Below are 57,671 nucleotides of genomic sequence, written 5' to 3' on the forward strand. Positions count from 1 at the left end.
GTAACGGCATGGGCGCCGTGAAAGCGATCACGGCCGCCTCGCTGGCGCTGAAGGGCGACGGCACGCACTTCGTCAGCCTCGACGAAGTCATCGAAACCATGCGCCAGACGGGCGCGGACATGCAGGACAAGTACAAGGAAACGTCCCTGGGCGGCCTGGCCATCCACGTGATTACAGTCAACCACGCCGCTTGCTGATGCGCTGGTGGTGGCGTCGGATTACGCGCGCAGCGCTAATCCGACCTACGCCATGCCGCAAGCAACGCAGGTCGGCGCATGTCGGCGTAGGTCGGCTTAGCCCGCAGGGCGTAAGCCGACATCACCAAATAAGTAAGCCGACATCACCAATGCAGCAAGCCCACATCACCAAAGCAGCAAACCACCACCTCACTCATCCTCAAACAACTGCTCCAGCCTCCGCGGGTAGTTATTCAGAAAATCGCGCGTCACGGCATAGTGTTCCGTGTCTTCATACGCCACCTCATGGATGCCGCCGCCCGTAAACATCAGGATTTTCGCGTTTGGGTAGGCGAGCAGAATCGGCGAGTGGGTGGCGATGATCAGCTGCGAGTCATCCTGCACCAGCTGGTGGATCACCGATAAAGCCGCCATCTGGCGGCTGGGCGACAGGGCCGCCTCCGGTTCGTCCAGCAAATACAAGCCTTTGCCGCGCAGCTTGTTGATCAGGGTCGCCATGAACGCTTCGCCGTGCGATTGCGCGTGCAGCGACTTGCCGCCGTAGCTGCCCAGGTATTCCGGCATGGCGTCCATGTAGGTGGCGACGTTGAAAAAGCTTTCGGCGCGCAGGAAATAGCTGTCCTCGGGTTTTTTATAGCTCTTGCTCAGGCGCAAGTGTGCATGCAAGCCCGATTCCTCGTCCGACGGCAGGGCGATGCGCACGTTGCGCGTGCCGCCATCCTTGCCGAAGCCCAGCCCCACGGCCAGCGCTTCGAGCATGGTCGACTTGCCGCTGCCGTTCTCGCCCACGAAAAACGTCACGTCGGGGTGGAAATCCATGTGCACGAAGTCGCGGATGGCGGGGATGGTGAATGGATAGTGATCGAGGTCGACGACAGCGTCGGAGCGCAGCGCGGCGCTTTGCAGATATGGTTTTTTACTCAGCGACATGGCCGGTTTTCGACTCCATTATTGGCACTTTGCAGGGCAGAAAGCTCAGTGTGGCCTAAATCGTCGGCGCGCGCCAGTGCATACGCGGGTCATGTTCGCCTGGCTTGATCTCATACAATTATGGCTTGTTTGATAATAAGCAGCCTCTCCAATTGTCACATCTTGATCAGGCTGGCGCCACGCGATTCGCCTTGGACGGCCGCTGGCACTATAATATCCGCTGCCATTCATGATCAACCGCACTCAGCTCAACTGGACTCTTCAAATCTATGCATTACGTGTCTACCCGCGCTGACAAAGCGCCATCGAATCCGCAGCAATTCTCCGACATCCTCCTGGGCGGCCTGGCCCCCGATGGCGGACTGTATCTCCCTGAACACTACCCGCAAGTCACTGGTGCCGAGCTCAATGCCTGGCGCACATTGTCGTATGCCGACCTGGCCTGCGAAATCCTGAAGAAGTTCGCCACCGATATCCCGGCCGCGGACCTGAAGGCACTGACAGCGAAAACCTATACCAAGGCAGTCTACAAGAACGCCCGCGCCGGCGAAAACGCGGCCGACATCACGCCGCTGCGCGTACTCGAAGAAAACGTCGTCAAGGGCGGATCGACCACGCTGATGCTGCAGGCGCTGTCGAACGGCCCGACCCTGGCCTTCAAGGACATGGCCATGCAGCTGCTGGGCAACCTGTTCGAATACACCTTGGCCAAGCACGACGCCGAACTCAATATCTTCGGCGCCACGTCCGGCGACACGGGCAGCGCGGCCGAATACGCGATGCGCGGCAAGAAGGGCATCCGCGTCTTCATGCTGTCGCCGCACAAGAAAATGAGCGCCTTCCAGACGGCGCAGATGTTCAGCCTGCAAGACCCGAACATCTACAATATCGCCGTCGAAGGCGTGTTTGACGACTGCCAGGATATGGTGAAAGCCGTGTCGAACGACCTGCCGTTTAAGGCCAAACAGAAGATCGGCACCGTCAATTCCATCAACTGGGCGCGCGTCGTGGCGCAAGTCGTGTATTACTTCCGCGGCTACCTGGCGGCCACCACCAGCAACGAGCAAAAAGTGTCGTTCACGGTGCCGTCGGGCAACTTCGGCAATATCTGTGCCGGACATATCGCCCGCATGATGGGCTTGCCGATTTCGAAACTGGTAGCGGCGACGAATGAAAACGACGTGCTCGACGAATTCTTCCGCACGGGCGTCTACCGCGTGCGCAAGTCGGCCGAAACGTACCACACGAGCAGCCCGTCGATGGATATCTCGAAAGCGTCGAACTTCGAGCGCTTCGTCTACGACCTCGTGGGCCGCGACAGCGAGCGCGTGCGCGCCCTGTTCACGAAAGTGGAAACGCATGGCGGCTTTGACCTCTCCGGCAAACCTGGCAGCGATGGCGATGAATTCAAGCTGGTGGCCAAATACGGCTTCAAGTCGGGCAAGTCCACGCACCAGGACCGCCTCGACACCATCCGCGACGTCGCCGACGACTACGGTATCACCATCGACACGCACACGGCCGACGGCATCAAGGTGGCGCGCGAACACCTGGAGCCGAACGTGCCGATGATCGTGCTGGAAACGGCGCTGGCGGCCAAGTTCAACGAAACCATCCTCGAAGCGCTGGGCGTGGACGCGGAACGCCCGGCCGGCTTCGAAAACATCGAAGATCTGCCGCAAAAGTTCGTTGTGATGGGCACGGACGTGGAAAAAATGAAGGCGTACATCGCCGCCAATACGGGCTTGTGATGAGCGATCCGACTGCACAACGCAAACCCATGCTGTCGGTGGCCGAAGCGCAAGCCTTTATGCTGGGCGCGGCGCGCCCGGTGACCGAGGTGGAGCTGGTCGACACCATGCGCGCCAACGGCCGCGTGCTGGCCACGGCGCAAACGTCGACCCTGAACGTGCCCGAGCGCGACAACACGCAGATGGATGGCTATGCCGTGCGCGCCAGCGATTGCGCCAGCGGTGCGGCCAGCCTGCCCGTGTCGCAGCGCATCGCGGCCGGTCACGTGGGCCAGCCCTTGCAGCCGGGGACGGCGGCGCGCATCTTCACGGGCGCCCTGATCCCCGAAGGCGCCGACTGCGTCGTGATGCAGGAGCAGTGCACGGCGGCGGACGGCATGGTGACGGTCAACCACGTGCCGAAAGCCGGGGAATGGGTGCGCCGCCAGGGCGAGGATATCCGCGCCGGCGGCGTCATCCTCGGCGCGGGCCGGCGCCTGCGCAGCCAGGAAATGGGTCTGGCCGCTTCCGTGGGTCTGGCGCAAGTGCCCGTGCTGCGCAAGCTGCGCGTGGCCGTGTTCTTCACGGGCGACGAGCTGGCCATGCCGGGCGAACCTTTGGCGCCGGGCGCCGTCTACAACTCGAACCGTTTTACCTTGCGCGGCCTGCTGGAAAACCTCGGCTGCGAGATCACGGACCTGGGCATCGTGCCCGACAGCCTGGAAGCGACGCGCGCCGTGCTGCGCCAGGCGGCGCAGGGCAATGATTTGATCATCACCTCGGGCGGCGTGTCCGTGGGCGAGGAAGACCATATCAAGCCGGCCGTGGAAGCGGAAGGGCGGCTGAACATGTGGCAGATCGCCGTCAAGCCGGGCAAGCCGCTGGCGTTTGGCGAAGTGCGGGAGGCGTTCTTTATCGGCTTGCCCGGCAATCCCGTCTCCAGTTTCGTCACGTTTTTGCTGTTCGTGCGCCCGTTCATCCTGCGCCTGCAGGGCGTGGCGGGCAGCCTGGCGCCGCGCAGCTACAAGCTGCCGGCCGCGTTCGAGCGCCTGAAGGCGGACAAGCGCAACGAGTTCCTGCGCGCCAAAGTGAATGATGAGGGCGAGCTGGAATTGTTCGCCAACCAGAGTTCGGGCGTGCTGACCTCCACCGTGTGGGGCGACGGCTTGATCGATTGCCCGCCGGGGCTGTCGATTGCGCGCGGCGACATGCTGCGTTTTATTCCGTTTAACGAATTGCTGTACTAAGGAAGTATCGATGAAGATCAATCTGCGATTTTTTGCCAGCGTGCGCGAACTGGTGGGCACGGGTCACGAAGTGCTGGAAGTGGCCGGGCCGCTGACGGTGGGCGAGGTGAGAAACCTGCTGATCGCCCGGGGTGGCAACTGGGAGTACGCGCTGGCCCAGGGCCGCGCGCTGCGCACGGCGCACAAGCAGGTGATGTGCGATGCCGGTACCGTGATCGGCGAAGGCGACGAGGTGGCGTTCTTCCCGCCCGTAACGGGCGGCTGATCCCGTTTCTCAAACAAGACGGCCACTTCATCGAAGTGGCCGTTTTTTCATGACGACCTGGTTTTCGGTTTGTCCCCGCTGCACGTGGCGCAGGCGACGGCCTTCCTGTAGCGCCAGTATTTCGAGCCGATGAAGATGGCCGACGCCACCAGCGACCAGGCCAGCGCGCTGAGGATGTCGGTCTGGCTGGTCGTGCCCTTGCTGTACTCGACCACCGTCAGGATGATGAATAAGATCGAGCTGGCCAGCAAATAACGGGAAATCCAGAATCCTGCGCCCATGTGTTTCTCCTCTTGTCGTCGCGTTGTCGCGTGAAGTCAAGCCGCCGGTCGCTGCGGCCTCTGCGCGCAGTATGCATCATTTTTCGGCATTCTTGCCATCTCCGGGCCTTATCTCGACTAAAATGCCGGGGTTTTCACCGTCTTTCAGCCTGCCATGACCGATTCCAGCCTTCCTCCCTTTTACATCGCCGTCATCGGCGGCGGCCCTGCCGGCCTGATGGCCGCCCAGACGGCCAGCGACCAGGGGGCCAGGGTGGAGTTGTTCGACGCCATGCCGTCCGTCGGCCGCAAATTCCTGCTGGCGGGGCGCGGCGGCATGAACATCACGCACGCGGAAGGCTACCAGGCCTTCGTCTCGCGCTACGCCCGGCAGGCGCACCGCGTGAAACCGGCGCTGGACCAGTTCGGGCCGCAAAAGGTGCGCGACTGGGTGCACGGCCTGGGCGTCGAGACCTTTGTCGGCTCCTCGAACCGCGTCTTCCCCACGGACATGAAGGCGGCGCCCCTGCTGCGCGCCTGGCTGCACCGCCTGCGCGAAGCGGGCGTGCAATTCCACATGCGCCACCGCTGGACGGGCTGGCGCGACGGCCAGCTGGTCTTTGCCACGCCGGACGGCGAACGCCTGTACTCCTTCGACGCCGTGATCCTCGCGCTGGGCGGCGGCAGCTGGGCGCGGCTCGGTTCCGATGGCGCCTGGGTGCCGCTGCTGCAAGGGCAGGGCGTGGCCGTGGAAGCGCTGGCGCCGGCCAATTGCGGCTTCGACGTGGACTGGAGCGAGCATTTCAGCAGCCGTCATGCGGGCGAACCGCTGGCGACCGTGGCCATCACGGCGCATGACATCGACGGCTTGCTCATCAAGCGCCAGGGGCAGTTCGTCATCACGGCGGGCGGCGTCGAAGGCAGCCTGATTTATGCGCTGTCAGCCGCGCTGCGCGAGCAGATCGCACGCGACGGCCACGCCACCATCTGGCTCGACCTGGCGCCCGACCACACGCATGAACGCGTGTTCGAGGAAGTGACGCGCCCGCGCGGCGCCCGTTCCATGTCCAGCCACCTGAATAGCCGGCTGGGCATCAAGGGCGTGAAATCGGGCTTGCTGCGCGAATGCCTGAGCGCGGCCGACTTTGCCGACGAGGCCAGACTGGCGGCCGCCATCAAGCTGCTGCCCGTCACGCTCAAGCGTGCGCGCCCCATCGATGAAGCGATCAGCAGCGCCGGCGGCGTGGACTTCGAGGGCATCGACGGCAGCATGCTGCGCGCCATGCCTGGCGTGTTCGTGGCGGGGGAAATGCTGGACTGGGAAGCGCCGACGGGCGGCTACCTGCTGACGGCCTGCCTGGCGCAAGGCAAGGCGGCCGGCGAGCAGGCGGTCAGTTGGCTGGAAGGGAATTTTTGAAATTACAACAGCATTTGATCGTTAGCGCCACGACGCTGTTCACAATCGTAGCGAGCGGCCCCGAGTTGTGGCTGAGAAGCGCAGCTGTACTCTGGTACGGGGCCGCCGAGGCAGCGAGCATCGCCGGCCGCAAATCGCGCCGCGCAGTAGATTGTGAGCTGCGTCATCATCAATGCCAGATGATGTCGCCTGACCCGCTTTTCTGGGTCTCGCGCTGGCGCGGGTTGCCGTGCACGTGGATGTCGCCGCTGCCGCGCAGGGTCAGGTTGGCGGCGTCGCGCACGAAGACGGTGCTCTGGCCCGAGCCTTGCAGACTGACGCTGGCCTTGTCGGCCGCCAGGTGTTCGGCATCGATGTCGCCTGAGCCGCTCAGGTCGGCACGCAGGAATTTCGTGTTGCCGCTGGCGGCGATGCGCCCGGAACCGACCATTTCCAGCACGACGCTGTCGCTGTTGCCGGCATTGATATCGAGATCGCCACTGCCGTTGACGGTCGCTTGCACCTGCTTGTAGCGGCCCGTGAAGCTGACGTCGCCTGAACCCATAAGTTCCAGGATGAAACTGTCGCCGGAAAATCCCGTGATCCTGCTGTCGCCATTGCCGTGCACTTCCAGTCGCACGAGGGTTGGCAGCACCAGTTCCACCTGCAGCGGCTGGCGATGGTGGAACAGCATGCCTTTCGGGCCGATATGCAGGGTCGTGCCGTCGGCCGTCGTGTCGACGTTCGACAGCAGGCGTTGTTCGCCGCTCACTTTCAGCGATGGCGTGGCGCCGCGGCGCAGCACCAGGTCGATGGGACCGGCCAGATCGATGCTGTTGATATTGGCGGAAATCGGGCGCGTGTCGCTGCGCACGGCGCGGCCGGCAGCGCTGCTGGGATTGCTGATCCCCTTGGCGCGCAGCGCCGCATACGACATGGCGATCAGGACCATGGCCAGCAAGAGCATGGACAGGCCGACTTTGAGCAAGCGTTTCATGGCAGCCTTTCTAGTGACCTTTGAGCAGGGAGACATTCATGGCGATATAGCGCTTGATACCGATCAAGGTATAGCGCGTGACCACCAGACTGAGCAGGAATATGGCGATGCCGCCGAGCAGCATGCCGACGCCGAAGACGGTTTGTGTGGTGCGCGCATCGCGGTCCATGTCGGTGGAGATGCGGATGCCGCCGCCGGCCAGCGCTTCGGCCCGCTCCATCATGCGCGACGAAGCGCCGGGTGCCTCCGCTTCAGCCGGTTCACGCTGCAAGGGGCCGGGCACATGGTCGATTTCGATGCCCTTGTCGCCGATGGTGATGCGCGTTTCGCGCCGTTCGTCGCCTTCGCCGCCCTCGTCGCCATGAATGAAGACGTGGCGCAGCGGCCCCTCGAGCACCAGTTCGTTGGCGCCGGACAAGCCGCTGGCCGTGATGGCGATACCGGCCAGGTAAAAGCTCAGGCCGACCGCATACAGGGTGGCCAGCAGCGCCGCGTACACGGCGGCGGGCACGACCATGAACAGGTTGAAGATGGCCAGGCCCACCAGCGAGACGAGCAGGCGCAGCAGGTTGACGGGGGTTTTCTTTTGCTCGAACGCCTGGCGGTGGGTGCTGCTGCGCAAGGTGAGGGCGATCTTTTTCGGGTCGCCCAGGTCGTCGGCGATTTCGTGCTCGCTGCGGCCGGCCGCCGCGCCTTCGATGAAGGTCTGTTCGTAATAATTGAGGGTCTTGGCCACCAGGTCCGGCGGCAAGCCTGCCAGCGCGCGCCGCAGCGCCTCGAGATAGTCTTGCTTGTTCATCATATTCTTCCTGTTACTCCGCTTCGCCGCCTCAGCCCACCGCCGGCAGCAGCATGCTTGCCTGGCTCAGCAGCAATGGCGTTTGCGGCACTTGCTGTCCGTGAATGACGATCAGGGTGGCGAGCAGCACACAAGCGAGCAGCGCCATGGCTTTCAAGCTGTTTTTCAAGTGCAAGGTGGGGTGCATGGTATTTTCCGTGGCATGGCCGTTGTCGATGATCAGACTGTACCCAAGCGCACGCGAGCGCACCAGCACGGTGCGACAGAATGCAATTTCGCGGGGGCGAGCGACGCCAGGGCGGGATGCACCGTCAAGTCTGTTTTGCCGCCTTGCCCGTGTTCGCCATCCTGGCCGCCGCCACGCCGCTGCGCACGGCCGCTTCAATGGTGGCCGGATAGTCCTGCGTCCGGTCGTCATTGGCCGTGTAGTCGCCGGCCAGCAGCAGGCCCGGCATGCCGCTGGCATTGCCGGGGCGCGCCAGGTCCGGCGTGCAGGCAAAGGTGGCGCGCTTTTCCGTGATCAGCTGGGCCCAGGCCGGTTGCGCCAGTTCCGGGCGCTGCAGCACTTGCGCCAGCTGCGCAGCGATCGCCTGCGCCAGCGGGCCATGGCCTTGCTCGGCGGCAGGGCCGGACGCGCTGATGACGACGGCCAGCAAGCCGGCCTGATTCGCGTCGAGCTGGCCCCGGTCGAAGACGAACTGCCCCCAGTGCTGTTGCTCTGGCGCATCGACAAGCGCGTAAAACGGCAAGTCCAGGCGCACCGACGGGTCGTATTGCAGGTAGCAGGTGCTGATGGCTTCCGGCGTGAAGGCCTGCATTTTGGTAATAACGTCATTGAGGCGCGGGTCGTGCACGCCTTGCAGCAGGCCGGCCGCTTGCACGGATGAGGTGGCGACGATGACGCCGTCATAGTGTTCGCCATCATCGACGCCATCATCGAGTCGCCAGCGGCCATCGGGCAAGGCGTGCAAGGCTGCCACCTTGGCGCCCGTGCGCACCGCGCCGCCATGCTGTTCCACATAGCGGGCGGCCGCGTCGGGCAACAGGGCGGAGAGGTCCGCTTTCGGGATCAGCATGTCGGAGGCGCGGCGGCGCGATGCGCCCAGGCTGTCGCGCAGCACGTTGATGAAGACGCGGGCCGACGCGCGCTCGGGCGGCGTATTCAAGGCCGCCAGGCACAGCGGATGCCACATCAGGCGGTTCAAGGTGTCCGTCTGGTCGAAGCGCTGCAGCAATTCGGTTACCGTGCAATCGTTGTACAACTGCCAGCCCATCCACCGCATGGCCGTGGAAAAACGCATCAGGGACAGCTTGTCGGCGCGCTGCAGCCCCTTGGCGCGCAGCAAGGCCCATGCCAGGTGCAGCGGCGCAGGCAGGCGCGGCGCGAGAAAATCCATGCCTTTGGTGCCGGGCGGATAGCGCATCTGCAGGGGCACGGTGAGGATCAGCTCGGCCGGGTCTTGCCCCGCCAGCTTGATAAGGCGCAAGGTTTCCGTGTACGCGCCCAGCAGGATGTGCTGGCCGTTGTCGAGCACAGTCTTTTCCCGTTCGACCCGGCGCGCACGCCCGCCCAAGGTGCGCGCCGCCTCGTAGACGGTCACGGCATGGCCGGCGCGCGCCAGTTCCATGGCCGCCGCGCAGCCGGCCCAGCCGGCGCCGATGACGGCGTAGCGTTGCTTCACGCTACTGTCAGCCACGAACCCAGGTCTTCCAGGCCAGCCACAGTTTGCGGATCGGCGTGAGCGAGATGCGCTGGTTCAGCACGTGATAGCCGTCGCGCTCGACTTCGTTGAGCAGGGTGCGGTAGATGGCGGCCATGATCAGGCCCGGGCGCTGGGCGCGGCGGTCCTCCGCCGGCAGCAGGGCGAACGCTTCGTCGTAGGCTTTTTGCGCGCGCGCCACCTGGAAGCGCATGAGGTTTTCAAAGTTTTCGCTGTGGCGCGCGTTCAGCAAATCGGCCGCCGTCACATTGAATTGCTGCAATTCGCTGATCGGCAGGTAGATGCGCCCCTTGCGCGCATCCTCGCCCACGTCGCGGATGATGTTGGTCAGCTGGAAGGCATGGCCCAGCTTTTCCGCGTACAGCAGGGTTTCCGGGCGGGTCGCGCCGAAGATGCTGGCCGACAAGATACCGACCACGCTGGCCACGTGCCAGCAATAGCGGCTCATGGCCTGGTAATCGAGGTAGCGGGTCTGGTTCAAGTCCATTTCCATGCCGTCGATGATGGCCTGCAAATGCTTTTCTTCCAGCTGATACACGGCCAGGTGCGGCTGCAGCGCGCGCATCACGGGATGTGTGGGGTTGCCCTCGTACATGGCCTTGACTTCCTTGCGCCACCACACCAGCTTGGTGCGTGCCACGGCTTCGTCCGTGCATTCATCGACCGTATCGTCGACTTCGCGGCAGAAGGCGTACAGGGCCGTGATGGCCTTGCGGCGCTCGGCCGGCAGGAACAGGAAGCTGTAGTAGAAGCTGGAGCCGCTCTGGGCGGCCTTTTGTTGGCAGTATTCGTCGGGAGACATAGTCAAAAGAGCAAGGGTTGCAGATCGAAGCCGCTATTCTATCGTCTTACAGAGTGGGCGACGGGGGAAAAGCCGTTTTTACTTGTGTCTCTTGATGCAGGCTTTTGCGCGACATGCGCAGGGCGCGCCAGAAAATGATCAGCCAGTCGCGTTTCTCCAGCTTGGGACGGCGTCGGAACACGTCGTAATTGACGGCTTCGATGCATTCGAGAATGCGCAAGCCCCCTTGCACCACCAGGCGCAGTTCCCAGCCGATGCGTCCGCGCAAGCGCAGGGCCAGCGGCGCGCCGGACAGCATCAGCGCGCGCGCGCGGGCCACTTCGAAGCGCATCAGGGCACTCCACTTGCCGTGCGCCTCGGGCCGCTCGAAGGCGGCGGCGGAGACGGCAAAGCGGCTCAAGTCTTCCATCGGCAGATAGATGCGCTCTTTTTGCTGGTCGATGGCAACGTCTTGCAAGAAATTAATTAGTTGCAAAGCTGAACATATGGCATCGGAATCGCGTACATTCTGTTCATCGGCCGCACCGTACAGGTGCAGCATCAGCAACCCCACGGGGTTGGCGGAGCGGGCGCAGTAATCGAGCACGTCATCGTAGCTGGCGTAGCGCGTCGTTTCCACATCCTGCTTGAAGGCGGACAATAAATCGTGGAACGGCTTGAGCGGCAGCTGGAACTTGGCGATGACGGCGGCCAGACGTTCGAACATGGCGGCGTTCTCGCCGGCATGGCCTTCCTGGCGGGCGATGCGGCCCAGCGCCTCTTCGTAGGCGTGTAGAAAGGCCAGGCGTTCGGCCGGTGTGGCGTCGCCTTCGTCGGCCAGGTCGTCGGCGCTGCGGGCGAAGGCATAGATGGCTTCGACGGCGGGCACCAGGCGGCGCGGCAGTAAAAATGATGCAACAGGAAAATTTTCGTAATGGTCTACAGGCATGAACACACTTCTCTAGTCTTGCGTTTGTCCGGCACTCCCGCAAACGCTGGAATGTGGCCGGACGTTGTACGTCTCAAGATTAATGACGCAAAAGTCACTAAAAACTTTTACGCACGATTATAATTAATAACCAGAAAGTCATTAGCGGAAAATCGTCCTCCGCTACGACCAAACTGATATTGTCACAAATTTAAGGATATCGCGTGCGAAAAAGTTTGGCTTGGCCCAAAGGACAGGCAAAAAGTTTCTCCGCATAAAAATATTGCAGCCCGCATAGTAAAGGAAAATACCTTGTTTGCCCTGAAAACCCTGCGCCGCGAGACCGGCGCATCCGCACTTCCTGCCTTGCGGCTGATTGCCGCCGCGGCCCTTTCGACTACCTTGGCGGCCTGTTCCAAGCCTGCCGTCAAAGTGGAAGACGTGCGTCCCGTCCGTGCCATCGTGTTGTCTAGTAGTAATGTTGACGTGAGTGCCGAGCTGTCGGGCGAAGTCGTGCCCCGCGTCGTATCGCAGCTGGGTTTCCGCGTGGGCGGCAAGATCGTCGCGCGCAAGGTCGACGTGGGCGCCAGCGTCAAGAAGGGGCAAGTGCTGATGCAACTCGATCCTGTCGACTTGCAGCTGTCGCAGGCGCAGGCCAAGGCTTCGCTGGTGAGCGCGGAAACGAACCGCGACCTGGCGCGCGCGGAATTGAAGCGCTACCAGGACTTGCGCGAGAAAAATTTCGTCAGCCAGGCCGTGCTCGATGGCAAGGACGCCACCTACAAGGCGGCGCAGGCAAACGTGGAAGCGGCGCAAGCCCTGTACCGGGGCCAGGCGAACCAGTCCGGCTATGCCAGCCTGCTGGCCGATGCGGACGGCGTCGTCACGCGCATCGATGCGGAAGTAGGGCAGGTGGTGGCGCCCGGTGCGCCCGTCGTGGTGGTGGCCAAGAGCGGCGAGAAGGAAGTGGTGATCGGCATTCCTGAAGACAAGGTAGAAACCTTGCGCAGTGTCAAGGATGTGGTCGTGCGTCTGTGGGCCGACCCGAAGCAGGCGCTGCCGGGCAAGATCCGCGAAGTGTCGCCCGTGGCCGATGCGGCCACGCGCACCTATACTGCCAAGGTGAGCATCCCGGACGCGCCGCAAGTGCGCCTGGGCATGACGGCCGTCGTGCAGTTCGCTTCGCAGACGGCCACGCCGCAGATCAAGGTGCCGCTGACGGCCCTGTTCAATGAAAAGTCGCAAAGCTCCGTCTGGGTGGTGGAAAACGGCGCCGTGAAGCTCGTGCCGGTGACGGTGGGCGGCGTGGCGGGCAATGAGTTGCTGCTGGCCTCGGGCGTGAAAGCGGGGCAGACGGTGGTCACGGCCGGCGTCAACCTGCTCAAGCCTGGCCAGAAAGTGACCATCCTCGGCGCCGAACTGGCCAGCAAGCCGGATGTCGCCGCTGCCGCCGTCAGCGTGGGTGCGGCCAAATGAAGGGCGGCTTCAATCTGTCGCGCTGGGCCCTCGAACACATCCCGCTGACGCGCTACCTGATGGCCGTGCTGCTGATCGGCGGCATGCTCAGCTACGCCAACCTGGGTCAGGATGAGGATCCGCCGTTCACCTTCCGCGCCATGGTCCTGCAAGCGTACTGGCCCGGCGCCACGGCGCTGCAGATGGCCGAGCAGGTGACGGACAAGCTGGAAAAGAAACTGCAGGAAACGCCCTACATCGACGAGATCACCAGCTATTCGAAGCCGGGCGAAACCTTGATCCTGCTGGAGCTGCGCGAATCGGCGCCGCCCAAGGAAACGGCGGCCGCCTGGTACCAGGTGCGCAAGAAGATCGGCGACATCAAGGGCACCTTGCCGGCCGGCGTGGTGGGCCCGTTCTTCAACGACGAGTTCGGCGACACCTACGGCTCCATCTTCGCCCTGTCCGGCGACGGTTTTACCTATGCCGAAATGAAGGATTACGCGGACAAGGTGCGCCAGGAACTGCTGGCCGTGGGGCAGGTGTCGAAAGTGGAACTGTTCGGTGTGCAGGATGAAAAGATTAATATTATCTTTTCGCACAAGAAATTTGCCCAGCTGGGCATTCCTTTCGACGCCATCGTGCAGCAATTGTCCGAGCAAAACAGCATCAACGCCACGGGCGTGCTGGTGACGCCGACGGATAACCTGCAAGTGCGCGTGACGGGCGCCATGCTGACCGTCAAGGACCTGGAAAATCTGGAATTGCGCGCCAACGGCACCACCTTCCGCCTCGGCGACTTTGCCACGGTGAAACGTGAATTCGTCGATCCGCCCAAAGACAAGATGCGTTTCAATGGCAAGGAAGTGATCGGCCTGGGCGTATCGATGGAAAAGGGCGGCAACATCATCGACATGGGCAAGGCCCTGCAGGCAACCGTCACGCGCATGAAGGGCGAATTGCCGGTTGGCATAGAATTGCAGCGCGTGTCGAACCAGCCGGAAGCCGTGTCCGCTTCCGTGGGCGAGTTCGTGCATACCCTGATCGAAGCCATTCTGATCGTGCTGGCCGTCAGCTTTGTCGCGCTGGGCTTGCACACGAAGCCGCTGCGCATCGACGTGCGCCCGGGCCTGGTGGTGGCGCTGACCATTCCGCTGGTGCTGGCCGTCACCTTCCTGTTCATGCGCCTGCTCGACATCGACTTGCACAAGATCTCGCTGGGCGCCCTGATCATCGCGCTGGGCTTGCTGGTCGACGACGCCATCATCGCCGTCGAGATGATGGTGCGCAAGATGGAAGAGGGCATGTCCCGCTTCGATGCGGCCACGTTCGCCTATACGTCCACGGCCATGCCCATGCTGACGGGCACCCTGATCACGGTGGCGGGCTTCTTGCCCATCGGCCTGGCCAAGTCGGCCGCCGGTGAATACACGTTCTCTTTGTTCTCCGTCAATGCGCTGGCCCTGATCATCTCGTGGGTGGTGGCGGTCGTCTTCACGCCCTATATCGGCTACATCTTGCTGAAGGTGAAACCGCACGCGCATAACGACCATGAATTGTTCGACACGCCGAACTTCCGCCGTTTCCGCCGCGCCGTCACCTGGTGCGTGGAATGGCGCAAGACGACGATTGCCGCCACCCTGGCCATCTTTGCGCTGGGTATCTACGGCTTTAACTTTATCGAAAAGCAATTCTTCCCCGATTCCAGCCGTCCGGAGCTGATGGTGGAACTGTGGTCGCCCGAAGGCACGACGTTTGCTGCTAACGAGAAACAGGTGAAGAAATTCGAGGCCTTCGTGGGCAAGCTCGACGGCGTGGAAAGCGTCACCAGCTACGTGGGCACGGGTAGTCCCCGTTTCTACTTGCCGCTCGATCAGATCTTCCCGCAGACCAACGTGTCGCAAGTGGTGGTCTTGCCGAAGAGCCTGGCCGACCGCGAACGCTTGCGCCAGCAAATCGTCGACGTCTTCAAGAAAGATTTCCCGGAAGTGCGGGGCCGGGTGAAACTGTTGCCGAACGGGCCGCCGGTGCCGTATCCCGTGCAATTTCGCGTCATGGGGCCGGAGGTGGCCGGTGTGCGGGCCATTGCCGACCAGGTCAAGGACATTATGCGCGCCAATCCGAACACCCTGGGCGTGAACGATAACTGGAACGAATCGGTGAAAGTGCTGCGCCTGGACCTGGATCAGGACAAGATGCGTGCGCTGGGCGTTACCTCGAAAACGGTGATGCAGGCGGCCAATACAATTCTGTCGGGCACGGTCATCGGCCAGTTCCGCGAAGACAACAAGCTGATCGATATCCAGGTACGCCAGCCTTTGGCCGAACGGGCGACGATTTCCGTGCTGAATGACACGAATATCCCGACGGCGACGGGCAAGTCCGTGCCCATCTCGCAGCTGGCCCGCGCGCATTTTGTATGGGAACCGGGTGTGGTCTGGCGTGACAAGCGCGAATGGGCCATTACCGTGCAGTCCGACGTGATCGACGGCATCCAGGGCGCCACCGTGTCGACGCAACTGGCGCCGCAGCTCGATGCCTTGCGCGCCAAAATGCCGGCCGGTTACCGCATCGTCGTGAAAGGCGTGGCGGCCGACAGCGGCGAGGCGGAAGCGTCGATCTCGGCGAACTTGCCGCTGGCCATTTTCATCATCTTCACCTTGCTGATGCTGCAACTACACAGTTTCTCGCGTTCCTTGCTGGTCTTCCTGACGGGGCCGCTGGGCGTGGCGGGTGCCGCGTTTGCCTTGCTGGCGCTGGGCCGGCCACTTGGTTTCGTGGCCAACCTGGGCATCATCGCGCTGTTCGGCATGATCATCCGCAACTCGGTGATCCTTGTCGACCAGATCGAGCAAGACATCAATGACGGTTCGACGCCATGGGACGCCATCATCGACTCGGCCGTGCGCCGCTGCCGACCCATCGTGCTGACGGCCGCCGCCGCGGCGCTGGCCATGATCCCGCTGTCGCGTTCGGTCTTCTGGGGACCGATGGCGGTCGCCATCATGGGGGGATTGATCCTGGCAACGGCCTTGACCTTGCTGTTCCTGCCGGCCCTGTATGCGGCCTGGTTCCGGGTCAAGAAGCCGGAGCCTGCGACCGCAAAAGAGGGCTAGTAGGCAACGCCAAGGTGCAGTCATAAAAAAGGCGGCATCCCTCTGGGAAATCCAGTAGAATGCCGCCTTTGCTTTACCGAGGGCTTGCTCTATCAGTCCACGGTAGCCAGATCGCCCACGAGTTGTTAAAATCAGGGGCAGCAGCCTGTTGCAAGTAGCACAAAGTAGTACAAATGCGGATGTGGTGGAATTGGTAGACACGCTGGTCTTAGAAGCCAGTGCTTCGGCTTGGGAGTTCGAGTCTCCCCATCCGCACCAATCCGGGTTGTTCCAGCCCGGAAGTGCAGCACCATCAAAATTTTCCCTGAACTAATTTCATCAGCCCAGTGCGCCGAGTGCGCCCAGTTGCCTGCTCGACTGCTGCACCATCTGCGCAATCAGTGCCTGCGCCTGCGGGTAGCCGCTTCTTTCCATTAATTTATCATCTTCAGTCAGCGGCCAAAGTGCCTGCAAGACGCGCTGCCGTGCCTGCGGCCAGTTGTACTCCTGCGCATGGGTTGACTGCGGTGCTTCCTGATCCAGCAGGTACAGCGCCTCGCGCGTCATCGCCACCTCTTGCTGCGCCTGGGCGGCCAGCGTGTCGCTGCGGGGCGGCGGCTGCCGCGCGAGGAAAGTGTCGAGCTTGCGGCTCTGGCGTTCGTACAGGTCGAGCAGCAGGTGCAAGGTGGCGCCGCCGGGCCGCCGTTGCGTGTCGAGTGCGTCGAGCACGTCCAGCAGCCAATGCGTCATCTGGCGCCCGGCCAATCCCAGTTCCGGCCAGGTGGTGCTGTGCAATTGTTCGCCCAGGTAGCGGGCGCGGTCGATGGCGCGCCGGCTGCCGCTCATGTGCTGGCCGATGGGGCCGTACTGTGGCGCCAGCGCCGCTTCCTGCCGCTCGGCCAGCAGGCACAGCAACGCCAGGTGGACATATACATGAAAGGCGGCCAGGGTGCGATGGGCATCCCAATAGTGATTGCCATCGTTATCGGGCGCATTCCACAGTGAGCAGACCTTGGCGCCGTCGTCGCGCGCATAGTCGGGCGCCAGCAGGCTGTGGCCGTGGCGGAAGTCGTACAGTTTCTGGTGCAGCGACTCGTGCAGCAAGTGTTCGGCCAGCCACCAGGGGTTGCCGATCAGCTCCTGGTTCAGGAACACGCTGCCATTGACGCGAAATTGCGAGCTGGACGCCTTGCCGCGCCACGTGCCCAGCTTGGGAAACAGGGCGATCAATTGCACGTGAGACAGCGCGCTGGCCGTCAGGCGGGGCAGCAGGGTTTCCAGCAAGCCTAGCCCGCGGCGCAGCAGCGCCCGTTCCTGCGGCGTAGGGGTGGCCAGCGGCGCGCCGTAGTTATCGTCCATCACGGCAAGAAAGGCGCGCGCATACGGCGTGCCTTCCTGCCAGGCATGCCATATGCAGGTGTCACATTCGGTGTCCGCGTCTTCCATGGTGCGCCCCTCGTGCAAGCGTGCCACGGGCGGCAGATGGGCCACCAGCGGGCCGCCGGGCAGGCCCGCGTCCAGGTGCTCGCTGGCCGCCTGGAACAGTGCCGCGCATTGCGGCAGGGGCAGTCCGTACTCGTCACCCAAGTGCAGCTGGCGCATGGCGTGCTGGACGGCGCAGCGCAGCACCGTGTCGCCCAGTAACTGGCGTTGGCGCGCGGGCTGCGCCGTATCGAGCGCGCCGGCCAGCCGTTCGGCCTCGGGCAGGGTGCCGCCCAGCTTGTGCAGGCGCCGCCGGTAGGCGACGGCCAGCTGGTCGCGGATGTAGCCGCTGTCGCCAAAGGCGCGGTGGGTCACCAGCGCCGTTTCCACGGCGGCCAGCACGTCCGCATCCGGTGGAGCGGCTCGCAGGGTAGGCGCAGCCACTGCCGGGTCAGGCGACGGTAGGGTGGTCGTGGTCGTGGTGGCCATCGCCCTTCATGCGCAATTCCATTTCATCGACTTCCGTCTGGATTTTTTGCAGATCGTCGTCCGTGACGCCGTCGAGCAGGCGGCTGAGGACCATTTGCAGCTTGGCTTTGGCATTGCTGGAGTTGCTGGATGTGCTATCGCTCATGATGTTTTCTCCTTTAAATTCACTTGGAGAGGGGATGCGCGGCTTAGGTTTGCCTGAAAAATGGCCAAATTGAGGTAAATCAAAGGTTTTTTGGCCGAAATCTTCGCCAGGAGCGCATTTCTTTGTTTCGGACGGGGCGCCAGTTCGCATATACTAATGAACGAAGCAGGCTGGAAAGCCTGTCTCTGGCGAAATAAAGAATGCCGGGGCAAGAGTAAAGACAGGGCCATCCAGGCTGTAGCGATTCGTTCGCCGCCGCCGGTATCCTCTGTGGCGCGGCTGCAAAGCCAGCCACTTTCCCGAAGTCCTTTGTTATAATGCCACGCTTTACCGAATGATGGCCGGCCCTGCATTTACTGAGAAGCAGGGTTGGACGCTCGGAGCCCTGTCGCAGTACTGGAAGCGGCGGATTGTTTGGTGCCTGGTGCGGGTTTTCCCCTCCGCCGGGTAGACCAGGTCCATCGTCCTGTTTTCAGTGCTTTTACAGATGAATATGCGAGCGAGTGAAGCTGGACCCATGTCTTGCGCCAGTGATGGCGCAAGGGGTCGGGTCTTCTTTTCTCGCACCAACAGTGTTTATTTTTTGGACGATTTTTTACATGGCAACTGCAGTCGAAACCTTGGGCAAACTCGAACGTCGTATCACGATCTCCTTCCCGCTGACGGACGTCCGCACGGAAGTTGAGAAGCGCCTGAAAGTGCAAGCCCGTACGGCTAAGGCACCGGGCTTCCGTCCGGGCAAAGTGCCGTTGAAAATGGTCGCAGCACAATACGGCTACCAAATTGAATCCGAAGTGCTGAATGACAAAGTCGGCCGCGCGTTCAACGACGCCGCCAACGAAAACAATCTGCGCGTGGCCGGTTTCCCGAACATCGTGCCGAAAGAAGAAGCCGCCGAAGGCCAGCTGGCTTTCGACGCCACGTTCGAAGTGTATCCGGAAGTCGCTATCGGCGACCTGACGGCCGTTGAAATCGAAACCGTGCAAGCCGACGTGTCGGAAGCCGAAATCGACAAGACCATCGACATCCTGCGCAAGCAGCGCGTGCATTTCCACACCAAGGGCGAAGCTGGCGAACACGGCGACGGCGGTGAGGCTATCGCTGCCAACGGCGACCGCGTGACCGTCGACTTCGTCGGCTCGATCGACGGTGTTGAATTCCCAGGCGGCAAAGCTGAAGGCTACGCTTTCGTGCTGGGCGAAGGCCGCATGCTGCCGGAATTCGAAGCAGCGACCCTGGGCCTGAAAGTAGGCGAGTCGAAGACTTTCCCGTTGTCGTTCCCAGAGGACTACCACGGTAAAGACGTTGCCGGCAAAACCGCTTCGTTCACCATCACGCTGCAAAAGCTGGAATGGGCGCACCTGCCGGAAGTCGATGCCGAATTCGCCAAATCGCTGGGCGTTGCCGACGGCGACCTGGCCAAAATGCGCGAAGACATCAAAGTCAACCTGCAGCGCGAAGTCGCTGGCCGCGTAAAAGCACGCAACAAGGAAGCCGTCATGGACGCGCTGATCAAAGTTGCTGAGCTGGAAGTGCCAAAAACCCTGATCGCTCAGGATTCCGAGCGCCTGGCCGAAATGACCCGCCAGGACATGGCGCAGCGCGGCATGAACGTCAAGGACGTGCCTTTCCCAGCAGAACTGTTCGCGGAAAAAGCCGAGCGTCGCGTACGCCTGGGCCTGATCCTGTCGCAACTGGTGGGCGACAACAACCTGCAGGCTACGCCTGAGCAAGTCAAGGCGCAGATCGAAGACTTCGCCCAAAGCTACGAAGATCCGCGCGAAGTGCTGAAGTACTACTACAGCGACCGTCGTCGTCTGGGTGAGATCGAAGCCCTTGTATTGGAAGAAAACGTCGTCACTTACGTGTTGGGCCTGTCGAAAGTCACGACGAAAGCAGTTGCTTTCGACGAACTGATGGGAAGCAACGCACAAGCGTAAACCAGTTGGTATCCGGATGCCGCTCCCGGCCGTCAGGCCGGGGCGGCGCCCTCTAACTGCTTCACAAGGAAATGAAATGACAGGTATGAACCGTAATCCGGCGCTGGACACAGAGATGCTCGGCCTGGTGCCGATGGTGGTGGAACAAAGCGGTCGCGGCGAGCGCTCGTATGATATTTACTCGCGCCTGCTGAAGGAACGCTTGATTTTCATGGTCGGCCCGGTCAATGACCAGATGGCCAACCTGGTTGTCGCCCAGCTGCTGTTCCTGGAAAGCGAAAATCCGGAAAAGGAAATCTCGCTCTACATCAACTCGCCAGGTGGTTCGGTCTCGGCCGGCATGGCCATCTACGACACCATGCAGTTCATCAAGCCGGACGTCTCGACCCTGTGCACGGGCATGGCTGCTTCGATGGGCGCTTTCCTGCTGGCCGCTGGCGCCAAGGGCAAGCGTTTCTCGCTGCCGAACTCGCGCATCATGATTCACCAGCCGTCCGGTGGTTCGCAAGGCATGGCGTCCGACATCGAGATCCAGGCGAAGGAAATCCTTTACCTGCGCACCCGCTTGAACGGCATCATGGCCGAGCGCACGGGCCAGACGATCGAACAGATCGCCAAGGACACCGACCGCGACCGTTTCATGTCCGCCGACGAGGCCGTTGAGTATGGTTTGATCGACAAAGTGTTGACCAGCCGCGCTTGATGAGCCCCTACCGGTATTGCTAAGCAAGTAAGTAAACGCCCGGGCGATCAAACGTTCGGGCGTTTCGCTTTTATTTCGGGTAGCATGGAGCTTGTGCACGTTGTTGACTTGCGCCATGGGTAGCTGCCTTTCCGGCAACTACCGCACTCCGGCTTGCGATTTTGCAATATTGTTAATGCAGTTCCAACCAAAATGCCTTATGTCAGACAAAAAATCCTCTAGCGGCGAAAAATTACTGTATTGCTCGTTCTGCGGCAAAAGCCAGCACGAGGTGAAGAAACTCATCGCCGGCCCGTCCGTGTTCATTTGCGACGAGTGCATCGACCTGTGCAACGACATCATCCGTGATGAAACGTCGAGCATCGAGACGGTGACCGGCACCAAATCCGACCTGCCGACGCCGCAAGAAATTGCCGCCTTGCTCGATCAGTACGTGATCGGCCAGCAGACTGCCAAGCGCATCCTGTCGGTGGCGGTGTACAACCATTACAAGCGCCTCAAGCACCTGGGCAAGAAAGACGACATCGAACTGGCCAAGAGCAACATCTTGCTGGTCGGTCCTACCGGCTCGGGCAAGACCCTGCTGGCACAGACCCTGGCGCGCATGCTCAACGTGCCGTTCGTGATCGCCGACGCCACCACCCTGACCGAAGCCGGTTACGTGGGCGAGGACGTGGAAAACATCATCCAGAAGCTGCTGCAAAGCTGCAACTATGACGTCGAGAAAGCCCAGCGCGGCATCGTCTACATCGATGAAATCGACAAGATTTCGCGCAAGTCCGACAATCCGTCCATCACGCGCGACGTGTCGGGCGAGGGCGTGCAGCAAGCCTTGTTGAAACTCATCGAAGGCACGATGGCTTCCGTGCCGCCACAAGGCGGCCGCAAGCACCCGAACCAGGATTTCGTGCAGATCGACACGACCAACATCATGTTCATCTGCGGCGGCGCCTTTGACGGCCTGTCGAAAGTGATCGCCAACCGTTCCGAGAAGAGCGGCATCGGTTTCTCGGCCACGGTGCGCAGCAAGTCGCAAAGCTCGGCCAGCGAACTGATGTTGCAAGCGGAACCGGAAGATCTGGTCAAGTTCGGCCTGATCCCGGAACTGGTCGGCCGTCTGCCCGTCATCGCCACCCTGGCGGAATTGACGGAAGAGGCGCTGATCCAGATCCTCGTCGAGCCGAAGAATGCGCTGATCAAGCAGTATTCGAAGCTGCTCGAGATGGAAGGCGCGGAACTGGAGATTCGTCCGGCCGCCCTGCATGCGATCGCCAAGAAGGCGCTGGCGCGCAAGACCGGTGCCCGTGGCCTGCGTTCCATCCTGGAACATGCTTTGCTGGACGTCATGTACGAACTGCCGAGCGAACAAAATGTGGTGAAGGTCGTCATCGACGAAAATACCATCACCAGTGGCGCCAAACCTTTGTTGATTTATCAAGAGACTGCCAAGGCCTCCGGAGAAAATTGATTACTGCCGAGACAAATGCATAAAAAGGATTTTGATTCCTTAATGCATGGCAGTACAATTTAAATCAATGAGTGCAGGCTTCAATCGGAAAGCCACTCGCGGCGCTTAGCTGCGCGTGGCTTTTTTACTGTGAAAACTGCATTTATTACCGTCATGCGGGTGTGTTTTGCGAAATAGACAGAAAAATGTTTGTTTCACAGAATTATTTATTCTCGCCGGTCTTGTGTTTTGGCAGCGAGCGCCAACATCGTAAACACGCTTTCTATAAGGTACGCCATGACAACTTCCAAATTAACTGAGCAAACTCAACTGCCGTTATTGCCGTTGCGGGATGTCGTCGTTTTCCCGCATATGGTGATACCGCTGTTCGTTGGCCGTCCAAAGTCGATCAAGGCGCTGGAAGCTGCGATGGAGCAGGGCAAGAGCATCATGCTTGCCGCTCAAAAAGCAGCCGCGAAGGACGAGCCGTCTCCTTCGGATATCTATGAAATTGGCTGTGTTGCCAATATTCTGCAAATGCTGAAGCTGCCCGATGGCACCGTGAAGGTGCTGGTCGAAGGCGCGCAGCGTGCCCGTATCAACCACATCAGCGATGCGCCGACGCACTTTATCGCCGACCTGACGCCGCTCGAGTCCGAGCCTGGCGACGAGTCGGAAGTCGAAGCCATGCGCCGCGCGATCGTGCAGCAGTTCGACCAGTACGTCAAACTGAACAAAAAGATCCCGCCCGAAATCCTGGCATCCTTGTCGGGCATCGACGATGCCGGCCGCCTGGCCGACACGGTGGCCGCGCATCTGCCCCTGAAACTGGAGCAAAAACAAGTCATCCTGGAAATTTTCAGCGTGGCCAAGCGCCTCGAGCACCTGCTGGGCCAGCTGGAAGGCGAGCTCGACATCCTGCAGGTGGAAAAACGCATCCGCGGCAGAGTCAAGCGCCAGATGGAAAAGTCGCAGCGCGAGTACTATCTGAACGAGCAGGTCAAGGCGATCCAGAAAGAACTGGGCGAGGGCGAAGATGGCGCCGACCTCGACGAGCTGGAGAAAAAAGTCGCTTCGGCCAAGATGCCGAAGGAAGCGCTCGACAAGGCCACCAACGAGCTGAAGAAGCTGAAACTGATGTCGCCGATGTCGGCCGAAGCCACCGTTGTGCGCAATTACATCGACACCCTCGTCAACTTGCCTTGGAAAAAGAAATCCAAGGTCAATAACGACTTGTCGAATGCGGAAAAAGTGCTCGAAGGCGACCACTACGGCCTCGACAAGGTCAAGGAACGCATCCTGGAATACCTCGCGGTGCAACAGCGCGTCGACAAGCTCAAAGCGCCTATCCTGTGCTTCGTCGGTCCTCCGGGCGTCGGCAAGACCTCGCTGGGCCAGTCCATCGCCCGCGCGACGAACCGCAAGTTCGTGCGCATGGCCCTGGGCGGCGTGCGCGACGAAGCCGAGATCCGCGGCCACCGCCGCACTTATATCGGCTCGATGCCGGGCAAGATCCTGCAATCGCTGTCGAAAGTCGGCGTGCGCAATCCTTTGTTCCTGCTCGATGAAGTCGACAAGATGGGCGCCGATTTCCGCGGCGATCCTTCGTCGGCCCTGCTGGAAGTGTTGGACCCGGAACAGAACCACACGTTCTCCGACCATTACATCGAAGTCGATTTCGACCTCTCCGACGTGATGTTCGTGGCCACGTCGAACTCGTACAACATTCCGCCAGCCTTGCTTGACCGCATGGAAGTGATCCGTCTGTCCGGTTACACGGAAGATGAAAAGACCAGCATCGCGCAGCGTTACCTGCTGCCGAAGCAGATCAAGAACAATGGCTTGAAGGAAGAGGAAATCTCGGTGGCCGAGTCGGCCTTGCGCGACATCATCCGCTACTACACGCGGGAAGCCGGTGTGCGTTCGCTCGAGCGTGAAGTGTCGAAGATCTGCCGCAAGGTGGTCAAGATGCTGCTGCTGAAGAAATCCGACAAGAAAGTCATCGTCAACTCGAAGAACCTGGACAAGTTCCTCGGCGTGCGCCGCTATGATTTCGGTGTCGCAGAGAAAGAAAACCAGGTGGGCCAGGTGGTCGGTCTGGCATGGACGGAAGTGGGCGGCGATCTGCTGACCATCGAAGCCGTGTCGATGCCGGGCAAGGGCGGCATCATCCGCACGGGTACGCTGGGCGACGTCATGAAAGAGTCGATCGAGGCAGCCCGCACGGTGGTGCGCAGCCGGGCACAGCGCCTGGGCATCAAGGCGGACGTGTTCGAGAAGAGCGACATCCACATCCACGTGCCGGAAGGCGCGACACCGAAGGACGGTCCTTCGGCTGGCGCGGCCATGACGGTGGCGATGGTCTCGGTCTTCACGGGCATTCCCGTGCGCGCCGACGTGGCGATGACGGGCGAGATCACCTTGCGCGGCGAAGTGTTGCCGATCGGCGGCCTGAAGGAAAAGCTGCTGGCGGCCCATCGCGGCGGCATCAAGACGGTCCTGATTCCAGAGCAAAACGTGAAAGACCTGGCCGACATTCCGGACAACGTCAAGAACAAGCTCGAGATCGTACCCGTGCGCTGGATCGACAAAGTGCTGGAAATCGCCCTCGAACGCATGCCTGAAGCGTTGGCGGACGTCGCTGCGGTGGAGGCTGTCACGGCCGCCGCGGCCAAGCCTGACGCGGCCGGCGAGGTAGTAAAACACTAACGTTTTACCCCTGTTTTCCCCAAACAAGCGCTTTTAGAGCGCTTGTTTTATATTGAAACGTGAATTGCGCCCCCAAAGCGCTTGACACATATACAGTGTGGCTTGTTTAATACGCCTGCACATTTTTTTCGCCGGACAGCTGTGGTGCCAAAAGTGCCGCAACGATACGGTAAACGTTTTATACCTTTGTAATTGGGGATGCTAGTGAACAAGACTGAATTGATCGACCACATTGCTGAAAAAGCTGACATTTCCAAAGCCGCCGCTGCGCGCGCACTCGACGCTGTTATCGGCGGCGTGACGGAAACTTTGAAAAACAACGACAGCGTAACGCTGGTTGGTTTTGGCACTTTCTCGGTCAGCGAACGCGCTGAACGTACCGGCCGCAATCCGCGTACCAAAGAAGCGATCACGATCGAAGCAGCAAAAGTTCCAAAATTTAAAGCTGGTAAAGCTTTGAAGGATGCTGTAAACTAACGGACTTCGGTGAGGTGACAATCACCGGAAACATTTGGCGGCGCCTTCGGGTGCCGCGATTTCAAGGTTGACGTTCTGCGAATTGCAGCCTTGAATGCAAATGCAAGCAGTACTGTGTATTTTTCGGAGTGGTAGTTCAGTTGGTTAGAATGCCGGCCTGTCACGTCGGAGGTCGCGGGTTCGAGTCCCGTCCGCTCCGCCAAAAAAATACGCTCTTAAGGAGTGGTAGTTCAGTTGGTTAGAATACCGGCCTGTCACGTCGGGGGTCGCGGGTTCGAGTCCCGTCCGCTCCGCCAGAATATAGAAGCCCGCGCTGCTGAATAAGTAGCGCGGGTTTTTCTTTTTCAGCGCCAGATTATCTCGGTGCGACGTCTTTTAGAATCCCTTCCTGCCGTTTTGAATAAAACGCACCTCGATTTAAATCCGCTTTAAGCTGCGCCCGGTTTAATGCCTGCCCTGGCGCCTTGCCGTTCAGGCGGCGCCAGGGCAGGGCGCGCGCCCTGATTTACCCTTGCTATAGCGCTATGGGCATTGTAGAATCAGGAGATAATGGCTTGGGCGTCAGAATCCTGCTTTAGTTCCAGCGCCAAGTTGTTGAATCTAAAGGGGAAGTGGACATCTGTCCCGTCCATTCCGCCGAAGAAATCAAGGCGAACGCATGTTCGCCTTTTTTTATAGTGATCCACTCATCCCGAATTGGCTGACCATGTTTGAATTTATTCGTACCCATCGACGCTTGATGCAGTTTCTTCTGATGCTGGTCATCGTCCCGTCTTTTGCACTGGTCGGTATCAGCGGCTACCAAAGCTTCGGCGATGGCGCGAACACCATCGCCAAGGTCGGCGACCAGGTCGTTACGCAGCAGCAATATGAAGAAGCGCAACGCCAGCAGATCGACCGCTACCGCCAGATGATGGGCGAGCAGTTCGACCAGAAAATGTTTGACACGCCGGAAGCCCGCAAGAGCATCCTCGACAACCTGATCGCCGAGCGTGCCGTGGCCGCCGAAGTGGGCCGTAGCCGCCTGGTCATCAGCGATGCCGTGCTGCAAAAGGAAGTGCTGGAAATTCCAGGCTTGACCTTGCCGGACGGTAAATTCGACCTGGAACGCTACAAGGCCATGCTGGCCGCCCAAGGCATGTCCCCACAGCAATACGATGCGCGCCGCCGCAGCGACCTGGCCCTGCAGCAACTGGTCGGCGCCGTGCAAGGCACGGCCTTCGCCCCGAACACCGTGTCCAAGCGCCTGTCCGACATCACCTCGGAAGAGCGTGAAGTGCAGGAACTGCTGTTGCCGATCGCCCAGTACGTGCCGGAAGTCAAAGTGACGGACGCCATGATCAAGGCCTTCTATGACAAGAACAGCAAGTTCTTCGAAATCCCGGAACAAGCCAAGATCGAATACGTCGTGCTGGACGACAGCGCTGCGGGCGAGCAAGTCGACGTTAGCGACGCTGACGTGACTGCCTACTACGCGAAGAACCAGAAAGCCTACACGACGCCAGAAGCGCGTCAGGCCAGCCACATCCTGGTCGCCGTCAAGAAAGACGCATCGGCCGCTGACAAGGCCGCCGCCAAGGCCAAGGCCGAAGCGATCCTGGCGGAAGTACGCAAGGCGCCTGCCAGCTTCGCCGCCGTGGCGAAAGCCAAGTCGGAAGATCCGGCATCCGCCGAACAGGGCGGCGATCTGGGCGTGATCGGCAAGGATGGCTTGCCGGCACCGCTGCTGAGCGCTGTCGCGAAACTCAAGCAAGGCGAAATCAGCGATGTCGTCGCTTCCGATTTCGGCTACCACATCCTGACGATCACCTCGCTCAAGCCGCAGCACGTGCGTGCGCTCGATGAAGTACGCGGCGAAATCACGGCCGACCTGCGCAAGCAATTTGCCGCCAAGAAGTATTCGGAAATGGCTACCGTCTTTACCGAGACTGTGTATGACCAATCGGACAGCCTGAAACCGGTGGCCGACAAGCTGAAGCTGAAAGTGGAAACCGCCGCCAACCTGTCGCGCACGCCGTCGCCGGCACTGGGCAAGGCGCCGTTCAACAACGCCAAGTTCCTCACCGCCATCTTCTCGAACGACTCGCTGAAAGACAAGCGCAACACGGAAGCCGTCACCGTCGCGCCGAACGTGCTGATCGCCGGCCGCGTGGTGGAATTCAAGCCCGCCTCGAAGCGTCCGCTGGCCGAAGTCGAAGCGATGATCCGTCAGCGCGTGACCATGGAAGAAGCGGAAAAGCTGGCCAAGAAAGCGGGCGAGACCAAGCTGGCCGCCTTGAAAGCCTCGGGTGATGCGAGCGGTTTCGGCGCAGCGCAATGGGTGTCGCGCAGCAAGCTGGACGGTATCAACCGCGCCGCCATCGCGCAAGTCATGAAGGCGGACACGAGCAAGCTGCCAGCGTACGTGGGCGTGGACTTGCCAGCCCTGGGTTACGGCATCTACCGCATCGCCAAGGTGCAGCAGCCGGCGCAAGTGGACGCGGCGCGCCGCCAGCAAGAGAAAGACCAGATCAGCGGCATCCTGGCGCAACAGGAAATGTTCGACTACGTCGAATACCTGAAAGCCAAGGCCAAGGTGAAGATCGTCAAACCGGTCACCGCACCAGCGGCCCCAGCGCCGGCACCGTAAGATTTAGTTTCCATGCATAAAAATAGCCGCTCTTGAGCGGCTATTTTTTTGTCTGTGAGTCGGGAACTTTATTTAACCCACCGGCGTAAGACTGGGGTCGGACCCTCAGGGTCCGACCCCGGCAGTTCGGCCTTCGGGGTGAAAATTGAGTGAGCTTATGAACCGGCTTACTTCGCCCCCAGCAACGGCGCCAGCCGCGGCCAGATATTTTTCAAAATGGTCGGGTGCGCCTGCGCATTCGGGTGCATGCGGTCGGCCTGGAACAGCTGCGGCTGGTCGGCGATGCCCTCGAACATGAAGGGCACGAGCGGCGCCTTCCATTCCTTGGCCAGCTTGCCGTACACGCCATAAAACTGCTCGCCGTAAGCGCGGCCATAGTTGGGCGGCATGCGCATGCCCACCAGCACGACCTGCGCCCCCGTCTTTTTCACGGCGTCGCCCATGGCGCGCAGATTCGCTTCGGCGGCCGCCACGGGCAAGCCGCGCAAGCCGTCGTTGGCGCCCAGTTCGATCAGCACGACGTCGGGCTGGTGCTTGGCCAGCAGGGCGGGCAGGCGCGCGCGGCCGCCGCTGGTGGTCTCGCCGCTGATGCTGGCGTTGACGATGCGCGTATCGTTCTTTTGCGCTTGCAGCCGCTGTTCCAGCAGCGCCACCCAGCCAGTACCGCGTGCCAGCCCATACTCGGCCGAGAGGCTATCGCCGAGCACCAGCAGCGTTTTTGGTGCAGAATAGGCGTTCGCCATGCCTGACACCAGCAGCAGGGCTGCCGCAGGAAGCAGGGACAGCGTGCGCCGCCGCATGCGGCTGCCGCCCTTGACACTTATTTGTTCACGAAATTTTTTAAGATAGATCAGCATGCCCGAATTCCCTAAAGCGACTTCCACCAGTTTTCTCCCGTCCGACGCGGCGGCCCAGCGGCCCGCCGCACTCAACAGTCAAAACAGCCAAAATGCCCGGCCGGCCATCGAAGTGGTCCAGCTGGCCAAGCGCGTACCCGATGCCGATGGTGAGCTGACCATCCTGCATCAGGTCGATTTTACCGTGCAAACGGCGGAGACGCTGGCCATCGTCGGCGCCTCCGGTTCCGGCAAGTCGACGTTGCTCGGCTTGCTGGCGGGACTGGACACGCCCAGCGACGGCAAGGTGGTGCTTGACGGCACCGATATCTTCGCCCTCGACGAAGACGGCCGCGCCGGTTTCCGCAAGGAAAAGCTCGGTTTCGTGTTCCAGTCGTTCCAGCTGCTGGCACACCTGACGGCGCTGGAAAACGTTATGCTGCCGCTGGAATTGCGGGGCGACCCCGATGCGAAGGAAAAGGCGCAAGCCATGCTGGGCCGCGTCAACCTGGGCAGCCGCTTGAAACACTATCCGAAATACCTGTCCGGCGGCGAGCAGCAGCGCGTGGCGCTGGCGCGCGCGTTTGTGACGGAGCCGCCGCTGCTGTTCGCCGACGAGCCGACGGGCAGCCTGGACGCCGCCACGGGCGAGGCCGTGATCCAGCTGATGTTCGAGCTGAACCGCGAACGGGGTTCGACCCTGGTGCTGGTCACGCACGACAGCTCGATCGCGGCCCGTTGCGGGCGCACCATCACGATTGCGGCGGGCAGGCTGGTGTGATTGCTGGTGGTGATTGTCGGATTACGCGCTGCGCGCTAATCCGACCTACCCGACCTACCCGACTTCCGGGCCGTAGGTTGGATTAGCGCAGCGTAATCCAACGCCACCACACCGCATGCCTATGCCGACAAGGCATTGATCAACCTGCGTATCGCCGGGATCAATTCCCCCGCCGTCAAGCCGATCGGGCCGCTGCCTGCCGCCACCAGCGCATCGGCCGCCGCGCCGTGCAGCCAGACGGCGCCGAGCGCCGCTTCCCATTCCGGCCAGCCCTGGGCCAGCAGGCTGCCGCACAGGCCGGACAGCACGTCGCCCGTGCCGGCCGTCGCCAGGGCGGGGCCGCCCGTGTTGTTGACGACCACCTGGCCATCGGGCGCGGCGATCACCGTGCCCGACCCTTTCAATACGACGATCACGCCCAGCTGCGTGGCCAGCTGGCGCGCCGCGCCCAGGCGGTCGGCCTGCACCTCGGCTACTGTCATGTCGAGCAGCCGGGCCGCTTCCAGCGGATGCGGCGTCAATATCGTCGCGCCCGCGCCCGTGCGCACGGCCAGCGCCGATTGCAGCTCCGGTTCGGCCGCCATCAGGTTCAGCGCATCGGCATCGAGCAGCAGCGGGCTGTCGCTGTCAATGGCACGCTGCAGCAGTTCCACCGTATCGGCGTCGTCGCCCAGGCCCGGCCCCGCCACCAGCGCGGCAAAGTGCAGGCCCGAGAAATCCACGTCTTCGGCGCGGCGGCACATCAGTTCAGGCTGGCCGCTGTCGAAGGCGGGCGGTGCATCGGGAAACGCGATGTAGACTCTTCCCGCGCCCGCATGCAGGGCCGTGCGGGCCGCCAGGATGGGCGCGCCGGCCATGCCTTGCGCGCCGCCGATGACGGCCACGCTGCCGTAGCTGCCCTTGTGCGTATTTTGCCGGCGCGGCTGCAACTGGCGCGCGAACAGGTGCAGGCCGCCCAGCTGGGCCCTGGCTTCGGGCAGCAGGGACGGATCGATGGCCAGCGCCGCCACTTCCACTTCGCCCGCGTAGTCGCGGCCATTCGCCGTGTGCAGGCCCGGCTTGTCGCCGATGAAGGTGAGCGTGTGCGTGGCGCGGATGGCGACGCCGTCGATGGCGCCCGTGTCCGCGTGCAGGCCGCTGGGCACGTCGAGGGCCAGCACGGGGCAATCGAGATTGTTGACCAGCTGCGCCATGTCGCGGCATTCGCCTTCCAGGGGGCGCGACGCGCCGATGCCGAACAGGCCATCGATGACCAGGTCCCACGGCGCGGCGCCCACGGCGGCCGAGGCCATGCTGGTCGTCGCTTCCATGCAGCGCGCGGCGCTGTTGCGGGCGCGGCTCAGGGCCTGTTCGCGTTCGGGCGACGTGGCCGGTGCTTCGGGCGCCAGCCAGACGAGCACCTCGAGGCCGCTGCCGGCCAGGTGCGCGGCCGCTTCCAGCGCATCGCCGCCATTGTCGCCGGGGCCGGCCAGCACCAGCACGCGCCGGTGGCCCGTCTCGTCGCCATCCTCCTGCGCGTGCAGCAGCTTCAGGGCGGCGCTGGCGGCGGCCTGGCCCGCGCGCTGCATCAGCAGTCCTTGCGGCAGGTCGCGCATGGCCGCTTGTTCGATGGCGCGCAGTTCGGCGATGGCGTACAGCGGTGTTGCAGAGTCGATCAGGGTCATGGAGCACATTCCGTTAGTCAGCATGTCTTCAACATAAGGCCGAAGCGGGCGAAAGGCAAGGCGCGCACGCCTGAAACGCGTCCCTGTTTGGCGGCTACAATAGCCATCTCACATAAGCACGGGGGCAGGACGATGGACTGGCAATTCTGGATCGACCGGGGCGGCACTTTTACCGACATCGTGGCGCGCCGTCCTGACGGCAGCCTGGCCACGCATAAACTGCTGTCGGAGAACCCGGGCCAGTATCGCGATGCGGCGCTGGCCGGCATGCGCCAGCTGATGGGCCTTGCGTCCGGCGCGCCGCTGCCCGTGGAACAGGTGGGCGCCATCAAGATGGGCACGACGGTGGCGACCAATGCACTGCTCGAACGCAAGGGCGAGCCCACCGTGCTGGCCATCACGCGCGGTTTTCGCGACGCCTTGCGCATCGCCTACCAGAACCGCCCGCAGCTGTTCGCGCGCCAGATCATCCTGCCGCAACTGCTGTACGGCGACGTGATCGAGATCGATGAACGCCTGGGCGCCCATGGCGAGGTGGTGACGCCGCTCGACGAGTCGTCCGCGCGTACGGCGCTGGCACACGCGCATGCGCGCGGCGTGCGCGCCATCGCCATCGTGCTGATGCACGGCTACCGCCACCATGCGCACGAGGCGCGGCTGGCGCAGCTGGCGCGCGAGGCCGGCTTTACGCAGGTGTCCGTGTCGCACGAGGTCAGCCCCATGATGAAACTGGTGGCGCGCGGCGACACCACCGTCGTTGACGCCTATCTGTCGCCGATCCTGCGCCGCTACGTCGACCAGCTGGCGATGGAGCTGCCCGGCGTGCACCTGCAATTCATGCAATCGAACGGCGGCTTGACGGATGCGCGCGCCTTCCAGGGCAAGGACAGCATTTTGTCCGGCCCCGCCGGCGGCATCGTCGGCATGGTGCGCGCCAGCGCGCTGGCCGGCTTCGATAAAGTCATCGGCTTCGACATGGGCGGCACGTCCACCGACGTGTCCCATTACGCGGGCGAGTTCGAGCGCGTGTTCGAGACGCAGATCGCCGGCGTGCGCATGCGCGCTCCGATGATGAGCATCCACACGGTGGCCGCAGGCGGCGGCTCCATCCTGCATTTCGACGGCGCCCGCTACAAGGTGGGACCGGACAGCGCGGGCGCCAATCCCGGCCCCGCCAGCTACCGGCGCGGCGGCCCGCTGGCCGTCACCGACTGCAACGTCATGCTGGGCAAGCTGCAGCCCGCCTTCTTCCCCCGTGTCTTCGGCCCCGACGCGAACGAAGCGCTCGACGCGGCCACCGTGCGCGCCCAGTTCGAAGCGCTGGCGCGCACGGTGGACTCGACGCCGGAACAGGTGGCCGAAGGCTACGTCGCCATCGCCGTGGGCAATATGGCCAACGCCATCAAGCAGATTTCCGTGCAGCGGGGTCACGACGTCACCGACTATACGCTCACCAGCTTTGGCGGCGCGGGCGGCCAGCATGCCTGCCTCGTGGCCGACGCGCTGGGCATGCGCACGGTCTTCATCCACCGCCTGGCGGGCGTGATGTCGGCCTACGGCATGGGCCTGGCCGACCAGAGCGCCATGCGCGAACGGGCCATCGAGGCGGCCCTGGGCGTGGACCTGGCGCGCCATTTCGAGACCTTGGGCGCGCAGGCGCGCGACGATTTGCTGCGCCAGGGCGTGGAAGGGGAGCGCATCGCGCTCGTGCATCGCGTGCACCTGCGCTACGAAGGCACGGATACGGCCCTCGTCGTGCTGTTCGACACGGCCGCCGGCATGCAGGCGCAGTTCGAAGCGGCCTACAAAAAACGTTTTTCCTTTTTGATGCCGGCGCGCGCCCTGATCGTCGAAGCCATTTCCGTGGAAGCCATCGGCGCGTCCGATGCACCGGAACCGGCCGCGCCCGCATATGCGCCCCGTGAAGGCGCTCTGGCGCCCGTGCAGACGGTGGCCATGTACTGCGCCGGCGCCTGGCGCGACAGCGGCCTGTATGGGGCGGACAGCCTGCGTCCCGGCGATACTATCGACGGCCCGGCCATCGTCAGCGACGCCAATGCGACCACCGTCATCGAACCTGGCTGGCGCGCTGACGTCACGGCGCACGGCCATTTGATCTTGCGCAGAGTCGTCGCCGTGCCGGAGCGTGTCGCCATCGGGACCAATGCCGACCCCGTGATGCTGGAAATTTTCAACAACCTGTTCATGTCGATCGCCGAGCAGATGGGCCTGCGCCTGCAGAACACGGCCCATTCCGTCAACATCAAGGAGCGGCTCGATTTCAGCTGCGCCATCTTCGACGCCCAGGGCCGCCTGATCGCCAACGCGCCGCACATGCCCGTGCACCTCGGTTCCATGGGCGAGAGCATCCGCACCGTCATGACGCGCAATGCGGGCGCCATGCGGCCCGGCGACGTCTTCATGCTGAACGACCCGTATCACGGCGGCACGCATTTGCCCGACGTGACGGTCATTTCCCCCGTGTTTGACGAAGCGGGCGACGCCATCCTGTTCTATGTCGGTTCGCGCGGCCACCATGCCGATATCGGCGGCACCACACCCGGCTCCATGCCGCCCGATTCCACGCGCATCGAGGAAGAGGGCGTCCTGATCGACAATTTCAAGCTGGTCGACGGCGCCACGGGCGTGATGCGCGAAGATGCAACCCTGGCCCTGCTGGCGGGCGCCAGCTGGCCCGCCCGCAATCCGCAGCAAAACCTGGCCGACCTGCGCGCCCAGGTGGCGGCCAACCAGAAGGGGGCCGACGAACTGCATAACATGGTCGCGCATTTCGGCTTGCCTGTCGTGCAAGCCTACATGGGCCACGTGCAGGACAATGCCGAGGAAGCCGTGCGCCGGGTCATCACCACTTTGAAGGATGGCAGCTACGCGCTGGACCTGGATAACGGCGCGCGCGTCCAGGTGGCGATCAAGGTGGACGTGGCGCAGCGCAGCGCCGTCATCGACTTCACGGGGACGTCCGTCCAGCTGCCGAACAATTTCAATGCGCCGTCCGCCGTCTGCATGGCGGCCGTGCTGTACGTGTTCCGCACCCTCGTCGACGACGAGATTCCCCTGAATGCGGGCTGCCTGAAGCCATTGACCGTGATCATTCCGTCCGGCTCCATGCTCAATCCGCAGTATCCGGCCTCCGTCGTCTCGGGCAACGTGGAAACCTCGACCTGCATCACCAACGCCCTGTACGGCGCGCTGGGGGCGATGGCCGCCTCGCAGGGCACGATGAACAATTTCACGTTCGGCAGCGATAAGTATCAGTATTACGAGACGATATCGGGCGGCTCGGGCGCCGGTCCCGGCTTCGACGGCACGGACGTGGTGCAGACGAACATGACCAATTCGCGCCTGACGGACCCGGAAATCCTCGAGTGGCGCTTCCCCGTGCGCCTCGACAGCTACGGCATCCGCGCCGGTTCCGGCGGCGCGGGGCGCTGGCACGGCGGCAATGGCGGCGTGCGCCGGGTGCGCTTTCTGGAACCGATGACGGCGGCGATTTTGTCGAACAACCGCATTATTCCGCCGTTCGGCATGGACGGCGGCGAGGCGGGCGCGCTGGGGCGCAATTACGTCGAGCGCGCGGACGGCACGGTGGAGCCGCTCGCGCATATCGGCAAGACTGCCATGCTTCCTGGCGACGTGTTCGTCATCGAGACGCCGGGCGGCGGCGGTTACGGCAAGACGGAATAGGCCATGTCGGCACTGGCACTGGAACCGCTGAGCTGCGCGCGCACCTGGCCCACGTCGCGCATGGGCGCGCGGCCGAACTGGCGGCTGTATTCGCGGCTGAACTGCGATTCGCTGGCGTAGCCGACGCGGTAGCCGGCCGTGCCCGCGTCGATCTGCTCGACCAGCATCAAGCGCCGCGCTTCCTGCAGGCGCAGCAGCTTCTGGTACTGCATCGGCGTCATGGCCGTGATCGCCTTGAAGTGGTGGTGCAGCGACGACATGCTCATGTTCGCCATGCCGGCCAGGTGCTCGATGCGCAGCGGTTCGCAATAATTGTGCTTGATCCAGTCGATGGCTTGCCCCACCTGGTGCGACTGGCTGCTGGCCAGCGCCATGTGGCGCAGGCGCGCGCCGACAGGACCATTGAGCAGGCGGTAGGTCAGCTCGCGGCGGATCAATGGCGCCAGCGTGGCGATTTCTCCCGGCTTGTCGAGCAGGCGCACGAGGCGCAGCATGGCGTCGAGCAGCTCGGCCGACACGTCGCTGACGGAAATGCCGCGCGTGGCAGGCAGGATTTTCTGCTGCGCCGCGTTTTCGCTGCTGCTTTCGCTATCGAGCAGCGCGGCCACGTCGGCGATGTCGATCCCCAACACCACGCACAGATGCGGCTTGTCCACGCTCGCTTCCACCACGCGCACCTGCACCGGCAGGTCGACGGAGGTCAGCAGATACTGCATGCGGCTGTAGTGGAAGGTTTCGCTGCCCAGGGTGACGTCCTTCGCCCCTTGCGCGATGATGGCCACGCTGGGGCGCGCCGCATGGAACAGCGATTCCGTGACGGACGACTGGCGGTGGAAGGTCAGGTTGCCGATGGCCGTCGTGAAGTCGCCCGTGCGCGACGCGTGGCGGATGATCAGGGCGGCGATTTCATCTTGCGGAGTAAGTGGCGTGGGCATGGAGGTCAGTATGCGTGAGGCGAGGGAGGGTAGGGGCTGATCTTACGCAGATTTGGAGGATCGTGCAAAGGTCTTGCAGGATCGCGGTAACGGCGGACGGGCATCTCGGGCACACTTGTGCAATCGCATGCACGGCACGCGTCACCCCTCGCCACACATTACAGATACAGGAGTTTTCATGACCACCATCGCCAAAGGCTACGCCGCACTGGGCCCGACTTCCGCACTGCAACCGTTCACGTTCGAGCGCCGCGCCCCGCGCGAAGACGACGTGGCCATCTCGATCAAATACTGCGGCGTGTGCCATTCCGACATCCACCAGGCGCGCGACGAATGGGGCGGTGCCGCCTTCCCCATGGTGCCCGGCCATGAAATCGCGGGCGTCGTCACGGCCGTCGGCGCCAATGTGAGCAAGTTCAAGGTGGGCGACCACGTGGGCGTGGGCTGCTTCGTCGATTCCTGCACCACCTGCAAAACGCGCAACGTGGATCTGGAGCAGTACATGCCAGGCCTGATCCAGACCTACAACGGCCTGGAAGCGGACGGCAAGACGGCCACGCAGGGCGGCTACTCGGACAGCATCGTCGTCAAGGAAGGTTATGTGCTGTCGATTCCCGACAACCTGCCGCTGGACGCGGCCGCGCCGCTGCTGTGCGCCGGCATCACGCTGTATTCGCCGCTGAACCACTGGAAGGCCGGCCCCGGCAAGCAGGTCGCCATCCTGGGCATGGGTGGCCTGGGCCACATGGGCGTCAAGATCGCCCACGCCATGGGCGCCGAAGTGACGGTGCTGAGCCAGACTCTGTCGAAGCGCGAAGACGGCCTGCGCCTGGGCGCCGACCATTACTACGCCACCAACGACGCGGAAACCTTCAGCAAGCTGGCCGGCACCTTCGATCTGATCATTTGCACGGTGGGCGCGGCCATCGACTGGAACCAGTACATCAACTTGCTGAAAGTCGATGGCAACATGGTCATCGTCGGCATCCCGGATGGCGCCGTGCCGCCCGTGAACGCCTTCGGCCTGGTGGGTGCGCGCCGCAGCCTGTCCGGCTCCATGATCGGTTCGATCAAGGAAACCCAGGAAATGCTCGATTTCTGCGGCAAGCACAATATCGTGTCCGACATCGAGATCATTCGCATCCAGGATATCAATGAGGCGTTTGAGCGCGTGGTCAAGAGCGACGTCAGGTATCGTTTCGTCATCGATATGGCATCCCTGTAACACCCGGCCCGCCTGTGTTTGTTGGATTACGCGCTTTGCGCTAATCCAACCTACGCCTGTCCAGCGGTCCGGTTCGTCTGATTAGTGCGGTAGGTCGGATTAGCGCGTACGCGCGTAATCCGACAACCCCGCCAGCTCTCCATCCCCGCCCAAAATCAAGCACCCATGTCAATTTTTCTTTCCTTGCATCAAAAATCGGCATAAAATGAAACCGTACAGTACAGTTTCACTACGTAGATTTAAAAAACCAGCCATCCCCGGCGTGCTTGCCTGGGCAGGGGAGGCGTCATGGATAAAAAATGGACACTTCAGTAAATAAAGGCGCGCCGGCGATCCCGGCGGTCTTCAGGGGCAAGCGGCTTGCCCTGACGGCTTTCGGTATCTTTCTTGGTTTTTCCGGCCTGGCCCTGGCGGCGGGCGGCATCGAACTCATCACCCTTGGCGGTTCCTGGTATTACCTGCCGGCCGGCCTGGGCCTCATCCTCGCCGGCGTGCTGTATCTGCGCCGCAAACCGCTGGCCAGTGCCGTCGTCGCCGCGCTGCTCGTCGCGACACTGATCTGGGCCGTGTGGGAAATCGGCTTTGCCTTCTGGCCCATGGTGCCGCGCCTGGCGCCTTTCCTCGTCATCGGCCTCGTGGCCGCCTTGCTGCATCCGTGGCTGGCGGGGCATTCACACAGTGGCCAGTCGCGCGGTTTCGCGGCCCTGTTTGCCGTCGTGCTGGCGGCCGGTTTCGCCTCGATGTTCAAGCCGCATGGCGTGACGGAGGCCACGGCGCAGCCGCAGCAGGATGCGGTGGCGGCCATCAATGACGGCAGCGCCAACTGGGCGCATTACGGCTATGGACCGTCGGGCACGCGCTTCGCGCCGTACACGCAGATCGGCAAGGCCAACGTCAACCAACTGCAGGTGGCGTGGACCTACCGCTCGGGCGAGCTGGCCGAAGGGGCATCCGAATCGCAAAACACGCCGCTGCAGATCGGCGACACCATTTATACGTGCACGCCGACGAGCAAGGTCATCGCGCTCGACGCGGACACGGGCAAGGAACGCTGGACCTTCGATCCGAAGCCGGCCAACACGAAGACGTGGAACCGCTGCCGCGGCGTGGGCTACTACGAGCCGGCCAAGGTGACAAAGCCATTCCAGTTCGACGGCATGCAGGCGGCCAGCGCGCCGGTGGCGGGCGCATGCGCGAAGCGCATCGTGCAGGTGACCATGGATGCGCGCCTGATCGAGATCGACGCGCAGACGGGCAAGCAGTGCGAGGGTTTTGGCGACAAGGGCTCCGTCGACCTGACGGTCGGCCTGGGCAAGGTCAAGATGAACGTGCCGTACTACGCCTATACGTCCGCGCCCACCGTGGTGCGCAACCTGATCATCCTCGGCGGCTGGGTCTTCGATGGCCGCTCGACCGATGAGCCGTCGGGCGTCGTGCGCGCCTACAGCGCCGACACGGGGGAGCTGGTGTGGGCCTGGGACCTCGGTAATCCGGCCATCACGAAGCTGCCGCCGGAAGGGCAGACCTACACGCGCAGCACGCCGAACATGTGGTCGGCGCCCGCGTTCGACGATGCGCTGGGCCTGGTCTACCTGCCGACGGGGAACGAGCAGCCGGACTTCTGGGGCGGCAAGCGTCCGCCGCTGACAGAGAAGTATTCGTCGGCCATCGTCGCCCTCGACATGGCCACGGGCCGCGAGCGCTGGACGTATCAAACCGTTCACCACGATATCTGGGATTACGACGTGGCCGCGCAGCCCGCCTTGTACGACGTCCCGGACGGCAAGGGTGGAAAAATTCCCGCGCTGGTGCAGCTGACCAAACGGGGCCAGATATTCATGCTGGACCGCCGCACGGGCAAGCCGATTGCGGACGTGGTGGAAAAGCCCGTGCCGCAAGAGCATGCGGCCGGCGACTGGGTCTCCAAAACGCAGCCATATTCGACCGGCATGCCGGCCCTCGGCGCGGCAACGCTGACGGAGCGCGACATGTGGGGCGCCACCTTCTTCGACCAGCTGGCTTGCCGCATCAGCTTCCGCAAGCTCAATTACAAAGGGGAGTTCACAGCGCCAAGCACGCAAGAGACCTTGATTTATCCAGGCTACTACGGCGGCTTCAACTGGGGCGGCGCGGCCGTCGATGAAAGCAACGGCTATATGTTCGTCAACGATATCCGCATGCCGCAGGTGGTCAGGCTGGTGCCGCGCGAAACGGTGGACGTGGCCAAGCTGACGTCGGGCCACGGCGTGGGCAGCACCTATCCGATGGATGGTACGCCGTTCGTCATCGACCACAAGGCCTTCAATTCGCCGCTGGGCATACCGTGCCAAAGCCCGCCGTGGGGCGTGTTTGCCGCCATCGACCTGAAAACACGCAGCAAGGTGTGGGAGCGCCCGGCCGGCACGGTGCGCGATGCCGTCATCCACGGCGTGCGCGCCAGCCTGCCCATCCCGCTGGGCATGCCGACCCTGGGCGGCGGCGTCAGTACGGCGTCCGGCCTGGTGTTTTATGCGGGCACGCAGGATTACTATTTGCGCGCCATGGATATCGCCACCGGCCATGAAGTGTGGAAGGCGCGCATGCCCGTCGGTTCGCAAGGCACGCCGATGACGTATGTGTCGCCCACGTCGGGCCGCCAGTACGTCGTGGTGGTCGCGGGCGGCGCCCGCCAGAGCCCGGACCGGGGGGATTACGTGATAGCATACGCGCTTCCCAAGACACAGTAAGAGTTTGCTTCATGCCCCAGTTGCGCACCGTTCCCGCTTCCCCGAGTACCCGAAGCGAGGAGCGGCGGCGCAAGCTGCTGGTGGCGGCGGCGGACCTCTTCCTCGCCTCCGGCTACGATGGCGTCAGCATGGACGCCATCGTGGCCGAGGCGGGCGGCTCGAAGGCCACCGCCTACCGCTACTTCGGCAGCAAGCAGGAATTGCTGGTGGCCGTGGTCGAATACCTGTGCGCCGATTTCATCATCGCGCTGCGCCAGCTCGATACGTCGCAAGCGGGCCTGGAGCAGGGTTTGCAGCTGATCCTCGATGAACTGGTGGCCGTCGTCACCAGCCCCCGCCATGTAGACTTTTATCGCCTCGTCGTCACGGGTGCGGCCGCCGTGCCGGCCGTGGGCCAGACCTGGTACGAGCACGGCCCGCAAGTGTGGCACGCCCTGATCCTGCGCCTGCTGGAACAGCAGCGCACGCAGGGCCGCATCGCGCCCGACACCTCGTTTTCCAATCTGCCGCAAATCTTGTTCGACGCCGTCTTCTCGCACCTGACCACGCGCACCGTGATGCTGGGGCAGGGCGGCGATGCCGCCACGTTCCGGCCCTTGATCGCGGAGCTGATCGAGCTGGTGGTGGCGAGGGTGGAGCGCAGGTAAGCGGCGAAAAGAGACTTGAGCCCATCGGGCAGCATGCTTTTGCCATAGCATCACTCCTGCCAAGAACCCGCCGCTCATCCTGTCGCTGACTGTCGTGTCGCTGACTGCCGTGTACGTCCGCTATCGCCCCATACCGGTCATTGAAGTATTGCTCCTGACTCTGGAACTAGGCTAAATGGGCGCCAGCCGCCTGGTGGGTCCCATTCACCATCACCACGAATCCGACCCGCGCTCGCATCGTGAAGGACTACACCGTCGATCCCAAGCGGCGACTGCCCCCATATCAGACCTCCTGTATGACCTCCTGTATGGTCAAAAGCAAGAACTTCAGATGCCGAAGTTACAAGCACTGCGATGCGGCTATTTAGGTTCTCAAGGTCGCGCGAATCGTACAGATGGCCAAAGTAACCGTCCAGCTGATGGCGACGAACTTCGCCAAGGTAAAGATCAACGACGAACACGAACTGCCCAAAGCCGATGTAAACGATGCCCTCAGCGAAACGTGTGCTCTGAAAGCACGAGTACCCTGCGCTGGCAAGAATGTTTACGCGAGTCACCGGCGCACTATGGTGAGCGATCAAGACACTGGCAACGATGTTGGATTCTGAGGTTGGGCCGCGAGCAACAAGGACGCGACCATGTTCACTGTGCTCGCCAAGACTAAGAAATTTAACTTCCATCTGCATTTGTTTCCAAGGGATACGTCGAGTGACCGCTTCTGGTTGCCGTCGTTGGCCGGTTGCGCCCCGAAGCGGTCATAGAACTACCGAAGTAGGCGGATCAATGAAGTGAATTCACAGCGTCTTGGATATCGTTGATCAACAAGGCGAGATCGGGCTTATCGCCGTACATGTCGAGTTCGCGAGTGGCAATCAATCCCATGGACAGCGGCCCTGGCGCTGGGTCGGAAGGATATCCAGACACAAATACTTCGCACCAACCTAGTTGTCGTAGGATAGATTGCCCAGGCGGCCAGCCTTTCTCTGCCAGAGGCTGAATCTGCTGAATAGCTGATTGAATCTTCCGCAAGAGCATTATTTTATCTTCCATTTTTTCTTGCTCGCGCGAGTGACCGCTTGTGGCCGATAAGAGTCTCGAAGGTAGCCACCTACTCAGAAAGAACTTTTCCTGTGCCGACGATCTTCGCGCCCTCTAATACTTCGAATACTACCCCAGGAATGAGGGGCGAATAGTCTACACTGGACTGATAAACAAGGACTGCCTCCGCGTTCGCGGCGGTTCCAGGCATAACACCGCCTAGGGGGCCATTCAACAGCACGACTCCCAAATAATCACCCTGAGCGACACGAAGGTGTGGACGATAAATGCCCGAACAAAGGTCAGTCGCAGTTGCGCGGCCACCATCCTGAGGGGCTTTAAAGTCAATCTGAACCCGAACGCTGTGCTTTTTCATTGTGTTCTTTCCAGTTGAACTTTGTCCGCTCCTGGCCGATAACGGAAGCACTATGCGGCTCTCCAAATTGATTCGAACTCTTGATGGGAAATCGCACTGTATCCTGACTCCGATAAATCGAGAGGCTTTTCTGAGATCCCGCCAAATTCGTCGCTCTCATGCTCGGCACTATAGCAAAGCAGCGGACCAGAATCATACTGTTCTATTTGTCGGGTAACCCAGCCTGCACCATCGACTTCAAAGTACCACCAGGACGTGCCCCATGCATCGTACCTGTCATCTCTAGTCTCGTCCCAGTGTCTTTTTACGTAACTTGGCATACTTAAATTGAGTAATGAAGGGTAACGTCAGTCGTCCGCTTCTGGCCGGTTGCCGTCTTGTTCTATCTTAACCTCTGATGATAAATTGTAAATTGGAGCTCGTATCAACCCATCGTGGGCGGAGTCCTTTCGCAAACTCCTCCCTTACCTTGGTTAACGAATACTCGTCGCCCATGTCTGCTTCAATTTCACCGATGCAGCCCCAACAGTCGCCACCACAGTCAACTGATAGAGGGTCATCTTTCTGGTCCAGTTTTCGACTGCATATACTGCATGTATTTCGCATCTTCAAACCTCTATACGACTACACGTTGTTTGCGGCCACGGCGAGCGCCGGCTTTTGGCCGGTTGCCGTCGTTGGCAGGTTACGCCCCAAAGCGGATAACGGTTCCTGAGCGCAGATTGCTCTTAAGCGCGGTCAAGTACAGCGATCAAAGGTCTGAAGGGCTGTTTCACCAGAAATTTCCTGTGTAGGCAGATGCACATGCACCTCACTATCATCAATTGGAGAAAAACCTTTGTCGCTCCCCGTTGAGCAGGCGCTCTGCCGCGGCTGCCCCGGCCGGGGCGATGGACTCGTTCCGCCCCCGGGTCGCGTTGCACCAGGGGCGAATGATATAGTGGCGGAAATGTATACACTGAAAGAAACTACCATGAAAAACGATGCAAGCACTCGCCAGCCAGCCAGCCAGGCACCTGCCAGGCTCAGCAAAGGGGACTTCGTCACCGCACTGCGCAAGCAGCTGCAAGACGAAGGAAAGGCCGGCAAGTCCAGCGTGGACGTACGCGCTGCGACCCTGCACACGGACGTTGGCGTGTATCCGGCGCGCGGCCACTCGATGCCGACCTGTTGCACGGTGATGTATGAAGAGATGCAGCCCGGTGACGAGATTCTGCTGACGCCATCCGGCGGCAAGGGACCGACGCTGCTGGTACGGTATAAACTCCCGCGCTGATCGAACCTTGCCCTGCGCCGTGAACAGGTGTTCACGGCACCGCTCTGGCTTGCGGCGGCGAGTGGCGGACATTGGCACAGCAGTTGTTGACCATCCATTTCACATGCGGCTGGCGCTGGCAGCACCATCCATCACTGCGCAAGAATGGCGTTATCGCACCAGAGGCCGCTCAGCGGATGTTCAGTGCCGGTACCTTTGAAAACGCTTCCGCGATGAAGTCCATGAACACGACGGCCCGCGTTGGCAGCAGCCTGTTTGCGACATAGACGATTTGAACCGGGACGGGCAGGGCAGTGTGCGCCGTCAGGAGCAACTGCAAATTGCCATTCCTGAGTCCTTCCTCGAACAGCCACTGCGGCCCATGTCCGATACCGAGTCCCGCATTGACCAGTTCGCGCACGGCCTCGGGTGAGTTTACCCGTACCTTTCCCGATACTGCTACTTCCGTATCGCGGAAGCGCCATGTGGCACCCGACGACAGCAGGGTGTAGATCACGCAATCGTGCCCGCGCAGATCGTCGGGCGTGACCGGCACGCCGCGTTTGGCGAGATAGCCCTTGCTGGCGACAAACACGCGCTCGAACAGGCCGATGCGCCGCGCGCGCAGGGCGCTGTCTTCCAGATGGCCGATCCGAATTGCCAGTTCCGCTCCTTCATCGACGAGACCCACATAGCGATCATTGATCTGGAGATCGAGCGCCAGGCCGGGATAGCGCTCCAGAAAGGCGGGGACATGCGGCAACACAAATGCATGCGCCAGAGCGGTCGGACACGCGACGCGCAGCAATCCGGACGGATCGACGTTCTCCCTGAAGGACGATTCGGACTCGTCGACGGCGTCAAGGATGCGCCGCACTTCCGCATAGTAGCGTTCCCCTTCGGGCGTGAGGGCAAGCTTGCGCGTTGAGCGGTGCAGCAGCCGCGTCTGCAGATGCTCTTCCAATGCCGCCACATGACGGCTGACGTTGGGCTGCCCCAGGCCCAGGTCGCGGCCGGCAGCGGAGAAGCTCCCCGTCTCCACAGCGCGCGCGAAGCATGTCATCAAAAGAAACCGGTCCAAAGTTACTCTCCCCGATTCATGCAATTGGAGCATGAATTATATGCAAAGATACGATCTTATCGAATTTCAAGCATGGGCGCATAGTTCTTCCCACGGCAGGTCAGCCAATGCTGGCTGACCCTGAATCACCTACAGGAGAATTTTATGTCCCGCTTGCAAGGAAAACGTACTCTTATCACCGGCGGCACCAGCGGCATCGGCCTCGAAACAGCCAGGCAGTTTCTCGCCGAAGGCGCACGCGTCATCGTCACCGGCGTCACTCCGGAATCGATCGAGAAGGCCAGGAAAGAACTTGGCGCCGAGGTTCTCGTGCTGCGCGCCGATTCCGCCAATGTCGCCGCCCAACAGGAGTTGGCGCGCGCCGTCCAGGCGCACTACGGCCAGCTCGATATCGCCTTTCTCAACGCCGGCGTATCCGTCTGGACGCCGATCGAAGCGTGGACGGAGGAAATGTTCGACCGATCGTTCGACATCAACGTCAAGGGTCCCTATTTCCTGATCCAGGCGCTGCTGCCAGTGTTCGCGAACCCCGCATCGGTGGTGCTCAACACATCGGTCAGCGCGCACGTGGGCTCGGCGCATTCATCGGTATATGCCGCAACCAAGGCCGCATTCCTGAACTTGTCGAAAACGCTGTCGGGCGAACTGCTGGCACGCGGCATTCGCGTCAACGCCGTCAGTCCCGGCCCGGTCGAAACGCCGCTGTACGACAAGCTCGGCATCCCGGATGCCTACCGCGATCAGCTCAACAAGGACATTACCGCAACGATTCCGTTCGGCCGCTTCGGCACGCCGGAGGAAGTGGCCAAGGCGGTGTTGTACCTCGCTTCCGACGAGTCCCGCTGGACCGTCGGCTCCGAAATCATCGTTGACGGCGGCCGTACGCTTAACGGTTGACGTCACACAACTGCCGAACTATACGGATGCGCCCGCTCCGAATGCGTGAGCGGGCTTCATTTTGAAAGAGAGTATTCAATTGCGCAAACGGCGGCGATGGGACGGCCCACCTTGTCGAACGGCTTGTTGTCGATTGACGGGCAGGGCGCAGGCAAGAGTCAGGTCGCAATACCATACTTGTGCTGCGTAGCCGCATACTGCTGCTTGAGCGACTCCAGCTGCGGATGCCTGGGGTCGATCTTGCGGATCACCTGCATCTGGTGCTGCGCCTGTTCAGCGAGCGGGGCTTCCCAGCCCAGCATGTTGAGCTGGCGCAGGATGGCCTCGACGGAGGCGAACAGCACGGGCAGGTTGCCCGGCGTCTTGCGCAGGGCCTGGCGCAGCACGAAGACGGCGCCCTTGAGTTCTCCGCTTTCCGCCTTGCTGGCCGCATCCTGCATCAATTCCTGCACCTGGTTCGTGATCTGCTGGCCCATGCCTTGCGTCAGGTCGTGGCGGCCCGCTTTTTCAAAGACATCGACGGCCGCTTCCATCGTCACGTCGCTGTCGGCTTCGTTGACGAGTTTCATCATGACGTCGGACGCGGCCTGTTCCAGGTTGTTCTTCAGGCAGCTTTGCACGAGGCCCACCTTCAGCTGCGTCGACAGGCCCCGCGCGTCGTCCAGGGCGGCGGCGGCCAGTTGCAGTTCGGTGGCGGCGGCGATGTCGTTGCCCGACAGTTCATGCAGCATGGCGGCCGAGATGGCGCGGCACGCTTCCACGTTGGCGCTGCCCCGCAGGGAGCGCTCCATGTCGCGCAGCACGCCGCTCGCTTGCGGCGCGTCGCCCTTTTTCACCAGCGTTCTGACCAGGTTGACGTGGTCTTCCGGATCGCGGAATTCGGAGTACTTCGCCTTCGTCACGACCTGTTTATACGCTCGTTCGGCCGCGCCGATGTCGCCCGTGTCGAAGGCGATGCCGCCCAGGTGGCGCAAGCGGCGCACCATGTGCGGCGAGATGGCCACCGCGTCCTCGAGGATTTTCTTGGCCTGCAGTTGCTGGCCCATGGCTTCATGGTTTTGCGCCAGCAAGTCGTAGGCGGCCATGAAGCGGGGATAGGTCTCCACCAGTTCCAGCAGCGCTTCCTGCGCATCCTCGTGGCGCTGCTGTTCGAACAGGGTGCGCGCCAGGCCCAGGTGCGCCCAGGCCATGGGCCGCGTTGCCAGCATGTCGGCGTAGAGCTGTTCCGCTTCCTTCCATTCGTCCAGGTTGATGTGCAGTTCGGCGCGCAGGCGGGCGAAATCGGCCGCCAGGCGCGGGTGCTGCAGTTCGGCCGCGCGGCAGCTTTTCACGGCTTCGCGCAGGTCGCCCTTGTCGATCAGCTGATACGTGGGCAGAAAAACGGCGCGCCGCTCGATGGCGCGCGCGATGCGGCCGCTCAGCACGTCGACGGTGAACGGTTTTAATATGTAGTCGGACGGGGTCAGCTCCGCTGCGCTGATCACCTTGCTGTGGATGGCCTCCGAGGTCAGCATGATGAAGATCGTCCACAGGCCGATCAGCTTATGGTGGCGCAAGTCTTCCAGCAATTGCTGGCCATCCTGGCCATCCGTGCCGCTGCCAAGGTCGTATTCGCACAGGATGATGTCGAACGGTTTCTTCATCAGCAAGCGGATGGCCGTGCCGGCATTGACGGCATATTCCACCTTGGTGATGGCGGCCTGGTTCAGCATATTGTGCAGATTGCCCCGCATGCTGGGGTTCGGGTCGACGATCAGGACAGATAAGTCGCTAGTTTCTGGCATGGTTCAGCTCTCGTTCATCTGTTCGGTCATTTGCGGGAACTCTTCTTATATGTAGCTGCCTGGCAGTATTGTTTTTTATCAGCATACTGCAAAGCCGCCCGACACTGCCAGCAAAATGCATGCAATCGGGTGCCGTGCGCAAGGGCAGGCGCGTGCAGCGCCGTCCGGCGTTGTATTTCATGACACGAGCGCCCCTTGCGACAGTGCGGGCGCCTGTTTTTCCGGCCATTCCCCGACTACCGTGATAGTATTCTAAAATGCAACACCTGTTGCATGCCGCACCACGTCGCGGCAAGGCATGCGCAAGGCTTTAACGGGCGCTTTATCCCTCTCTGGTGTCGATACCCGTCATGCGCGTTCCTGAACTGTCTACCTTGCGGCGCATTGCCGTTCCCCTTGCCTTTGGCGGCAACAGCGAACAGCAGCATACGTATTTTGCGGAATTGCACCGGGTTGGCCTGATCACGCAAGTGATGGGCATCATCGCCTTCAGCCTGGCCTGGCTGCTGATGCCTCCGGCCTACCATCCGAACCTGACGCACGCCGTGCTGGCCTTGCTGGGCATGTTGGCGAGCCTGGTCGTGCGCGCCCGCTGCACCACCTTGCCCGTGCTGACCATGACGGGTGCCTGCGCCGTGCTGGCGCTGACCTTCGGCTTGCGCACCATGGCCGATGCTGTCCACCACGCCAGCTTCTGGGTCTTGCCCGTGGGTGTCTTCATGACCCTGGCCATCGCTTCCATCTTCAATGGCGGTCTCAGCTACCTGGCCGTGGTGGCCGGCGTGTGGTGGAACGTGGGCCACGGCCTGTATCCCGTCAACGCTGGCTTGCCCGACCAGCCCTGGGTGCCGTTGATGATCGCCGTCAGCGTGCTGTTCGGGCTGGCGCTGAACGTCAGCTTCAGCTTATTGCGCCTGCGTAACTATCACGCCAAGGTGGAATTGACGCGGCTGGCCTTCCAGGACAGCCTGACGGGCTTGAACAACCGCCGCATGTTCACGCAGCGGGCCCAGCAGATGCATGGCGCAAGCCACGGCGGCATGCTGCATTTCCTGATGATCGACATTGACGATTTCAAGATCATCAACGATCAGCAGGGCCACGATGCGGGCGACGCGGTGCTCATGCGCACGGCCGCCATCATCGCGGACAAGGCGCAAAGCCATCTGTGCGGACGCCTGGGCGGCGAGGAATTCGGCATCGTCTACGCGGGCGACCGCGAGGCCGTGCGCGCCTTCGCCGGCGCCCTGGTCGCCGCCGTCAGCCAGGCTTTCCATGCGGCACAGTTCGTGTCGATCAGCGTGGGCGTGGCCGAGCTGGACCGGGACAAGGAGCTGAGCCACAGTTACCGCCTGGCCGACGAGGCGCTGTACCTGGCCAAGCGCCAGGGCAAGAACCGCTATGTGATCGCCTGATCCTGTTGTTGCAAGTTGGCAAAAACTGCCGCTTTCAGGGGCAAAATGGCCGCAAAGCCATAAGTTCCGGTAATAAAGCAGGGGTAAAACGGGTATAATGCGCGCAAAGGAAATTTGCCGTACGAAAGATATTGTCATACCTACCTTTAACCCGCAGCCACGCTGCATCAACCACCTTCCAATCATGTTGATACTGCCGGGTTCCAATGCCCTGTCCCATTTCCGTAGCCACCGTCTGTTAAGCCAACTGCAAGCCGTCTCGCCTGCGATCGTTGCCGTGCAAGCACGCTATGTCCATTTCATCGATGCCAGCGCGCCCCTCACGGCCGACGACAGCACGCGCCTTGGCGCCTTGCTGACGTACGGCGAGCCGGCCCAGGCCGACAATACGGAAGGCGCTGCCGAAGAATTCTTCGTCATCCCCCGTTTCGGCACGATTTCGCCGTGGGCTTCGAAAGCCACCGACATCGCGCACAACTGCGGCATGGCGCACATCAAGCGCGTCGAACGCGGCATCGCTTTCCGCATCAACCTGAAATCGGGCATCCTGGGCAGCGCCATCGGCGCCGGCAAACTGACGGACGAGCAAGTACAGGCCGTGGCCGACCAGCTGCACGACCGCATGACGGAATCCGTGCTGCGCAGCGCCGACGACGCCAAGGACTTGTTCCGCACGCTGGAAGCGCGTCCGCTCGAATCGATCGACTTGCTGGGGCAGGGCAAGCGCGCGCTGGAAACGGCGAACACGGAACTGGGCCTGGCGATGTCGGAAGACGAAATCGACTACCTGGATGCCGCCTTCACCAAGGCCGGCCGCAACCCGACGGATGTGGAACTGATGATGTTCGCGCAGGCGAACAGCGAGCATTGCCGCCACAAGATCTTCAACGCCGACTGGACCATCGACGGCGTGGCGCAGCCCAAGTCGCTGTTCGGCATGATCAAGAACACGCACGAACTGCAGCCGAAGGGCACCGTCGTCGCCTACAGCGACAACTCGTCCATCATGGAAGGCGCCACAGTCTCGCGCTTCTACCCGCGCGGTGCGAACCACGAATACGCGGCATCGACGGAACTGACGCACACGCTGATGAAGGTGGAAACGCATAACCACCCGACGGCCATCTCTCCTTTCCCTGGCGCCTCCACGGGCGCGGGCGGCGAGATCCGCGACGAAGGCGCAACGGGCCGCGGCGCCAAGCCGAAGGCTGGCTTGACGGGTTTTACGGTCTCGAATTTGTCCCTGCCGGACGCCGTGCGCAGTTGGGAAACGGCCGCTTCCGTGACGGCGCCGCTGGCTTCGCGTACTGAGGCAGATCAATACGGCAAGCCGGAACGCATCGCTTCGCCCCTGCAGATCATGATCGAAGGCCCGCTGGGCGGCGCCGCGTTCTCGAACGAATTCGGCCGCCCGGTCCTGGGCGGTTACTTCCGTACCTATGAACAAAACGTCGGCGCAGACAAAGATTCCGTGTTCGGCTACCACAAGCCCATCATGATCGCGGGCGGCATCGGCAATATCTCGGCGCAGCACACGCACAAGAACGATATCCCCGTCGGCAGCCTGCTGGTGCAGCTGGGTGGCCCGGGCATGCGCATCGGCATGGGCGGCAGCGCCGCCTCGTCGATGACCACCGGCAGCAACACGGCCGACCTGGACTTCGATTCCGTCCAGCGCGGCAATCCTGAAATGGAACGCCGCGCCCAGGAAGTCATCAACGCCTGCTGGCAAATGGGCGCGGACAATCCGATCATCTCGATCCACGACGTGGGTGCGGGCGGCTTGTCGAACGCGTTCCCGGAAATCACCAACGACGCCAAGCGCGGCGCGATTTTCGACCTGCGCAAGATCCCGCTGGAAGAATCGGGCATGGCGCCGAAGGAAATCTGGAGCAATGAATCGCAGGAACGCTACGTCCTGGCCATCGCGCCGGAAAGCCTGCCGCTGTTCAAAGCCATGTGCGAACGCGAACGCTGCCTGTTCGCCGCCGTGGGCGTGGCCACCGAAGAGCGTCAACTCAAATTGATCGATCCGGAACTGGGCAACGAGCCGGTCGACATGCCGATGGACGTCTTGCTGGGCAAGCCGCCGAAGATGCAGCGCGATGTGGTCCACGTGGCCAACGATTTCCCAGCGATTGACCTGACGGGCATGGACCTGGTGGACGTGGCGAAAAAAGTGCTGCTGCTGCCGACCGTGGCCGACAAATCCTTCCTGATCACCATCGGCGACCGCAGCGTGGGCGGCATGACCGTGCGCGACCAGATGGTGGGACCATGGCAAGTGCCGGTGGCCGACTGCGCCGTCACCACCATGAGCTTCGAGGGTTATCTGGGCGAAGCGATGGCCATGGGCGAACGCACGCCGCTGGCCGTCATCGACGCAGCAGCTTCCGGCCGCATGGCCGTGGGCGAAGCCGTCACCAACATCGCCGCTGCCGCGATTGCCGACATTTCCGACATCAAGCTGTCCGCCAACTGGATGGCCGCTTGCGGCCAGCCTGGCCAGGACGCAGCCCTGTACGACACGGTGAAAGCCGTCGGCATGGACCTGTGCCCGGCGCTGGGCATCAGCATCCCCGTCGGCAAGGATTCGCTGTCGATGCGCACGACCTGGAAAGACGAGAACACGGGCGCGGCGAAATCCGTCACGTCGCCGGTGTCCTTGATCGTTTCCTCGTTCGCGCCAGTCACGGACGTGCGCAAGTCGCTCACGCCGCAGCTGAAAACGGACCAGGGCGATACGTCCTTGATCTTGATCGACCTGGGCCGCGGCAAGAACCGCCTGGGCGCCTCCGCCCTGGCGCAAGTGTTGCAGCAGCTGGGCAATGAAACGCCGGACGTGGACAGCGCGGAAGACCTGAAAGGCTTCTTCTCCGCCATCCAGAAACTGAACAGCGACGACAAGCTGCTGGCCTACCATGACCGTTCGGACGGCGGCCTGTACGCCACCCTGACGGAAATGGCCTTCGCCGGCCACACGGGCATGTCCGTCAACCTGGACATGCTGACCATGGAAGGCGAGCATTCGAGCGACTGGGGCGACGCCAAGAACTGGGCCGGCCAGGTGGCGGAACGCCGCAACGAACTGACCCTGCGCGCCTTGTTCAGCGAAGAGCTGGGCGCCGTCATCCAGGTGCGCGCGGAAGAAAAGTCGCTCGTCATGGACGTGCTGCGCACGTTTAACTTGGGCGCCTGCAGCCATATCATCGGCAAGTTGAACGACCGCGACGTGATCGAATTCACGCGCGACGCCAAGCTGATTTACACCCAGCCGCGCGCGGACCTGCACCGCCTGTGGAGCGAAACGAGCTGGCGCATCGCCCGCCTGCGCGACAACCCGGCCTGCGCGGACGCCGAATACGACCGCCTGCTGGACGTGCAAGACCCGGGCATGTCGCCGATCGTCACCTTCGACCAGAACGAGAACATCGCCGCGCCATTCATCGCCACCGGCGTGCGTCCGCGTGTCGCCATCCTGCGCGAGCAGGGCGTCAACTCACACATCGAGACGGCCTACGTGATGCACCAGGCAGGTTTTACCGCTGTCGACGTGCACATGAGCGACCTGATCGCGGGCCGCGTGAAACTGGACGACTTCCAGGGCGTCATCGCCGTGGGCGGTTTCTCGTACGGCGACGTGCTGGGCGCGGGCGAAGGCTGGGCGAAGACGATTCTGTTCAACGCCAGCCTGGCGGAACAGTTCGCGCGCTTCTTCAACCGCACGGACAGCTTCGGCCTGGGCATCTGCAACGGCTGCCAGATGATGAGCAATTTGAAATCCATCATCCCTGGCGCCCACGCCTGGCCGAAGTTCACGCGCAACAAGTCGGAGAAATTCGAAGGCCGCTTTGCCATGGTCGAAGTCATGGATTCCCCATCGATCTTCTTCAACGGCATGGCCGGCACCCAGGCCGGCATCGCCATCGCCCACGGCGAAGGCTACGCCGACTTCTCGCAAACGGGCGACATCACCCAGGTCACCAAAGCCATGCGTTTTGTGGACAACAAGGGCGCCGCTACAGAAGCGTATCCGTACAACCCGAACGGCTCGCCGGAAGGCATCACCTCCGTCACCACGCCAGACGGCCGCTTCACCGTGCTGATGCCGCACGCAGAGCGCGTGTTCCGCAGCGTGCAACAGTCGTATCACCCTGAAGCATGGGGCGAGGATTCGCCGTGGATGCGTATGTTCAGGAATGCACGGAAGTTTGTGGGGTAATTTACTTAGCTATTTACGGCGCGGCGCCTTGGTTCAAGGTGCTGTTGCTGGGGTAGGGGATGAGAAAGCCGCTGTCGGGAGACAGCGGTTTTTTATCGATAATTGACCATGTTATTTGGCATTAGTATCAGTATTGGTGTGCGATTTACGCCGGACTAGTAATATTTTGAAGTTTTGGTAGTTTCCAGATTGAGATTTTTGACATTCTTAAGGCTAATGTTCTTTTTAGCTTGTCTAAGAATGGTTTCACACGTATTTCATTCCGAGTATTTGTATTGTCACCTTCAGAATCAACTATTTGTACTGCAATCTCGGAGTATAGCTCCATTGCCTTTTTTGCATACTTTGCAATTGCATTGCTAAACTCTATAGTGTTCATTCTTTGCAGAGTGAGTTTGGATAAATCTGAGCCAGATTGATCAATAAGAGTGCTTGCAACAAATATGCCCCAAGGTGTGCCATGAATGCCAAGTATTGTTTTTATAACTGCATCTGGAGAGTCATTTGCTTTAAGTAGTATCATTCGCTCAGTTTCAATTTGTTGAGCTAAGAGCCACGCAAGAAATACACGTTCTGCTTGTAGACCTCTTGGAAAAATTGTTTTATAGACCTTGTCAAAGAGTTCGGTTTTTCGACGAACTGCGTCAAGAATAGTTTCTTCTGACATTGCTGCCAAATATTGTGCAATCTTGTCTAGCTCTATCCGCTTAGGATTTTTATTAACCCGTGCCCCTTCTTGTTTTGGTGCATAAGAGTAATCTATAGATAGAAAAGAATTTCTCAATCCCTCTTGAATAGGATCAAGCAATCTCACGGCCGATAGCTTAACAGGATTTTGAGTATTGTTATATCTAACAATGTCAGTCAGTATAGTCTTCTTTGCGCCCACAACCCTCACTAGCACCTGCGCTTTTTCTGCTGTAGTTGAAATGCCGATAGCCTTTGCTAAGCTTACTGTGGTTTGGCAGCCGTTCACAATCGAGAAATGTCTGAGGGTGAATTTCTTTTTCGTTATTTCTTCAATGCTGTCCGCAACAATTGTTATTCCATTATTTAATGCCCAAAACTCACCGGGTCTGTTAACGGCCGTTTCAATTATTTTTTCATTTATTCCGCCTTTTCTTTGGCCGATAAATAAACGTACATTTCCCTCGAAAAGCTGATTCGGATATTTTGCATACCATCTAGCTAATTCACTTGCTGCGACTGACCCTATAATTGCATGGCCAAAATCACCACGAATTTCTGAAAGTGGGTTGCCAAACGTCAAAGTGTCTTCAGGAACAGTTCTATCTGCAGTTTTTGCAATAAGATATTTATCATACAGCGTGTCTTGATGCTCATAGAAAAAAGAGACGTCAGGTCCATATGTTTTTGATCGGATTGTTGACTCTTTTTGTCGTGCTATTTGATCAGATTTCGCTGCCAATGTTACTAAGCCGAATACTAATGTTAGGTTCTGAATGTCGAGATCTTGCAATCTTGTCTGAATGTCAGCTCTGCCTGCATGTTCGAATGATATGGGATCTTTAATGCTTGAGACGGCAGCAACTAATGCATTCCATTTTTTCAATGGGGCGCTTCTATCTGATCTCTCAGCTACGTAACCCTGCAAAACATAAACTGTTTCTTGATCAGTATCTACATAAATAAAATCGCAGCCACCATCTTCTGGTCCATCTACTGATGCCGCATCAATTGCCTCATCCTCATCTATGCCGAGTAACGTTGTTGCGTACCAAGCCGCAATAGCTCTGTCTCTAGAAATTCCTCCACGTTTTGCTACTGCATCAATTGCTTCAATTAATTCTTTTCGAGGGTCTTTTATTTTTTCAGTTTTTTGTGTGGTTTTAGTTGCCATGATTTCTATTCTAGGATTGTATATTTTTATGTTGCGAATATTTGTAAGTGTAGAAGATATTTTTCCTATAATTTTGTATCAAATGATTTCAATCGTATGTATTGGTGTTTTTCTTTTTGAGTTATTTGTTTTCTCTTATGGCCAGTTTGCGATGTCAATATTTTTTTCAGATACATCCATTATTTCCCATGTCCTTGCTTGAAAATCCACAGTGCCACTTGTGGATTGTATTGGGTGTGCATCATATGCGCGCACTAAAAAATATGTTGGAATTTCAAGGTTTGAAGCATGCAGTGATTTAATGGAGTTGGTAAAATATATTTTATGATCTACATTGAGGTGATCTAGTGAAACTTTCCTAACTGCGGAATTTTTCCCAATGCCAGTATTTTTTTTGATCATACGACATTGAAATGGCATTTGTACAAGTTTTTTTGATAATATGTTGGATGTTCCTGCCATCAGAAAAATACAAGTAGCATCAGGATCGTGGCGTTTCATAATTGCAAGGCGAAGAAAATCTGTGAAGATTTTCTCATCTGTGCAATGGGTCGAGTTTGCCCATTTTGCCTCCACAAGAACATCGCAATTATCATTGGTGTGCCCTTTTGCCTTAAGAGTTAAGGCAAAGTCTACTTCCTTTTTTCTTCCTGATGTGTTCTTTATGTTTATAGCAGTATGTGGGAAATCTGAATAAACTCTTACGCCATTTTTTGAAATGGGAAATGAGCTAAGCATTTGTCCAACGGCTGCTTTAAGAGCCGCTTCAGAAAATAGCCCAGCTCTGTAGCAGCAAAATTCCAGATGCAGCCAACTTCCTACAGCCTCAGCTAAACGTCTCGCTGGATTCATTTGCATGTTATTCCTCCAATTTAAAATATATTAATTAATGTTCTTGTCTGGTTATTCATAAATAAGTCTTTGAGAATATTTCATTGTTCAATCTAAACCCCTTCGCCTCCCCCCACAATCACCACCGCCGACGGCACCAGCAAAAACTGCGCAATCAGCGTTCCCGCCAATCTGCTCCCCACCAGCCACACCACCGCGCGCCGGAATTGCGATTCTTCGATCTTGCCCTCGATGACGTCATCCGTCATGCCCGACACCACGTGCCGATGAAGACGGCCATCATGATGGTGGCGCCGCCGTTGATGATCGATGACAGGGTGCTGGAGGTGACGCGCACGCTGGGGTCGAGCACGCCCGCATACAGGGCGGCAAAGACGCCTACCGTCCACAGGGCCGTGGCGATGACGATGGAGGCGGAGACGCCGGATTTTTGGCGCAGGGCCGTGACGTTGCCGGGCTTGGGCAGGCTGGCGGAGGTCTTGAGGCAGGACAAGCCGCCCTTGAAGACGGTGTGCAGCAGCAGTTTGGGCACCGACCTGTGCACCTGGAAGTGCTCGACGGCGCGGCAGAAGGCGCGCTGGAAGGTGGAGATCAGGATTGCGCCCATTAACGTTGCCAGGCTGGCGGAGAATAGTAGCCAGCGGAAGTCGCCCAATAAGGTGCTGGCGGCAACGTGCTGGTCGATTCCCGTTTCCACGTGTTTGGCAAGAAATGGTCCCAAAAAAGGAATTCGAGGTGCGCGACAGCAGCATCAAAATGCTGAACAGGGCCAGCGAGACGGCGATGCGTACGGAGCAGGCGAAGGTGCCGATCATGTGGACGATGAACGTCAGTGCGCAAATCAGCAGCAATTGCTTGTCCATCACAACCTTGCAGTATGGAAAATGTAATTCCATGCTGCCATGAAATTATTTATTTTTCAACTGCAAATATGGCAATTTTCAAGTTAACTCGTTTTCGTCGTGATTTGTGTGTTTGTATGCTGTCGGCAGTTTTTCACCCCAAGGCAGAAACTGGGGTCAGACCCGACGGGTCTGACCCCGGCCCTTGTTCTGGGTTTTGCCATGCTTTCATCGGAGGCAAGGCTTGTTCCCGCCGCTTGCAATTCAGGCATGCGCCCTCAGTTGGGTGGGAGTGGCAACGTAGAGCGCTGCCGCACCCACACCAACCCGGAGGTACGCCATGAGTTTCGATTCCTTTTTGAGCAAGCTGAAGTCCAAGGCAAGCGAGCTGAAAACCGAGGCACTGAAGTACAAAAACAAGGATTTCCTGAACGCCGCGATGGCGGGCTCGGCCCTGATCGCCATGGCCGACGGCAGCGTCAGCGCGGAAGAGAAGCAGAAGATGGTGAAGTTTATTGAAAGCAATGACGCGCTATCGGTGTTTACCACCACGGACGTGATCAAGGCTTTCCAGGACTATGTCGGCCAGCTGGAGTTCGACAAGGATATCGGCGAAGCCAAGGCGTATCAGGCGCTGGGCAAGATGAAGTCGAATGTGGAGGCGTCGCGCTTGCTGGTGCGCATGATTATCGCCGTCGCTTCGTCAGACGGCAATTTCGACGCCAATGAGCAGCGCGTTGCCAGCAAGATCGCGCGCGAGCTGGGCTTGACTCCGGCGGAGTTCGAGTTGCAGTAAAGCCAGGCCAGCCGGCCCCGGCTGGCTTAACTCTTGTCCCACCACGGCGGCGTGCCCGACGACCAGGGGCACGCCATGTCCACTTCGCTGATCCTGTAGCGGATCTCGATCACCTGGCCGGGGCTGAAGGGACCGCGCTTCCAGTCGCCGGAATCAAAGACGTAGCCTTTGCCCTTGATGCAATGAGTGGTCGGATTGTTGCCGATGGGGCCGGTCGAGTGCAGGGTGACGCGCACTTCGCCGTTGGCGTCCAGCGGGGCGTCGCCGCCCATGAACAGTGGATCCGAGCCGACGTCGCAGACAGTGGTGCTGCCTATCTTGCTGCAGCGCTTGATGTACGTTTCCTGGCGCGCATTGGCCAGGTAATTGTCATGCCGCATCGGCTTGCCATCGTCATAGGTAAAGCGCAGGATGACTTGCGTGGGCTCGCTGGCAGGATGGCGCGTGGTGCTGGTGCAGGCGGCGCTGACCAGGGCCAGCAGGGGCCAGGCCAGCAGGCGCAGGCTGCGGCGCAGCAGCGTCGAGATCGGGTTGTTGCCGGGTGAGTGTTGCATGTGCCGTTGCCATCTGTCTCATGATCGGGGCGCCGATCATAGCATGTGCCGGCAGCGGTTCGGCTAGGGCGCGCCGCGATTCAATTCCTGCAGCACTTTCTTGCACAACACCCCATAGCCCACGCCCGTGCCGCGCTTGTGTGCGGCCAAGTCAACTCTGGCGCTGATGTCGTCCCACGCCACGCTGCCAGGCAAGGGACGCAGGTCGTCGTCGAGGTCCATTTCGAAATGGATGAAGCGGCCATCGGCACTCAGCAGCTTGCCGCAGACGAGGGGGAGGTCGGGGAAGGCCAGTTGCAGGTCGAGCATGATGGCCGTGTCCAGCGCCACGCCATGGCTGGCCGCGCACTGGCGCAAGGCGTCGGGCAGGGGGCGGGCGCGCCACCAGGCCGCCGTCTGTTTGATGGCGGCCAGGGT

At 61.0% G+C, this 57,671-nt stretch carries 46 protein-coding genes, 3 tRNA genes and 1 pseudogene (2 of these 50 running past the window's edge); 27 read left to right on the forward strand and 23 right to left on the reverse strand.

All coding sequences use genetic code 11. From position 1 onward, the window contains the following. Positions 1 to 197, forward strand: partial view of an L-serine ammonia-lyase gene (locus JAB4_RS15230; RefSeq protein ID WP_070218657.1) — the 3' end only. Its footprint begins 1,204 nt before the window's first position; 197 of the gene's 1,401 nt are visible here — the last part of the coding sequence; its start codon lies beyond the left edge, outside the window; its stop codon occupies positions 195 to 197. Between the two features lie 189 nt (positions 198 to 386). On the opposite strand, the gene JAB4_RS15235 is transcribed toward JAB4_RS15230, so the two are convergent. Further along, on the reverse strand, positions 387 to 1,127 hold the full coding sequence (locus tag JAB4_RS15235; protein ID WP_070218658.1) for an AAA family ATPase: 741 nt from the start codon (positions 1,125 to 1,127) through the stop codon (positions 387 to 389). Between the two features lie 269 nt (positions 1,128 to 1,396). Here JAB4_RS15235 and thrC point away from each other — a divergent pair, with 269 nt between their 5' ends. The 3 genes from thrC to JAB4_RS15250 are packed head-to-tail and all read left to right on the forward strand — an operon-like array spanning position 1,397 to position 4,369. Further along, positions 1,397 to 2,878, forward strand: coding sequence for a threonine synthase (gene thrC / locus JAB4_RS15240; RefSeq protein WP_070218659.1), 1,482 nt, complete (start codon positions 1,397 to 1,399; stop codon positions 2,876 to 2,878). Further along, positions 2,878 to 4,104 carry a gephyrin-like molybdotransferase Glp gene (glp, locus tag JAB4_RS15245; protein WP_070218660.1) on the forward strand — a complete coding sequence of 409 codons (1,227 nt, stop codon included), beginning with the start codon at positions 2,878 to 2,880 and terminating at the stop codon, positions 4,102 to 4,104. Before thrC ends, glp begins: the two co-directional genes overlap by 1 nt. Positions 4,105 to 4,114: 10 nt before the next feature. Then, a complete protein-coding gene (locus tag JAB4_RS15250; RefSeq protein ID WP_070218661.1) occupies positions 4,115 to 4,369 on the forward strand; it encodes a MoaD/ThiS family protein in 255 nt (84 codons plus the stop codon). A 47-nt stretch (positions 4,370 to 4,416) separates the two neighbouring features. On the opposite strand, the gene JAB4_RS15255 is transcribed toward JAB4_RS15250, so the two are convergent. Beyond that, on the reverse strand, positions 4,417 to 4,650 hold the full coding sequence (locus tag JAB4_RS15255; RefSeq protein ID WP_070218662.1) for a hypothetical protein: 234 nt from the start codon (positions 4,648 to 4,650) through the stop codon (positions 4,417 to 4,419). Positions 4,651 to 4,804: 154 nt separating this feature from the next. On the opposite strand from JAB4_RS15255, the gene JAB4_RS15260 reads away from it, so the two are divergent. Beyond that, positions 4,805 to 6,046: a TIGR03862 family flavoprotein gene (locus tag JAB4_RS15260; protein WP_070218663.1), complete on the forward strand. Its 1,242-nt coding sequence runs from the start codon at positions 4,805 to 4,807 to the stop codon at positions 6,044 to 6,046. Positions 6,047 to 6,215: 169 nt separating this feature from the next. Here the strand turns inward: JAB4_RS15260 and JAB4_RS15265 are convergent, their stop codons facing one another. The 6 genes from JAB4_RS15265 to hpnC form a co-directional block, all read right to left on the reverse strand. Further along, positions 6,216 to 7,022: a head GIN domain-containing protein gene (locus JAB4_RS15265; protein WP_070218664.1), complete on the reverse strand. Its 807-nt coding sequence runs from the start codon at positions 7,020 to 7,022 to the stop codon at positions 6,216 to 6,218. Between the two features lie 10 nt (positions 7,023 to 7,032). After that, the gene (locus JAB4_RS15270; RefSeq protein ID WP_227741964.1) at positions 7,033 to 7,824 is read right to left on the reverse strand and encodes a DUF1700 domain-containing protein; all 792 of its coding nucleotides are present in this window, start codon (positions 7,822 to 7,824) and stop codon (positions 7,033 to 7,035) included. Positions 7,825 to 7,852: 28 nt separating this feature from the next. Further along, positions 7,853 to 8,008 (reverse strand): hypothetical protein, encoded by a 156-nt coding sequence (locus JAB4_RS15275; protein WP_175444735.1) that lies wholly within the window; start codon positions 8,006 to 8,008, stop codon positions 7,853 to 7,855. A 124-nt stretch (positions 8,009 to 8,132) separates the two neighbouring features. Continuing rightward, entirely contained in the window at positions 8,133 to 9,503 is a 1,371-nt protein-coding gene (hpnE, locus tag JAB4_RS15280; RefSeq protein ID WP_343216319.1) for a hydroxysqualene dehydroxylase HpnE, read from the reverse strand. Positions 9,504 to 9,510: 7 nt separating this feature from the next. Beyond that, a complete protein-coding gene (gene hpnD / locus JAB4_RS15285) occupies positions 9,511 to 10,344 on the reverse strand; it encodes a presqualene diphosphate synthase HpnD (protein ID WP_070218667.1) in 834 nt (277 codons plus the stop codon). 46 nt (positions 10,345 to 10,390) lie between these two features. After that, a complete protein-coding gene (hpnC, locus tag JAB4_RS15290; protein ID WP_070218668.1) occupies positions 10,391 to 11,272 on the reverse strand; it encodes a squalene synthase HpnC in 882 nt (293 codons plus the stop codon). 291 nt (positions 11,273 to 11,563) lie between these two features. On the opposite strand from hpnC, the gene JAB4_RS15295 reads away from it, so the two are divergent. From JAB4_RS15295 to JAB4_RS15305, 3 genes are all read left to right on the forward strand, one after another. Beyond that, positions 11,564 to 12,727 carry an efflux RND transporter periplasmic adaptor subunit gene (locus JAB4_RS15295; RefSeq protein ID WP_083287094.1) on the forward strand — a complete coding sequence of 388 codons (1,164 nt, stop codon included), beginning with the start codon at positions 11,564 to 11,566 and terminating at the stop codon, positions 12,725 to 12,727. Continuing rightward, a complete protein-coding gene (locus tag JAB4_RS15300) occupies positions 12,724 to 15,822 on the forward strand; it encodes an efflux RND transporter permease subunit (RefSeq protein WP_070218669.1) in 3,099 nt (1,032 codons plus the stop codon). The genes JAB4_RS15295 and JAB4_RS15300 overlap by 4 nt, the downstream gene beginning before the upstream one ends. Positions 15,823 to 15,997: 175 nt before the next feature. After that, positions 15,998 to 16,080, forward strand: a tRNA-Leu gene (locus tag JAB4_RS15305). Between the two features lie 60 nt (positions 16,081 to 16,140). Here JAB4_RS15305 and JAB4_RS15310 read toward each other — a convergent pair. Then, complete coding sequence (locus JAB4_RS15310) at positions 16,141 to 17,712, reverse strand: hypothetical protein (protein WP_139143621.1); 1,572 nt, start codon at positions 17,710 to 17,712, stop codon at positions 16,141 to 16,143. Continuing rightward, positions 17,675 to 17,857, reverse strand: a complete 183-nt coding sequence (locus JAB4_RS15315; protein ID WP_070218671.1) for a hypothetical protein — start codon at positions 17,855 to 17,857, stop codon at positions 17,675 to 17,677. Before JAB4_RS15315 ends, JAB4_RS15310 begins: the two co-directional genes overlap by 38 nt. Before the next feature lie 599 nt (positions 17,858 to 18,456). Here JAB4_RS15315 and tig point away from each other — a divergent pair. The 8 genes from tig to JAB4_RS15355 all read left to right on the forward strand — a co-directional run bounded on the left by tig (position 18,457) and on the right by JAB4_RS15355 (position 27,762). Next, a complete protein-coding gene (tig, locus tag JAB4_RS15320) occupies positions 18,457 to 19,797 on the forward strand; it encodes a trigger factor (RefSeq protein WP_046685568.1) in 1,341 nt (446 codons plus the stop codon). A gap of 76 nt (positions 19,798 to 19,873) precedes the next feature. Beyond that, positions 19,874 to 20,500, forward strand: a complete 627-nt coding sequence (gene clpP, locus JAB4_RS15325; RefSeq protein ID WP_034787300.1) for an ATP-dependent Clp endopeptidase proteolytic subunit ClpP — start codon at positions 19,874 to 19,876, stop codon at positions 20,498 to 20,500. A gap of 199 nt (positions 20,501 to 20,699) precedes the next feature. Beyond that, positions 20,700 to 21,968 carry an ATP-dependent Clp protease ATP-binding subunit ClpX gene (gene clpX, locus JAB4_RS15330; RefSeq protein WP_010398446.1) on the forward strand — a complete coding sequence of 423 codons (1,269 nt, stop codon included), beginning with the start codon at positions 20,700 to 20,702 and terminating at the stop codon, positions 21,966 to 21,968. A gap of 276 nt (positions 21,969 to 22,244) precedes the next feature. Next, complete coding sequence (gene lon, locus JAB4_RS15335) at positions 22,245 to 24,656, forward strand: endopeptidase La (protein WP_034751007.1); 2,412 nt, start codon at positions 22,245 to 22,247, stop codon at positions 24,654 to 24,656. Between the two features lie 204 nt (positions 24,657 to 24,860). Continuing rightward, positions 24,861 to 25,133, forward strand: coding sequence for an HU family DNA-binding protein (locus JAB4_RS15340; protein WP_010398442.1), 273 nt, complete (start codon positions 24,861 to 24,863; stop codon positions 25,131 to 25,133). A 125-nt stretch (positions 25,134 to 25,258) separates the two neighbouring features. Beyond that, positions 25,259 to 25,335: transfer RNA gene (locus JAB4_RS15345), tRNA-Asp, on the forward strand. A 17-nt stretch (positions 25,336 to 25,352) separates the two neighbouring features. After that, positions 25,353 to 25,429: transfer RNA gene (locus JAB4_RS15350), tRNA-Asp, on the forward strand. A gap of 410 nt (positions 25,430 to 25,839) precedes the next feature. Continuing rightward, entirely contained in the window at positions 25,840 to 27,762 is a 1,923-nt protein-coding gene (locus JAB4_RS15355) for a SurA N-terminal domain-containing protein (RefSeq protein ID WP_070218861.1), read from the forward strand. Between the two features lie 167 nt (positions 27,763 to 27,929). Here JAB4_RS15355 and JAB4_RS15360 read toward each other — a convergent pair whose 3' ends face one another. Beyond that, positions 27,930 to 28,562, reverse strand: coding sequence for an arylesterase (locus JAB4_RS15360; RefSeq protein WP_070218862.1), 633 nt, complete (start codon positions 28,560 to 28,562; stop codon positions 27,930 to 27,932). Positions 28,563 to 28,731: 169 nt separating this feature from the next. Between JAB4_RS15360 and JAB4_RS15365 the strand changes: the two genes are divergently transcribed. Next, entirely contained in the window at positions 28,732 to 29,379 is a 648-nt protein-coding gene (locus JAB4_RS15365; RefSeq protein ID WP_070218863.1) for an ABC transporter ATP-binding protein, read from the forward strand. Between the two features lie 119 nt (positions 29,380 to 29,498). Here the strand turns inward: JAB4_RS15365 and JAB4_RS15370 are convergent, their stop codons facing one another. Continuing rightward, on the reverse strand, positions 29,499 to 31,043 hold the full coding sequence (locus JAB4_RS15370) for an NAD(P)H-hydrate dehydratase (RefSeq protein ID WP_139143622.1): 1,545 nt from the start codon (positions 31,041 to 31,043) through the stop codon (positions 29,499 to 29,501). Between the two features lie 132 nt (positions 31,044 to 31,175). Between JAB4_RS15370 and JAB4_RS15375 the strand changes: the two genes are divergently transcribed. Beyond that, entirely contained in the window at positions 31,176 to 34,748 is a 3,573-nt protein-coding gene (locus tag JAB4_RS15375) for a hydantoinase B/oxoprolinase family protein (protein ID WP_070218673.1), read from the forward strand. On the opposite strand, the gene JAB4_RS15380 is transcribed toward JAB4_RS15375, so the two are convergent. Continuing rightward, a complete protein-coding gene (locus JAB4_RS15380; RefSeq protein ID WP_070218674.1) occupies positions 34,730 to 35,683 on the reverse strand; it encodes an AraC family transcriptional regulator in 954 nt (317 codons plus the stop codon). The genes JAB4_RS15375 and JAB4_RS15380 overlap by 19 nt on opposite strands. A gap of 178 nt (positions 35,684 to 35,861) precedes the next feature. On the opposite strand from JAB4_RS15380, the gene JAB4_RS15385 reads away from it, so the two are divergent. The 3 genes from JAB4_RS15385 (at position 35,862) to JAB4_RS15395 (ending at position 40,281) form a co-directional block, all read left to right on the forward strand. Then, a complete protein-coding gene (locus JAB4_RS15385) occupies positions 35,862 to 36,908 on the forward strand; it encodes an NAD(P)-dependent alcohol dehydrogenase (protein WP_070218675.1) in 1,047 nt (348 codons plus the stop codon). Positions 36,909 to 37,207: 299 nt separating this feature from the next. Continuing rightward, complete coding sequence (locus JAB4_RS15390) at positions 37,208 to 39,634, forward strand: membrane-bound PQQ-dependent dehydrogenase, glucose/quinate/shikimate family (RefSeq protein WP_083287097.1); 2,427 nt, start codon at positions 37,208 to 37,210, stop codon at positions 39,632 to 39,634. A gap of 11 nt (positions 39,635 to 39,645) precedes the next feature. After that, positions 39,646 to 40,281, forward strand: coding sequence for a TetR/AcrR family transcriptional regulator (locus JAB4_RS15395; RefSeq protein WP_071650149.1), 636 nt, complete (start codon positions 39,646 to 39,648; stop codon positions 40,279 to 40,281). Between the two features lie 137 nt (positions 40,282 to 40,418). Here JAB4_RS15395 and JAB4_RS15400 read toward each other — a convergent pair whose 3' ends face one another. From JAB4_RS15400 to JAB4_RS15410, 3 genes are all read right to left on the reverse strand, one after another. Next, positions 40,419 to 40,967 carry a hypothetical protein gene (locus JAB4_RS15400; protein WP_139143623.1) on the reverse strand — a complete coding sequence of 183 codons (549 nt, stop codon included), beginning with the start codon at positions 40,965 to 40,967 and terminating at the stop codon, positions 40,419 to 40,421. Positions 40,968 to 41,061: 94 nt separating this feature from the next. Then, positions 41,062 to 41,331, reverse strand: a complete 270-nt coding sequence (locus tag JAB4_RS15405; RefSeq protein WP_070308428.1) for a hypothetical protein — start codon at positions 41,329 to 41,331, stop codon at positions 41,062 to 41,064. A gap of 58 nt (positions 41,332 to 41,389) precedes the next feature. After that, the gene (locus JAB4_RS15410) at positions 41,390 to 41,695 is read right to left on the reverse strand and encodes a hypothetical protein (protein WP_070218678.1); all 306 of its coding nucleotides are present in this window, start codon (positions 41,693 to 41,695) and stop codon (positions 41,390 to 41,392) included. Positions 41,696 to 42,668: 973 nt separating this feature from the next. Here JAB4_RS15410 and JAB4_RS15415 point away from each other — a divergent pair. Then, the gene (locus JAB4_RS15415) at positions 42,669 to 42,971 is read left to right on the forward strand and encodes an HNH endonuclease (RefSeq protein ID WP_070218679.1); all 303 of its coding nucleotides are present in this window, start codon (positions 42,669 to 42,671) and stop codon (positions 42,969 to 42,971) included. Positions 42,972 to 43,140: 169 nt separating this feature from the next. Here the strand turns inward: JAB4_RS15415 and JAB4_RS15420 are convergent, their stop codons facing one another. Beyond that, positions 43,141 to 44,064, reverse strand: a complete 924-nt coding sequence (locus tag JAB4_RS15420; RefSeq protein ID WP_227741965.1) for a LysR family transcriptional regulator — start codon at positions 44,062 to 44,064, stop codon at positions 43,141 to 43,143. A gap of 111 nt (positions 44,065 to 44,175) precedes the next feature. On the opposite strand from JAB4_RS15420, the gene JAB4_RS15425 reads away from it, so the two are divergent. Further along, the gene (locus JAB4_RS15425) at positions 44,176 to 44,928 is read left to right on the forward strand and encodes an SDR family oxidoreductase (RefSeq protein WP_070218681.1); all 753 of its coding nucleotides are present in this window, start codon (positions 44,176 to 44,178) and stop codon (positions 44,926 to 44,928) included. A 158-nt stretch (positions 44,929 to 45,086) separates the two neighbouring features. Here the strand turns inward: JAB4_RS15425 and JAB4_RS15430 are convergent, their stop codons facing one another. Beyond that, on the reverse strand, positions 45,087 to 46,712 hold the full coding sequence (locus tag JAB4_RS15430; RefSeq protein WP_070218682.1) for a response regulator: 1,626 nt from the start codon (positions 46,710 to 46,712) through the stop codon (positions 45,087 to 45,089). Positions 46,713 to 47,062: 350 nt separating this feature from the next. On the opposite strand from JAB4_RS15430, the gene JAB4_RS15435 reads away from it, so the two are divergent. Continuing rightward, positions 47,063 to 48,127: a GGDEF domain-containing protein gene (locus tag JAB4_RS15435; protein WP_139143625.1), complete on the forward strand. Its 1,065-nt coding sequence runs from the start codon at positions 47,063 to 47,065 to the stop codon at positions 48,125 to 48,127. A gap of 184 nt (positions 48,128 to 48,311) precedes the next feature. Then, entirely contained in the window at positions 48,312 to 52,349 is a 4,038-nt protein-coding gene (gene purL / locus JAB4_RS15440; protein ID WP_070218684.1) for a phosphoribosylformylglycinamidine synthase, read from the forward strand. Between the two features lie 145 nt (positions 52,350 to 52,494). On the opposite strand, the gene JAB4_RS15445 is transcribed toward purL, so the two are convergent. From JAB4_RS15445 to JAB4_RS15455, 3 genes and pseudogenes are all read right to left on the reverse strand, one after another. Next, positions 52,495 to 54,210, reverse strand: a complete 1,716-nt coding sequence (locus JAB4_RS15445; protein ID WP_083287098.1) for an AIPR family protein — start codon at positions 54,208 to 54,210, stop codon at positions 52,495 to 52,497. 135 nt (positions 54,211 to 54,345) lie between these two features. Continuing rightward, positions 54,346 to 55,068 (reverse strand): hypothetical protein, encoded by a 723-nt coding sequence (locus JAB4_RS15450; RefSeq protein ID WP_139143626.1) that lies wholly within the window; start codon positions 55,066 to 55,068, stop codon positions 54,346 to 54,348. A gap of 86 nt (positions 55,069 to 55,154) precedes the next feature. Then, a pseudogene (locus tag JAB4_RS15455) lies at positions 55,155 to 55,877 on the reverse strand (DUF2837 family protein). On the opposite strand from JAB4_RS15455, the gene JAB4_RS30665 reads away from it, so the two are divergent. Together JAB4_RS30665 and JAB4_RS15460 are read left to right on the forward strand one after the other, a co-directional pair. Beyond that, entirely contained in the window at positions 55,798 to 55,968 is a 171-nt protein-coding gene (locus tag JAB4_RS30665; RefSeq protein ID WP_227742193.1) for a hypothetical protein, read from the forward strand. The pseudogene JAB4_RS15455 and the gene JAB4_RS30665 sit on opposite strands and share 80 nt — an antisense overlap. Before the next feature lie 276 nt (positions 55,969 to 56,244). Next, entirely contained in the window at positions 56,245 to 56,700 is a 456-nt protein-coding gene (locus JAB4_RS15460) for a tellurite resistance TerB family protein (protein WP_070218685.1), read from the forward strand. A gap of 26 nt (positions 56,701 to 56,726) precedes the next feature. Here JAB4_RS15460 and JAB4_RS15465 read toward each other — a convergent pair whose 3' ends face one another. Together JAB4_RS15465 and JAB4_RS15470 are read right to left on the reverse strand one after the other, a co-directional pair. Then, positions 56,727 to 57,254 carry a hypothetical protein gene (locus JAB4_RS15465; protein WP_070218686.1) on the reverse strand — a complete coding sequence of 176 codons (528 nt, stop codon included), beginning with the start codon at positions 57,252 to 57,254 and terminating at the stop codon, positions 56,727 to 56,729. Positions 57,255 to 57,317: 63 nt separating this feature from the next. After that, on the reverse strand, positions 57,318 to 57,671 hold the 3' portion of the coding sequence (locus JAB4_RS15470) for a hypothetical protein (RefSeq protein ID WP_070218687.1). It continues 39 nt past the right edge of the window; the window shows 354 of its 393 coding nt (coding positions 40-393); the start codon falls outside the window, past its right edge; the stop codon is at positions 57,318 to 57,320.

It is taken from the genome of Janthinobacterium sp. HH102 (assembly GCF_001758625.2).
GTDB lineage: Bacteria > Pseudomonadota > Gammaproteobacteria > Burkholderiales > Burkholderiaceae_D > Janthinobacterium.

Coding starts and splice junctions, on each gene's coding strand:
- JAB4_RS15430 (WP_070218682.1), bottom strand. CDS start 46,712: ATGCCAGAAACTAGCGACTTATCTGTCCTGATCGTCGACCCGAACCCC.
- JAB4_RS15400 (WP_139143623.1), bottom strand. CDS start 40,967: ATGCAGATGGAAGTTAAATTTCTTAGTCTTGGCGAGCACAGTGAACAT.
- JAB4_RS15235 (WP_070218658.1), bottom strand. CDS start 1,127: ATGTCGCTGAGTAAAAAACCATATCTGCAAAGCGCCGCGCTGCGCTCC.
- JAB4_RS15355 (WP_070218861.1), top strand. CDS start 25,840: ATGTTTGAATTTATTCGTACCCATCGACGCTTGATGCAGTTTCTTCTG.
- JAB4_RS15445 (WP_083287098.1), bottom strand. CDS start 54,210: ATGGCAACTAAAACCACACAAAAAACTGAAAAAATAAAAGACCCTCGA.
- JAB4_RS15360 (WP_070218862.1), bottom strand. CDS start 28,562: ATGCGGCGGCGCACGCTGTCCCTGCTTCCTGCGGCAGCCCTGCTGCTG.
- clpP (WP_034787300.1), top strand. CDS start 19,874: ATGACAGGTATGAACCGTAATCCGGCGCTGGACACAGAGATGCTCGGC.
- JAB4_RS15370 (WP_139143622.1), bottom strand. CDS start 31,043: ATGACCCTGATCGACTCTGCAACACCGCTGTACGCCATCGCCGAACTG.
- JAB4_RS15265 (WP_070218664.1), bottom strand. CDS start 7,022: ATGAAACGCTTGCTCAAAGTCGGCCTGTCCATGCTCTTGCTGGCCATG.
- JAB4_RS15405 (WP_070308428.1), bottom strand. CDS start 41,331: ATGGAAGATAAAATAATGCTCTTGCGGAAGATTCAATCAGCTATTCAG.
- JAB4_RS15275 (WP_175444735.1), bottom strand. CDS start 8,008: ATGCACCCCACCTTGCACTTGAAAAACAGCTTGAAAGCCATGGCGCTG.
- hpnD (WP_070218667.1), bottom strand. CDS start 10,344: ATGTCTCCCGACGAATACTGCCAACAAAAGGCCGCCCAGAGCGGCTCC.
- JAB4_RS15460 (WP_070218685.1), top strand. CDS start 56,245: ATGAGTTTCGATTCCTTTTTGAGCAAGCTGAAGTCCAAGGCAAGCGAG.
- JAB4_RS15395 (WP_071650149.1), top strand. CDS start 39,646: ATGCCCCAGTTGCGCACCGTTCCCGCTTCCCCGAGTACCCGAAGCGAG.
- JAB4_RS15260 (WP_070218663.1), top strand. CDS start 4,805: ATGACCGATTCCAGCCTTCCTCCCTTTTACATCGCCGTCATCGGCGGC.
- JAB4_RS15450 (WP_139143626.1), bottom strand. CDS start 55,068: ATGCAAATGAATCCAGCGAGACGTTTAGCTGAGGCTGTAGGAAGTTGG.
- JAB4_RS15435 (WP_139143625.1), top strand. CDS start 47,063: ATGCGCGTTCCTGAACTGTCTACCTTGCGGCGCATTGCCGTTCCCCTT.
- JAB4_RS15255 (WP_070218662.1), bottom strand. CDS start 4,650: ATGGGCGCAGGATTCTGGATTTCCCGTTATTTGCTGGCCAGCTCGATC.
- JAB4_RS15315 (WP_070218671.1), bottom strand. CDS start 17,857: ATGAGCGATAGCACATCCAGCAACTCCAGCAATGCCAAAGCCAAGCTG.
- purL (WP_070218684.1), top strand. CDS start 48,312: ATGTTGATACTGCCGGGTTCCAATGCCCTGTCCCATTTCCGTAGCCAC.
- lon (WP_034751007.1), top strand. CDS start 22,245: ATGACAACTTCCAAATTAACTGAGCAAACTCAACTGCCGTTATTGCCG.
- JAB4_RS15380 (WP_070218674.1), bottom strand. CDS start 35,683: ATGCCCACGCCACTTACTCCGCAAGATGAAATCGCCGCCCTGATCATC.
- JAB4_RS15300 (WP_070218669.1), top strand. CDS start 12,724: ATGAAGGGCGGCTTCAATCTGTCGCGCTGGGCCCTCGAACACATCCCG.
- JAB4_RS15310 (WP_139143621.1), bottom strand. CDS start 17,712: ATGGCCACCACGACCACGACCACCCTACCGTCGCCTGACCCGGCAGTG.
- hpnC (WP_070218668.1), bottom strand. CDS start 11,272: ATGCCTGTAGACCATTACGAAAATTTTCCTGTTGCATCATTTTTACTG.
- clpX (WP_010398446.1), top strand. CDS start 20,700: ATGTCAGACAAAAAATCCTCTAGCGGCGAAAAATTACTGTATTGCTCG.
- JAB4_RS15270 (WP_227741964.1), bottom strand. CDS start 7,824: ATGATGAACAAGCAAGACTATCTCGAGGCGCTGCGGCGCGCGCTGGCA.
- JAB4_RS15415 (WP_070218679.1), top strand. CDS start 42,669: ATGAAAAACGATGCAAGCACTCGCCAGCCAGCCAGCCAGGCACCTGCC.
- JAB4_RS15375 (WP_070218673.1), top strand. CDS start 31,176: ATGGACTGGCAATTCTGGATCGACCGGGGCGGCACTTTTACCGACATC.
- JAB4_RS15465 (WP_070218686.1), bottom strand. CDS start 57,254: ATGCAACACTCACCCGGCAACAACCCGATCTCGACGCTGCTGCGCCGC.
- JAB4_RS15410 (WP_070218678.1), bottom strand. CDS start 41,695: ATGAAAAAGCACAGCGTTCGGGTTCAGATTGACTTTAAAGCCCCTCAG.
- JAB4_RS15425 (WP_070218681.1), top strand. CDS start 44,176: ATGTCCCGCTTGCAAGGAAAACGTACTCTTATCACCGGCGGCACCAGC.
- tig (WP_046685568.1), top strand. CDS start 18,457: ATGGCAACTGCAGTCGAAACCTTGGGCAAACTCGAACGTCGTATCACG.
- glp (WP_070218660.1), top strand. CDS start 2,878: ATGAGCGATCCGACTGCACAACGCAAACCCATGCTGTCGGTGGCCGAA.
- thrC (WP_070218659.1), top strand. CDS start 1,397: ATGCATTACGTGTCTACCCGCGCTGACAAAGCGCCATCGAATCCGCAG.
- JAB4_RS15250 (WP_070218661.1), top strand. CDS start 4,115: ATGAAGATCAATCTGCGATTTTTTGCCAGCGTGCGCGAACTGGTGGGC.
- JAB4_RS15420 (WP_227741965.1), bottom strand. CDS start 44,064: ATGCTCCAATTGCATGAATCGGGGAGAGTAACTTTGGACCGGTTTCTT.
- JAB4_RS15385 (WP_070218675.1), top strand. CDS start 35,862: ATGACCACCATCGCCAAAGGCTACGCCGCACTGGGCCCGACTTCCGCA.
- JAB4_RS15390 (WP_083287097.1), top strand. CDS start 37,208: ATGGACACTTCAGTAAATAAAGGCGCGCCGGCGATCCCGGCGGTCTTC.